Origin of the sequence: Candidatus Enterococcus ikei (assembly GCF_017316105.1) — a bacterium.
Classification (GTDB): domain Bacteria; phylum Bacillota; class Bacilli; order Lactobacillales; family Enterococcaceae; genus Enterococcus_L; species Enterococcus_L ikei.
In genome coordinates, this window is sequence record NZ_JAFLWD010000002.1 from 1 (window position 1) to 57,671 (window position 57,671).

At 36.4% G+C, this 57,671-nt stretch carries 52 protein-coding genes and 1 CRISPR repeat array (1 of these 53 running past the window's edge); of the genes, 15 read left to right on the forward strand and 37 right to left on the reverse strand.

Features of this window, described 5'->3' with window-relative positions:
• Positions 1 to 417 precede the first annotated feature (417 nt).
• The 22 genes from JZO69_RS00465 to JZO69_RS00570 form a co-directional block, all read right to left on the reverse strand.
• Entirely contained in the window at positions 418 to 594 is a 177-nt protein-coding gene (locus JZO69_RS00465; protein ID WP_207110950.1) for a DNA-directed RNA polymerase subunit beta, read from the reverse strand.
• A 14-nt stretch (positions 595 to 608) separates the two neighbouring features.
• Positions 609 to 1,907, reverse strand: a complete 1,299-nt coding sequence (gene murA, locus JZO69_RS00470) for a UDP-N-acetylglucosamine 1-carboxyvinyltransferase (RefSeq protein ID WP_207110951.1) — start codon at positions 1,905 to 1,907, stop codon at positions 609 to 611.
• A gap of 107 nt (positions 1,908 to 2,014) precedes the next feature.
• Positions 2,015 to 2,251 carry a DUF1146 family protein gene (locus tag JZO69_RS00475; RefSeq protein WP_207110952.1) on the reverse strand — a complete coding sequence of 79 codons (237 nt, stop codon included), beginning with the start codon at positions 2,249 to 2,251 and terminating at the stop codon, positions 2,015 to 2,017.
• Positions 2,252 to 2,448: 197 nt separating this feature from the next.
• A complete protein-coding gene (locus JZO69_RS00480) occupies positions 2,449 to 2,868 on the reverse strand; it encodes a F0F1 ATP synthase subunit epsilon (protein WP_207110953.1) in 420 nt (139 codons plus the stop codon).
• A gap of 17 nt (positions 2,869 to 2,885) precedes the next feature.
• Positions 2,886 to 4,292: a F0F1 ATP synthase subunit beta gene (gene atpD / locus JZO69_RS00485; protein WP_207110954.1), complete on the reverse strand. Its 1,407-nt coding sequence runs from the start codon at positions 4,290 to 4,292 to the stop codon at positions 2,886 to 2,888.
• Positions 4,293 to 4,509: 217 nt separating this feature from the next.
• Positions 4,510 to 5,430 (reverse strand): F0F1 ATP synthase subunit gamma, encoded by a 921-nt coding sequence (locus JZO69_RS00490; RefSeq protein WP_207110955.1) that lies wholly within the window; start codon positions 5,428 to 5,430, stop codon positions 4,510 to 4,512.
• A gap of 15 nt (positions 5,431 to 5,445) precedes the next feature.
• The gene (atpA, locus tag JZO69_RS00495; protein ID WP_207110956.1) at positions 5,446 to 7,002 is read right to left on the reverse strand and encodes a F0F1 ATP synthase subunit alpha; all 1,557 of its coding nucleotides are present in this window, start codon (positions 7,000 to 7,002) and stop codon (positions 5,446 to 5,448) included.
• 28 nt (positions 7,003 to 7,030) lie between these two features.
• Positions 7,031 to 7,573, reverse strand: coding sequence for an ATP synthase F1 subunit delta (gene atpH, locus JZO69_RS00500; RefSeq protein ID WP_207110957.1), 543 nt, complete (start codon positions 7,571 to 7,573; stop codon positions 7,031 to 7,033).
• On the reverse strand, positions 7,560 to 8,087 hold the full coding sequence (atpF, locus tag JZO69_RS00505) for a F0F1 ATP synthase subunit B (RefSeq protein WP_207110958.1): 528 nt from the start codon (positions 8,085 to 8,087) through the stop codon (positions 7,560 to 7,562). The genes atpH and atpF overlap by 14 nt, the downstream gene beginning before the upstream one ends.
• 375 nt (positions 8,088 to 8,462) lie before the next feature.
• Positions 8,463 to 8,684 (reverse strand): F0F1 ATP synthase subunit C, encoded by a 222-nt coding sequence (atpE, locus tag JZO69_RS00510; protein WP_086331600.1) that lies wholly within the window; start codon positions 8,682 to 8,684, stop codon positions 8,463 to 8,465.
• A gap of 39 nt (positions 8,685 to 8,723) precedes the next feature.
• Positions 8,724 to 9,440, reverse strand: a complete 717-nt coding sequence (gene atpB / locus JZO69_RS00515; RefSeq protein ID WP_207110959.1) for a F0F1 ATP synthase subunit A — start codon at positions 9,438 to 9,440, stop codon at positions 8,724 to 8,726.
• A 336-nt stretch (positions 9,441 to 9,776) separates the two neighbouring features.
• The gene (smpB, locus tag JZO69_RS00520) at positions 9,777 to 10,241 is read right to left on the reverse strand and encodes an SsrA-binding protein SmpB (RefSeq protein WP_010763287.1); all 465 of its coding nucleotides are present in this window, start codon (positions 10,239 to 10,241) and stop codon (positions 9,777 to 9,779) included.
• Between the two features lie 18 nt (positions 10,242 to 10,259).
• Positions 10,260 to 12,608 carry a ribonuclease R gene (gene rnr, locus JZO69_RS00525; RefSeq protein ID WP_207110960.1) on the reverse strand — a complete coding sequence of 783 codons (2,349 nt, stop codon included), beginning with the start codon at positions 12,606 to 12,608 and terminating at the stop codon, positions 10,260 to 10,262.
• Positions 12,605 to 13,372, reverse strand: a complete 768-nt coding sequence (locus tag JZO69_RS00530) for an alpha/beta hydrolase (protein WP_430733247.1) — start codon at positions 13,370 to 13,372, stop codon at positions 12,605 to 12,607. Before JZO69_RS00530 ends, rnr begins: the two co-directional genes overlap by 4 nt.
• A 141-nt stretch (positions 13,373 to 13,513) precedes the next feature.
• Complete coding sequence (gene secG, locus JZO69_RS00535) at positions 13,514 to 13,750, reverse strand: preprotein translocase subunit SecG (protein WP_207110962.1); 237 nt, start codon at positions 13,748 to 13,750, stop codon at positions 13,514 to 13,516.
• A 132-nt stretch (positions 13,751 to 13,882) separates the two neighbouring features.
• On the reverse strand, positions 13,883 to 14,158 hold the full coding sequence (locus JZO69_RS00540; protein ID WP_207110963.1) for a GNAT family N-acetyltransferase: 276 nt from the start codon (positions 14,156 to 14,158) through the stop codon (positions 13,883 to 13,885).
• 2 nt (positions 14,159 to 14,160) lie between these two features.
• Positions 14,161 to 14,433: a (4Fe-4S)-binding protein gene (locus JZO69_RS00545; RefSeq protein WP_207110964.1), complete on the reverse strand. Its 273-nt coding sequence runs from the start codon at positions 14,431 to 14,433 to the stop codon at positions 14,161 to 14,163.
• Positions 14,434 to 14,727: 294 nt separating this feature from the next.
• The gene (locus JZO69_RS00550; protein ID WP_207110965.1) at positions 14,728 to 17,196 is read right to left on the reverse strand and encodes an HAD-IC family P-type ATPase; all 2,469 of its coding nucleotides are present in this window, start codon (positions 17,194 to 17,196) and stop codon (positions 14,728 to 14,730) included.
• A gap of 254 nt (positions 17,197 to 17,450) precedes the next feature.
• Positions 17,451 to 18,860: direct repeats of the CRISPR family, unit length 34 nt; unit sequence ATTTCAATCCACTCACTCCATAACAGAGTGAGAC.
• A gap of 195 nt (positions 18,861 to 19,055) precedes the next feature.
• Positions 19,056 to 19,883, reverse strand: coding sequence for an NAD(+) synthase (gene nadE / locus JZO69_RS00555; protein ID WP_207110966.1), 828 nt, complete (start codon positions 19,881 to 19,883; stop codon positions 19,056 to 19,058).
• An 81-nt stretch (positions 19,884 to 19,964) separates the two neighbouring features.
• Complete coding sequence (locus tag JZO69_RS00560) at positions 19,965 to 21,437, reverse strand: nicotinate phosphoribosyltransferase (protein ID WP_207110967.1); 1,473 nt, start codon at positions 21,435 to 21,437, stop codon at positions 19,965 to 19,967.
• Positions 21,438 to 21,518: 81 nt separating this feature from the next.
• The gene (locus tag JZO69_RS00565; protein WP_207110968.1) at positions 21,519 to 21,923 is read right to left on the reverse strand and encodes a GtrA family protein; all 405 of its coding nucleotides are present in this window, start codon (positions 21,921 to 21,923) and stop codon (positions 21,519 to 21,521) included.
• A 159-nt stretch (positions 21,924 to 22,082) separates the two neighbouring features.
• Positions 22,083 to 22,439, reverse strand: coding sequence for a DUF1827 family protein (locus tag JZO69_RS00570; protein ID WP_207110969.1), 357 nt, complete (start codon positions 22,437 to 22,439; stop codon positions 22,083 to 22,085).
• A 182-nt stretch (positions 22,440 to 22,621) separates the two neighbouring features.
• On the opposite strand from JZO69_RS00570, the gene JZO69_RS00575 reads away from it, so the two are divergent.
• Positions 22,622 to 23,380 (forward strand): MerR family transcriptional regulator, encoded by a 759-nt coding sequence (locus JZO69_RS00575; protein ID WP_207110970.1) that lies wholly within the window; start codon positions 22,622 to 22,624, stop codon positions 23,378 to 23,380.
• A gap of 85 nt (positions 23,381 to 23,465) precedes the next feature.
• On the opposite strand, the gene JZO69_RS00580 is transcribed toward JZO69_RS00575, so the two are convergent.
• Positions 23,466 to 24,671, reverse strand: a complete 1,206-nt coding sequence (locus JZO69_RS00580; RefSeq protein ID WP_207110971.1) for a hypothetical protein — start codon at positions 24,669 to 24,671, stop codon at positions 23,466 to 23,468.
• A 132-nt stretch (positions 24,672 to 24,803) separates the two neighbouring features.
• Positions 24,804 to 25,661 carry an HAD-IIB family hydrolase gene (locus JZO69_RS00585; RefSeq protein WP_207110972.1) on the reverse strand — a complete coding sequence of 286 codons (858 nt, stop codon included), beginning with the start codon at positions 25,659 to 25,661 and terminating at the stop codon, positions 24,804 to 24,806.
• 147 nt (positions 25,662 to 25,808) lie between these two features.
• Here JZO69_RS00585 and JZO69_RS00590 point away from each other — a divergent pair, with 147 nt between their 5' ends.
• Positions 25,809 to 26,561 carry a TraX family protein gene (locus JZO69_RS00590; RefSeq protein WP_207110973.1) on the forward strand — a complete coding sequence of 251 codons (753 nt, stop codon included), beginning with the start codon at positions 25,809 to 25,811 and terminating at the stop codon, positions 26,559 to 26,561.
• Positions 26,562 to 26,628: 67 nt separating this feature from the next.
• On the opposite strand, the gene JZO69_RS00595 is transcribed toward JZO69_RS00590, so the two are convergent.
• Entirely contained in the window at positions 26,629 to 31,875 is a 5,247-nt protein-coding gene (locus JZO69_RS00595) for a S8 family serine peptidase (protein ID WP_207110974.1), read from the reverse strand.
• A gap of 222 nt (positions 31,876 to 32,097) precedes the next feature.
• Here JZO69_RS00595 and JZO69_RS00600 point away from each other — a divergent pair, with 222 nt between their 5' ends.
• The 4 genes from JZO69_RS00600 (at position 32,098) to JZO69_RS00615 (ending at position 36,758) form a co-directional block, all read left to right on the forward strand.
• Entirely contained in the window at positions 32,098 to 32,781 is a 684-nt protein-coding gene (locus JZO69_RS00600) for a FadR/GntR family transcriptional regulator (RefSeq protein ID WP_207110975.1), read from the forward strand.
• Positions 32,782 to 32,901: 120 nt separating this feature from the next.
• Positions 32,902 to 33,795 (forward strand): phosphogluconate dehydrogenase (NAD(+)-dependent, decarboxylating), encoded by an 894-nt coding sequence (gene gnd / locus JZO69_RS00605; RefSeq protein WP_207110976.1) that lies wholly within the window; start codon positions 32,902 to 32,904, stop codon positions 33,793 to 33,795.
• A gap of 13 nt (positions 33,796 to 33,808) precedes the next feature.
• Positions 33,809 to 35,347 carry a gluconokinase gene (gene gntK / locus JZO69_RS00610; RefSeq protein ID WP_207110977.1) on the forward strand — a complete coding sequence of 513 codons (1,539 nt, stop codon included), beginning with the start codon at positions 33,809 to 33,811 and terminating at the stop codon, positions 35,345 to 35,347.
• A 61-nt stretch (positions 35,348 to 35,408) separates the two neighbouring features.
• Positions 35,409 to 36,758, forward strand: a complete 1,350-nt coding sequence (locus tag JZO69_RS00615) for a gluconate:H+ symporter (protein WP_207110978.1) — start codon at positions 35,409 to 35,411, stop codon at positions 36,756 to 36,758.
• Between the two features lie 125 nt (positions 36,759 to 36,883).
• Here the strand turns inward: JZO69_RS00615 and groL are convergent, their stop codons facing one another.
• Complete coding sequence (gene groL, locus JZO69_RS00620) at positions 36,884 to 38,512, reverse strand: chaperonin GroEL (RefSeq protein WP_207110979.1); 1,629 nt, start codon at positions 38,510 to 38,512, stop codon at positions 36,884 to 36,886.
• Between the two features lie 63 nt (positions 38,513 to 38,575).
• Positions 38,576 to 38,860, reverse strand: a complete 285-nt coding sequence (groES, locus tag JZO69_RS00625) for a co-chaperone GroES (protein WP_086312420.1) — start codon at positions 38,858 to 38,860, stop codon at positions 38,576 to 38,578.
• A gap of 268 nt (positions 38,861 to 39,128) precedes the next feature.
• Between groES and JZO69_RS00630 the strand changes: the two genes are divergently transcribed.
• Complete coding sequence (locus tag JZO69_RS00630) at positions 39,129 to 39,311, forward strand: hypothetical protein (RefSeq protein ID WP_010765555.1); 183 nt, start codon at positions 39,129 to 39,131, stop codon at positions 39,309 to 39,311.
• Positions 39,312 to 39,385: 74 nt separating this feature from the next.
• Positions 39,386 to 40,054, forward strand: coding sequence for a CPBP family intramembrane glutamic endopeptidase (locus JZO69_RS00635; protein ID WP_207111019.1), 669 nt, complete (start codon positions 39,386 to 39,388; stop codon positions 40,052 to 40,054).
• A gap of 59 nt (positions 40,055 to 40,113) precedes the next feature.
• Here the strand turns inward: JZO69_RS00635 and JZO69_RS00640 are convergent, their stop codons facing one another.
• The gene (locus JZO69_RS00640; protein WP_207110980.1) at positions 40,114 to 40,779 is read right to left on the reverse strand and encodes a redox-sensing transcriptional repressor Rex; all 666 of its coding nucleotides are present in this window, start codon (positions 40,777 to 40,779) and stop codon (positions 40,114 to 40,116) included.
• Between the two features lie 215 nt (positions 40,780 to 40,994).
• Between JZO69_RS00640 and JZO69_RS00645 the strand changes: the two genes are divergently transcribed.
• From JZO69_RS00645 to JZO69_RS00660, 4 genes are all read left to right on the forward strand, one after another.
• Positions 40,995 to 42,938 (forward strand): ABC-F family ATP-binding cassette domain-containing protein, encoded by a 1,944-nt coding sequence (locus tag JZO69_RS00645; protein ID WP_207110981.1) that lies wholly within the window; start codon positions 40,995 to 40,997, stop codon positions 42,936 to 42,938.
• 16 nt (positions 42,939 to 42,954) lie between these two features.
• Positions 42,955 to 43,590: a GntR family transcriptional regulator gene (locus JZO69_RS00650; protein ID WP_207110982.1), complete on the forward strand. Its 636-nt coding sequence runs from the start codon at positions 42,955 to 42,957 to the stop codon at positions 43,588 to 43,590.
• Between the two features lie 517 nt (positions 43,591 to 44,107).
• Positions 44,108 to 45,298, forward strand: a complete 1,191-nt coding sequence (locus tag JZO69_RS00655) for a quaternary amine ABC transporter ATP-binding protein (protein ID WP_207110983.1) — start codon at positions 44,108 to 44,110, stop codon at positions 45,296 to 45,298.
• The gene (locus JZO69_RS00660) at positions 45,291 to 47,006 is read left to right on the forward strand and encodes an ABC transporter permease/substrate binding protein (RefSeq protein WP_207110984.1); all 1,716 of its coding nucleotides are present in this window, start codon (positions 45,291 to 45,293) and stop codon (positions 47,004 to 47,006) included. The genes JZO69_RS00655 and JZO69_RS00660 overlap by 8 nt, the downstream gene beginning before the upstream one ends.
• Before the next feature lie 43 nt (positions 47,007 to 47,049).
• On the opposite strand, the gene JZO69_RS00665 is transcribed toward JZO69_RS00660, so the two are convergent.
• The 9 genes from JZO69_RS00665 to JZO69_RS00705 form a co-directional block, all read right to left on the reverse strand.
• Positions 47,050 to 47,682 (reverse strand): DUF421 domain-containing protein, encoded by a 633-nt coding sequence (locus JZO69_RS00665; protein ID WP_207110985.1) that lies wholly within the window; start codon positions 47,680 to 47,682, stop codon positions 47,050 to 47,052.
• Positions 47,682 to 48,143, reverse strand: coding sequence for a DUF3290 family protein (locus JZO69_RS00670; protein ID WP_207110986.1), 462 nt, complete (start codon positions 48,141 to 48,143; stop codon positions 47,682 to 47,684). The genes JZO69_RS00665 and JZO69_RS00670 overlap by 1 nt, the downstream gene beginning before the upstream one ends.
• 341 nt (positions 48,144 to 48,484) lie before the next feature.
• Positions 48,485 to 49,798, reverse strand: coding sequence for a glucosaminidase domain-containing protein (locus tag JZO69_RS00675; RefSeq protein WP_207110987.1), 1,314 nt, complete (start codon positions 49,796 to 49,798; stop codon positions 48,485 to 48,487).
• A 443-nt stretch (positions 49,799 to 50,241) separates the two neighbouring features.
• Positions 50,242 to 51,315, reverse strand: a complete 1,074-nt coding sequence (locus tag JZO69_RS00680) for an ABC transporter substrate-binding protein (protein ID WP_207110988.1) — start codon at positions 51,313 to 51,315, stop codon at positions 50,242 to 50,244.
• Entirely contained in the window at positions 51,312 to 52,148 is an 837-nt protein-coding gene (locus JZO69_RS00685) for an ABC transporter permease (RefSeq protein ID WP_207110989.1), read from the reverse strand. The genes JZO69_RS00680 and JZO69_RS00685 overlap by 4 nt, the downstream gene beginning before the upstream one ends.
• Complete coding sequence (locus tag JZO69_RS00690) at positions 52,145 to 52,954, reverse strand: ABC transporter permease (protein ID WP_207110990.1); 810 nt, start codon at positions 52,952 to 52,954, stop codon at positions 52,145 to 52,147. The genes JZO69_RS00685 and JZO69_RS00690 overlap by 4 nt, the downstream gene beginning before the upstream one ends.
• Positions 52,955 to 52,965: 11 nt before the next feature.
• Entirely contained in the window at positions 52,966 to 54,051 is a 1,086-nt protein-coding gene (locus JZO69_RS00695) for an ABC transporter ATP-binding protein (RefSeq protein WP_207110991.1), read from the reverse strand.
• Between the two features lie 26 nt (positions 54,052 to 54,077).
• Positions 54,078 to 54,620, reverse strand: coding sequence for a helix-turn-helix domain-containing protein (locus JZO69_RS00700; RefSeq protein WP_207110992.1), 543 nt, complete (start codon positions 54,618 to 54,620; stop codon positions 54,078 to 54,080).
• 193 nt (positions 54,621 to 54,813) lie between these two features.
• The gene (locus JZO69_RS00705; protein ID WP_242586445.1) at positions 54,814 to 55,332 is read right to left on the reverse strand and encodes an FUSC family protein; all 519 of its coding nucleotides are present in this window, start codon (positions 55,330 to 55,332) and stop codon (positions 54,814 to 54,816) included.
• Positions 55,333 to 55,542: 210 nt separating this feature from the next.
• On the opposite strand from JZO69_RS00705, the gene JZO69_RS00710 reads away from it, so the two are divergent.
• The 3 genes in view from JZO69_RS00710 to coaC are tightly spaced (at most 16 nt apart) and all read left to right on the forward strand, a layout consistent with a single transcriptional unit that may run on beyond the window.
• Positions 55,543 to 56,535 carry an acrylyl-CoA reductase family protein gene (locus JZO69_RS00710; RefSeq protein ID WP_207110993.1) on the forward strand — a complete coding sequence of 331 codons (993 nt, stop codon included), beginning with the start codon at positions 55,543 to 55,545 and terminating at the stop codon, positions 56,533 to 56,535.
• A 16-nt stretch (positions 56,536 to 56,551) separates the two neighbouring features.
• The gene (coaB, locus tag JZO69_RS00715) at positions 56,552 to 57,322 is read left to right on the forward strand and encodes a phosphopantothenate--cysteine ligase (protein ID WP_207110994.1); all 771 of its coding nucleotides are present in this window, start codon (positions 56,552 to 56,554) and stop codon (positions 57,320 to 57,322) included.
• Positions 57,322 to 57,671 carry the 5' portion of a phosphopantothenoylcysteine decarboxylase gene (gene coaC, locus JZO69_RS00720; protein ID WP_207110995.1) on the forward strand. Its footprint extends 193 nt past the window's final position, so only the first 350 of its 543 coding nucleotides appear in the window; it begins with the start codon at positions 57,322 to 57,324; the stop codon falls past the right edge of the window. The genes coaB and coaC overlap by 1 nt, the downstream gene beginning before the upstream one ends.

The following is a 57,671-nucleotide window of genomic DNA, read 5'->3' on the forward strand; positions in this document are numbered from 1 at the left end:
GTTTCTTCATTAAATAGTTTCCTCCCTAAAATTCATACGAGAGTTATCATATCATGGGTCAAAACGTTAATGGTTACTATTTAATTAAGGCTACGTTACAGTATGCAAGAAAGCGTTTTATCGATTGTCATATTATAAATATTTTCATCTTTTTTTAGTAAAAAAAATAAAAGTAGTTCAAAAATATCCCGTTATATTAAGGATTATCTTTTTTTCATTAGAAAATATGTAAAAAAAAATTATTTATTGATTTCATTATTTTTATTCAATCAATCTGGTGTAAAGTATCGTAAAAAGCATTGAACTCCCTCTATATTACAGCGAGTTTACAAAAAATGTTTTGTTTTTTTATCAATTTATTTTACAAAAAAACTATGACATCCTGAAAACTCAGGATGTCATAGTTTAAATTAACTCCTATTTAAAAAAGTCTAGAATATGAGCCCAAATCTCTTCTTTGAACACATCTTTTGGATTTCCTCCGCCAATCACTCCGTAACCGATCATCGTTCCGGCAACAAATAAAATAATCACTAAGGCAATCACTACTAAAACTTTCAACAAAGTCACTATAATATAGCGTGTCGAACTCATATCACTTTCCCCTTTTACTTAACAGTTGACATCTTCTTTTCTACAACCTTCTCGTCATTTACACGTTCCACTTTTGCTCCTAATTTTTGAAGTTTTTCATGGAATTTGTAATAGCCTCGATCTAGATATTCTAAATGTGATACTCGAGTAATACCATTGGCACGTAATCCTACTAAGATCAACGCAGCAGCAGCACGTAAGTCAGTTGCTTCTACAGCGGCACCTTGTAATGATTGAGTACCGTTGATAATAGCAATATTGCCATCTATTTTCACATCAGCATTCATACGTTGCATTTCTTCAAGATGTTGGAAACGATTTTCAAAAACAGTCTCAGTTACTACGCTAGAACCTTCTGCTACCATTTGCATTGCTGTCATTTGCGCTTGCATATCTGTTGGGAAGCCTGGGTGAGGTAATGTTTTAATGTCAGTAGGTTTGATCACTTTAGGACCAATGACACGTAACCCCCCTCTTTCTTCACGAATAATAGCACCCATTTCGGTTAACTTAGAGATAAGCGGACGATTATGTTCAGGAATTGCTTCTTCAATCAAAACATCCCCTTCAGTCATCGCAGCTGCAACCATAAATGTTCCTGCTTCAATACGGTCTTGAACGATTGAATGTTCCACCGCATGAAGTTTATCAACACCTTCAATACGCATCATTTCAGTCCCAGCACCGACGATTTTAGCACCCATCTTATTAAGGATATTAGCTAAATCAACGATTTCAGGTTCTCTAGCAACGTTTTCAATCACTGTCATCCCTTTAGCTTTGACAGCTGCCATCATAATATTTTGAGTAGCACCTACACTTGGGAAATCTAAATAAATCGTATTACCGATCAATTCATCTGCAATTGCTTCAATATAGCCATTTTTTTGAATGATCTTCGCACCTAATGCTTGGAAGCCTTTTAAGTGTAAATCAATTGGTCGTTTGCCAATCGCACATCCACCTGGCATTGCAACTTTTGCATGACCATTACGAGCTAATAAAGGACCCATAACAACGATTGATGCTCTCATTTGACTAACATACTCATAATTTGCTTCGATGCCTAAAGGCTGCGTTGCATCTATTGTTACTTGGTTTTCTTCTTCATTAAAATCAATATCTACATTTAAGTGTTTGATAACTTGGTTCATTGTAAAAACATCAGAAAGAATTGGTACATTATTTAATGTTGTTGTTCCTTCTTCTGCTAAAAGGGTTGCTGCTAAAATTGGCAATACTGCATTTTTAGCCCCTTCGATTTTCACAGTTCCTTTTAATTGGTTACCACCATGAACAATGATCTGTTCCATTTTGTTCCCCCCAAAAAAGTTAGAATTGGATGCTCTGATCCAAAATCTTTTCTATTATACCACTATTTACCAACAAATAATATCTTTTCTTTTTATTTATCCATCCTCTAAGGGAAAAATACAATAAATAAGTTACGGCATAAAGCAAGGAACTCTAAGAAAAATGAGCTTGCAGTAAAACCAATAACAATTGAAAAAAGGACGATTAGTAATCGCACTTGAGAGGTTTGATGTGCTTTAAAAAACTGTTCTATTCGAATAGATTGCATTGCCCAAAAACTAACGTAAATGAACATTAAATGGCTAATGATCCGAACCATTGCATCAAGACCAAAAAACTGCATAATTTTTCTCCTTAATTTAAAAACTAAACAAGTTTTTGTAGTTAGATAAGTATTATAAAGAACAGTTTATCACAAATTATCTGAAACAAAAAATAAAGTTTCTTAATTATATGAAAAAGAACATATGTACGCGCTATTTGTTTATGAAAAGAGCGGGCTGGGACATCTTGAACCTGTTGCCCCAGCCGCTCATCATTTTACGTATGTTTGGATACATTAATCCGATTGATTGCGCGGTGAAGTGCAACTGTTGCACGGCGTAGTTCATCCGTATTTGCATTTTCTTTGGCTTTTTCAATCATTCGTTCAGCTCGTTGTTTTGCTCGTTCTGCACGGCTTACATCAATGTCTCGTTCACGTTCTGCACTATCGGCAATGATTGAAACAATATTATCACGAACTTCCATAATACCGCCATTTACAGCAATCCAATCTACGTGTGTATCAGAATCCGTTCTCTTAACTCGAACTTCATCAATTGCTAAAGGAACAATGATTGGTGCATGTTGAGGTAAGATACCGATTTCGCCATCTGTTGTTTTTGCAACAACGATCGTTGCACGATGATCATAAACCAATCCATCAGGAGTCACCACATTAACAGTTAAACAATCCATATCTGTGTCTCCTCCTTTTAGTAGTTCAACGTTTTAGCTTTTTCTATGACGTCTTCGATTCTACCTACGCTACGGAAAGCTTCTTCTGGTAAGTCATCATATTTTCCGTCAAGAATTTCTCTAAAGCCTTTGACAGTATCAGCAACTGGAACATAAGAACCTGGTTGCCCTGTAAATTGTTCTGCTACATTAAAGTTTTGTGATAAGAAGAATTGAATACGACGGGCACGGCCAACCAAGATTTTTTCTTGATCAGATAACTCATCCATCCCTAAAATTGCAATGATATCCTGTAGCTCACGGTAACGTTGCAATACGTGCTGTACTTCTGTTGCTACAGCGTAATGCTCATCTCCTACAACTTCTGGTGCTAAAGCACTTGAAGATGAAGCTAATGGATCAACTGCGGGATAAATACCCATTTCAGTCAAACGACGCTCCAAGTTAGTAGTTGCATCTAAATGGGCGAATGCTGTTGCAGGCGCCGGGTCAGTATAGTCATCGGCTGGTACATAGATTGCTTGAATCGATGTGATCGAGCCCTTTTTAGTTGATGTGATACGTTCTTGTAATTGACCCATTTCAGTGGCAAGTGTTGGTTGGTAACCAACGGCTGAAGGCATCCGACCTAATAAGGCAGAAACTTCTGATCCTGCTTGAGTGAAACGGAAAATATTATCAATGAACAATAATACGTCTTGACCTTCAACATCTCGGAAATATTCCGCAATCGTCAACCCAGTTAATGCTACACGCATACGCGCGCCAGGAGGTTCATTCATTTGACCGAAAACCATGGCTGTTTTTTCGATAACGCCAGAGTCTTTCATTTCAAAATAAAGGTCATTCCCTTCACGAGTACGTTCACCAACACCAGTAAATACTGAGATTCCGCCATGCTCTTGGGCAATGTTATGAATCAATTCTTGAATCAGCACGGTTTTACCAACACCGGCACCACCGAATAGTCCAACTTTACCACCTTTTAAATACGGTGCTAACAAGTCGATAACTTTGATCCCGGTTTCTAAAATCTCATTACTTGTACTTAAATCGGCAAAATCAGGTGCTTTCTTATGAATACCACTACGTACTGCATCTTCTGGAAATGGTTCTTCTAAGTCGATCGTATCGCCTAAAACATTAAATACTCTACCCAATGTTTCTTTTCCGACTGGAACAGAAATTGGTTTACCTGTATCGATAACTTCCATTCCGCGCTGTAATCCATCTGTAGATTCCATTGCGATTGAACGGATAACTCCGTCACCTAATTCTAAAGCTACCTCTAGAACGACTTTTTGTTTTTCTTCGCCGTTTTTATAAACGACTAACGCATTATTAATATCCGGTAAGGATTGATCTAGTGAAAATTCCACGTCAACAACGGGACCGATTACTTCAACAATCTTTCCTGAACTCATGTTTCTTTCCTCCGTTTCGTTTAGAAGAGGTTGTGAAAATATCGTTAAAGAGCGAACAGCTAGCGTAACATCTGTATATCCGCTGTTGGGACATACAGAGATTTTTGAAACTGCCAAACTTTCGATATTTTTATACCGTTAAAGAGGTCGTGATAAAACCTGTCTTCTCTAATTACTTATTAAGAACTTCGAGCCACATAGGCTCGAATCTTGATTATTATTCCAATGCCGCAGCACCTGCTACGATTTCTGTAATTTCTTGAGTAATGGCACCTTGACGAGCACGATTATAGGAAATCGTTAAATCACTGATAATATTTTGCGCATTATCAGTAGCAGTCTTCATCGCTGTCATTCCAGCTGCATGCTCTGCTGTTTTAGCATCAATAATAGCACCATAAATCAAACTTTCAGCATATTGAGGCAATAAATTATCTAAAATTGCTTCTTCAGAAGGTTCTAAGATGTATTCTTGTTCATAAGTTGTTGCTTCATCTGGATCTAGATCCGAGATTGGCAACATCTTTTCTACTCGAAATTGACTGGTCAATGAATTGATGTGGTGATTATAACAAACATACAACTCATCAAACACTTCATTTTCATACATCGTAGTCGCTGCAGAAACGATCTTTCTGACTTCATCAAAACTAGGCTGATCTGTTAATCCTCGAAGTTCGTAAGCCACATTTATACCACGTGCTTTAAAAAAGTCAGCGCCTGTTCCGCCAATAGCGACTAAGACAAATTCATCTTGCGATTCATGATCATCAGTCATCATTTTCATGGTCTGTTTCAAAATGGAACTATTATACCCGCCTACTAATCCTTTATCGGAAGTGATAACGATATAACCTGTTTTTTTCACTGGACGTGATGTCAGCATCATATGATAATTACCAGTTTCTGATGCTTCCTCACTATCAAATGAATCCAATTCTTCCAGATCACTTAATTGCGCTGCAACAAGATGCGTAACAATCGAACGAATTTTTGATGCATATTCTTGAAAGCTTCTAGAAGCCGCTTCTGATTTTGTCAGCTTAGCACCGGAAACCATCTGCATAGCATTGGTAATTTGACTGGTTTTTTTGGTTGAAGCAATGCGTTGTTTGATTTCATTTAATGAAGCACCCAATTCTTGTCACCTCTCTTACGCATTTTGAATTGATTCAAGTGTATCTTTAGCTGTAGATCCTTCTGAATTAGCTGCACTGAAAATTTCTTTGAATTCACTGATTGCTGCATCTAAGTCTTCAGATTTTGGTAAATCTTTTGTTGTACGGATCGTTTCAAATAATTCAGGATGTTTTCCATCTAAGAAGTCAAATAATTCTGATTCAAAATCTAGAATTTTTGCGACGCTGATACTATCTAAAAATCCGTGTGTCAAAGCATATAAAATCACGACTTGTTTTTCAACTGCTAACGGTGCATGCAGTTTTTGTTTTAAGATTTCAACAGTCCGACGGCCTCGATTTAATTTTGCTTGAGTTGCTGCATCTAAATCAGAACCAAACTGTGTAAATGCTTCTAATTCACGGTAACTTGCTAAATCTAAACGAAGCGTTCCAGCTACTTTTTTCATAGCTTTGATTTGTGCTGAACCACCAACACGTGATACTGAAAGTCCGGCATCAACGGCTGGACGTGTTCCTGCATAGAACAAGTCACTCTCTAAGAAAATTTGTCCATCTGTGATTGAAATAACGTTTGTTGGAATGTAGGCAGAGATATCTCCTGCTTGTGTTTCAACAAATGGTAGAGCAGTCATTGAACCGCCACCTAGTTCATCACTTAATTTTGCTGCACGTTCTAGTAAACGTGAATGTAGATAGAAAACATCCCCTGGGTAAGCTTCACGACCTGGAGGACGGCGTAATAGTAATGAAAGTTCACGATAAGCGACAGCTTGTTTTGATAAGTCATCAAAGATGATCAAAACGTGTTTGCCGTTATACATGAATTCTTCACCCATCGCAGCTCCTGCATAAGGCGCAATATATAATAATGGGGCTGGTTGAGATGCTCCAGCATTTACGATTATTGTATAATCAAGGGCACCATAAGCTCTCAATGTTTCTACTTGGTTACGTACAGTCGATTCTTTTTGTCCGATTGCTACGTAAATACAGATAACATCTTGTCCTTTTTGGTTGATGATCGTATCAATTGCAATTGATGTTTTACCAGTTTTACGGTCACCGATTACTAATTCACGTTGGCCTCGGCCGATTGGTACAAGTGCATCAATGGCTTTAAGACCTGTCTGCATTGGTTGATCAACTGATTTTCTTTGCATAACACCAGGTGCTGCTGCTTCTACTGGACGAGTTTTGTCTGTTTTTATCTCGCCTAACCCGTCAATTGGTTGACCTAATGGATTAACGACACGCCCAATCATAGCTTCCCCAACAGGGACTTCCATGATTTTACCCGTACGTTTTACTTTGTCGCCTTCTCGAATGGTTTCAAAATCACCTAATATGATGATACCAACATCATTGGTTTCTAAGTTTTGCGCCATGCCGTATGAACCGTTAGAAAACTCAAGCAATTCTCCGCTCATTGCGTTTTCTAAACCATGGGCACGAGCAATTCCATCCCCAACATATGTGACAGTTCCAATTTCTTCAACGGCTAATTCTTGTTGATAATTCTCGATTTGTTCCTTAATCAAGGCACTGATTTCTTCTGCTTTGATAGCCATTCAATTCACCTCTTTATTGTGCTGAACGTTATTTTAATAACAATTCTTGGATTCGTTCTAGTTGTTTATGGATACTGCCGTCGATCACTTTATAGTTGGCTTCTATGATAACACCGCCAACGATATCAGGATCAATTAAATTAATCAAATTTGCATGTTCATATCCTAAAAGTTTTGCTGCTTTTTCTTCCATCAACTGATGTTGTTCTTTTGTTAAAGGAACAGCAGTTAACGCAGTACCTAAAAGCAAACTTTTGTGTTCATCGTAGCGTCTTTCGTATTCATCGATCATTAACAATAAATCGTTCATACGTGTATAGTTATAAACAACATATAAAAAGTTCTCTGTTGTTCCTTCAAATCCGCTGACTAAATGTTTCATGATTTCGTCTTTTTCGTAAGGTTCTAGACGTACATCACTTAATATGGCACCTAATTCTGGAACTTCATTGTAAATCTCTCTAAGTTTTAATAAGTCTTGATAAATGCTGTCAGCTTCTTGCTTTTCAATCGCCAACTCAAACAAAGCCTTGCCGTAGCGTTTACCTACTGTATACTTATCTAACTTCATTGGTTTTACCTAATCCTTCAATATAAGAATTGATCAATGAATCATGTGCATCAGGTGTCAATTCTTTGTTTAGAATTTTTTCTGCAATTTGTAAGGACAAATTCGCCACTTCGTCTTTAACAGATGCCAATGCTTCTTCGTGTTCTTGAGAAATATCTTGACGTGCTTTTTCTCGTAAACGAATGACTTCGTTATTGGTTTCTGCTAAGATTTTTTGGCGGTTTTGGTCTCCGCTCTCTTTCGCATGTTTAATAATATCTGCGGCTTCTGATTTTGAAGAAAGCAACTTTTGTTGACGTTCTTCTTGCATCTTGGCTGCTGCTATTCGAGATTGTTCTGCAGAATCTAAATCGTTGGCAATTTTATCTTCACGTTTTTTTAACACATCAGTGATTGCTTCCCAAGCGAATTTCTTGATTAGAAGCATCAAAATAAGAAAAGCGCCGCTGACGACAATCATTGTGCCTATTGTTGTACTTGGACCAGCTTCTCCGATTACTAAATAATCTAGCATGAAGTTTCAACTTCCTTTCTCTGCAATTCTCGGTGATTGTTATTTCATTAAGGGTTTTGTATTGTTTTAGTTCTGCCTTATTTTTGGTAAGGCTTGGTATTTTACAAGGTAGCTTCTGTCTTTTTGTTTCTAGTTGTTCAACAGTTGCAAACTCTTTGTTTCTGTACAAGAGTAACTTCTCTCTCCTCATTCGCCAAGTATTGTTCTACATCTGCTCTGCTAAAGCAGTCGCAGTGTTTCTGCACGAGTGTAACTTCTCTCTCTTCGTTCGCCAAGTATTGTTCTACATCTGCTCTGCTAAAGCAATCGCAGTGTTTCACAATAAAGAAAGCAGTGACGGAGTCCGAAAACTCGGCGTCCTGCCTTCTAAAGATTTTATTTAAATACTAATAATAACGCAATAACTACACCAAGAATTGGCACCGCTTCAATTAAGGCTACCCCAATAAACATTGTTGTTCTTAATTGTCCAGCCATTTCTGGTTGACGTGTCATAGATTCTAGAGTTTTAGAAATTACTTTCCCGTTACCGTATGCTGCCCCGATAGCTGCTCCGAAAACTGCAATTGCTGCTGCGATATAGTTTAATCCGTCCATTTTTGATTTCCTCCTAAGATTGTTGTTGTTTTTGTATGATTACTCTTCAACTTCTATTTTATGTGCCATATAAACCATTGATAAGGTCACGAAAATAAAAGCTTGAATAGCGCCAATAAATAATGAGAATGCTAACCAAATCATTTCTAACGGTATAGCTAATGGGATCGCCCATAAACCTACACTGGAGACGATACTAGCAATCAATCCCAACAAAACTTCACCGGCAAAGATATTACCATATAAACGTAATGCCAAAGTAAGTAAGTTGGTGAATTCTTCCATAAGTTTGATAGGCATTAAAAATGCTACTGGACTTAGGAAGCTATTTTTGAAATATCCTTTTAAACCAAAGCGACTAACACTGAAAAAGTGTGTCAGTACAATCATGATCAATGCCAAAGTTAACGTAACTAATGGATCTGCTGTTGGGCTTTTCCAGTAGCTATAATCACCGATAACGACTTTTGTCACCAAACCAATGATATTAGCAACTAAGACAAACATGAACATGGTAAATGATAACAGGTGAAAATTGGTTACTTCTTTACTTGGCATATTGTCGGTAATGATGCCCCGAACAAAATCAATGAGATACTCAATGACATTTTGTTTGCCTTTAGGTTTCATCTCAATATTCCTTGTGCAGAAATATACTATCCCAAAAACAATGACACATGTTAACAGCACCATTAAGCAAATGGTTCCGTCAAACCAAATCGGCCCAATCTTGAAGAGTAGTGTCTTCTCTTCCAAATTATTTCACCTCTTTTCCAACAAACTTGCGTGAAGCTTAAAAGGCTTCTATTTCTTAACCACACGTATCATACCACCAACGATGAATAATTTCAAAAGAATTTCATGAAAATTGGACACTTCTTTTAATATGACAAAATATTAAAAGAATAAGTCTTATTAGTGTTTGGCAGTACAATAGTCGATTACTGAAAAAACGATGAAAACTCATCAGTTTCCTTACACTCTAACAAATTTTTCAAATAAGATAAAGCAAAGTAGCAAAATATGCGAAAAAGAATAAATTAGCTTGGGAAACGAGTTAATTTCTTTCAAAAAATAACAAATTTCGTTACCTTATCTTAAATTGTTTTTTAACGTGCGATTAATTTCACGATTGATTTCTTTGCGTTTTAAGTCTTCGCGTTTATCGTATTGTTTTTTCCCTTTTGCAAGTCCAATCAAAACCTTTGCATAACCGTTTCGAATGTAAACTTTTAATGGAATAATCGTGATTCCCGTATTTTTGGTTTCAGCGATTAACTTCGCTATTTGCTTCTTATGCAACAATAATTTCCTAGTTCGCAACGGATCATGGTTAAAAATATTCCCCTGCTCATAAGGACTAATATGCACATTAAGCAGGTAGGCTTCTCCATTACGGATTCTGGCGAACCCATCTTTTAAATTGATTCGTCCATTCCGGATCGATTTGATCTCAGTTCCTTGTAAAACAATTCCAGCTTCCATTGTATCAACAACAGTATAGTCATGCCTAGCTTTACGATTTTGGGCAATCAGCTTGCCTTCTCCTTTTGGCATACCCATTCCTCCGTTTTTCTATTTTTTCTTCTGTTTCTTACCTTTTTTCTTTTTAGCGACTTCTTTATAAAACGGCTTTTTGCCTTTTTTCTTATTTTTCTTTTGTGTAAATGGCTTCTTATCATCTTCTTTACGATCAGAACCACGTCTTCGACGATTGTCTTGTCGTTTTTTTTGTTTTGGCGCTTCAAGTCTTTCTACTTCTTCTGCTTCCAGAAACTCAAAATCGATTTCTCTAGTTTCAGGGTCAGCTTTTTCTACTTTGACCTTAACTTTTTGACCAATCTTTAAGGTCATCCCAGTACGCTCGCCAACAAGCGCCATATGATTTTCAATAAAATGGAAATAATCTTGTTTTAAATTATTCACATGGATCAAGCCCTCGATCGTATTAGGCAGTTCTACAAAGAAACCAAAGCGAGTCACTGAACTAATGATACCATCATATTCTTCACCAATTTTATCTGCCATAAATTCAGCTTTCTTCATAGAATCAACTTCGCGCTCTGTTTCAACCGCTCGGCGTTCCATTCGTGAACTATGATCTGCAATATCTGGTAAATTTTGTTCCCATTTTTCTTTTAGTTTTTCTGAAACCTTTCCTTCATAGCTACGAATCAATCGATGAACGATCAAATCTGGGTAGCGTCGGATCGGAGATGTAAAATGAGTATAATATTCTGCCGCTAAACCATAATGTCCATAATTATCTTCTGAATAACGAGCCTGCTGCATACTACGTAATAACATAGTATTGATCACAGCTTCTTCTGGTTTATCAGATACTTGTTCTAAAACATTTTGAAGATCTTTTGGCGTAATATCTGTCTTTGTCCCTTTGACTAAAATTCCTAAAACAGCAGCAAAATCAAAGAAACGTTGCATTTTTTCTTCTTTAGGCTGTTCATGGATTCGATAAATAAAAGGTAGTTTTAAATCATGATAATGCTTAGCGACTGTTTCATTAGCTGCTAACATAAATGATTCTATCAAACGTTCGCCTACGCCACGTGTACGCAGTAAGATGTCTTGTGGGTGACCATCAGTATCAACTAAGACTTTGGCTTCACGATCTTCAAACGAAATCGCTCCACGGTTTTCCCGCATTTGTTCAAGAATATGATGCAGTTCGCCCATTTCTTTAAACATTGTCAGTAAATTTTTATAACGCTTCATCGTTTCTGGCTTTTGTTCTTCTAAAATTTCATTGACTGCAGTGTATGTCATACGTTCTGTTGTTTGGATCACGCTTTGGAAAATATCATGTTTCACTACATACCCTTCAGGAGAAATCTCCATCTCACAACTCATTGTCAATCTTGGCACGTTAGGATTCAGTGAACAAATACCGTTAGACAAACGCTGCGGGATCATCGGTACCACACGGTCAGTTAAATAAACACTAGTGCCTCGTTCATACGCTTCTTGGTCTAATTCACTACCTTCAGTCACGTAATAAGAAACATCTGCAATATGAACGCCTAAGAAGTAATTGCCGTTTTCTAATTTGCGTACTGCCACTGCATCATCTAAATCTTTGGCATCTTCTCCATCGATCGTTACGATCATTTGATCACGTAAATCCCTGCGGCCTTCAATATCTTTATCTGAAATGGCATCAGGCACTTTATCAGCTTCTGCGATTACCTCATCAGGAAAACTTGTGGGAATACCGTGAGCCACGACGATCGATAAAATATCCATCCCTGGATCATTCTTGTGACCGACAACTTTTTTCACTAATCCTTCTAAACTCTTTGGATATTCTTTTTCAGGATAGTGGGTGACTTCTACGATTACTATACTGCCATCAACGGGTTTGATTCCTTGTGCGGCAATATTGAAGGTCAAGCCTGTCATTTTTTTATCTTTTGGAACAGCATAGCCATAAAGATCAGTCTCGCTGACTTCTTTTTCATCATAGGCTATAAATTCACCTACTACTTGTGTGATTGCTCGTGTTTTGATTTCTACGACTTTACCTTCAGCACCACGATCTGAAAATGGATCAGCTGGCTGAACAATATCAATCGCTACGATATCTCCGTCCATCGCATAATTAACGGCTTCTTTTGGAATATAAACATCGGCTTCTTCTGGATCGATGGTTACAAAACCAAAACCTCGTTCATTGGCACGGAATGTACCTTCGATGGGGCCATTTTTTTGCGGCAAACGAATTTTACCTTTTTTATTAAATTCTACTAATTTTTCGCGTTCCATTGCTGCAATTGTTTGGACAAGCAGTTTAAAATCTGCACTCTTTTCCAATTGCAGGCCTTGCGCGATTTCTTCCATGGAAAAACTTTTTTTCGTCTGATTTTCCATGAAGAATAGGATTTTCTCCTTGATTGTTTGTTTTGTCATTCTTTCTCCTCATTCCAAGACAATGTATTTAAAAAAGCTACTACGTCTTGTTCTAATTGTTTGTGATCTGGTCCAACGGTCAATACGTGACCGCTGTTTGGATACCAGTTTAATGTATATCGTGTTTGCTTCAATGCTTTAGCCGTCTGATATACTCCGTCTGCATCGATCATTTCATCTTTTCCAGCTTGTGCGAGAAAAACGGGAACCTTGATTTGTCCAAGTTTGCTTGCTGTCTGTTCAGAAAATGACTCAATATCTCTTAATTGAATATGTGATGCTTCTTTGATTTTTACCATTCGCTCAGTGCGTTCCTCATCTGGAACTCCTGCTGTTTTTAAGACTTTATCAGAATAAAGTACGAAATTTTCCGGCACATTATTTTTTACTGGGAAAATCGGGGAACAGAAAAATCCACCGCCGATGATTCCTTCTAATTGCTTTGTTAATGACTCCATCGTAAAAATGCCACCCATCGAAAGGCCGAAAACTGCAATGTCATGATAACCTTTCTCTTTTAAAAATTGAATGGCATCTACTGTATCTTGCCACCAATCCTTAGTAGTTTTTTCCAAAATATCCTCTGGAGAAGCTGTGGCATGCCCAGAAAAATTAGGAGAGTATACCGTATAATTTTCTTTCTCTAAATAACGAGTCAGCATACGTACATCGTTGCTGCTTCCTGAATAAGCGTGCAAAAGCAATACCGCACGGGAACCATTTTGGGTAAATAATGGTTTAGGTAGACTTATTTTTTTCACTATTCAATTCACCTCATCCTCATTTTAGCACATTATCTATTGAAAACCTTGTGAAAAGACAGATGTTCAAAGAACTTTTCATTGATCATTCCTTATTCATTTACAGCAAAAAAGTCCCTCAGTAAATGAGGGACTTCAAAGGTCTTACTTTGATGATAATAATACTAAAATAAATAATAGTAACATCCAAAGAGCGCCAATAATCGCTGTTGCGCGTTGCATAACAGCTTCAAATCCACGTGCTTTTTGTTTACCGAAAAGTTTATCTGCACCACCAGTGAAAGCACTTGCTGCACTGTTTTGTTTACTTGGCTGCATCATAACGGCAATAACCATCACTACTGAAAGGATGATCACAAGTGTTAAAATAAAATTATACATAGTCTAATTCTCCCTTTATTCACAAAATACATCTATTATACTTTAGCATATTTTTCATTCAAATACCAGTTGTATTTGAATAAGTAGAAAAAATGTGATCTGGATAGAGGTTTTAGCAAAGACCGATTCTCATTACTTTCTTAATACATCAGCATATTCAGGTTTAGTGTCAAACTCTTTTTTAGCAAATGGGCATAGTGGAATGATTTTTTTTCCTTCACGGCGGGCTTTTTCTACCCCATTGTAGACTAGTTTTTCTGCTAATTTTTGTCCTCGATATGCAGGATCGACAAATGTATGGTCAATGATCATCATTTCAGTCCCAGCATCTGACCATGTCATTTCACCGATTTCTTTATTTTCATCATTTAACAGTACAAAGCGATTATTTTCTTCTTTAATTTCCATGTTTATTTTCCATCCTTTCGAATATACTTTAATGCGCCGCTAGGACATGTATCGATAACACGGATATCATCTTCTACGGCACCGTTATCTGCAATGATCCACGGACGACGTCCGACTTCAAAAACTTCGGAATTCCCACGAACACAATTACCAATATGAGCACAAATCTCTTTACTATAATAAATATCCAAATCTTCACCTGAATATTTTCGATATCCTTGTAATAATAACGTTTCTTCAGTTACTTTTTTTCCATCGATTTTGCTTCCATCCATCTTTTTTTCCTCCTAAACACTTTTTGATGAAAAATAAATTCAACTAACAAAGCCAAAATTCCTGTAACGACAGAAATGATTAGTTTCGTCAGATATTTCATTTGCATCACATCTTTTGAAAAGTCCCCTTCTCTATAATAAGAATACGCTCAGTTGGATAATTAGCCAAGATAAAAGACTTAAATGAAAATGATTGTCATTCTTTATTAGATAAAAAAATGGCTAAGACAACAGCATTTAGCTTCTGAAAAAAGCTGCTTTTGTCTTGCCATTTACTTGCTCTATTTTATCACGTTAAACTACACGCTTTTGCTTCTTTATCTTTCTATTTTCTTTTCGTTTTTCAACTTCGTATATCACTCGTGTCATAAACAACGATATATAATTAAAAATTGAACGGCTACCAAGAATCAGTGGCAAGTAGAATAAAACATTTCTAGTAAATAGAGAAGTCAGCATAAAGAAATCGCCGAAGAATAAGAAACAAACTAGAAAGGCTATTAGTAAAAGTCCAATCATGATCTGTTTTTTCAAATCTAGCGGTCGGGCAGCTCTTAATAAAACTTGAAAACCAACGCAACCTGTAAGTAGTACACACATCGTTGAAACATCTTGATGAGATAAATCAAACCAAATCCCAGCAAGCTGCAATACTAAAATATTGAAAACAACAGTCAAGGCTCCTGGTACTGAGATTCGTAAAATATTGGTTAAAAAATGTCCTTTTATACGCTGATAATTCGGCTCTAACGCTAAAATAAAGGATGGAATTCCAACAGTCAACGTATTGATTGGTGTCAATTGTAATGGCGCAAAGGGATATGGTAAGAATAAAAAGATAAACGTTACCGCAAGAATAGCTGAATAGATTGTTTTTACCATATACATCGAAGCAACCCGTTCAATATTATTGATGACTCTTCGTCCTTCATTTAATACTTGGATCATTGAACTAAAATCTGAATTCAATAATACAACATCCGACACCGCACGAGCAGCATCACTTCCACTAGCCATTGCAACACTGACATCCGCTTCTCTTAATGAAAGAATATCGTTGACACCATCACCTGTCATACAGGTTGTATGTCCATTTTGTTTCAGCGCTTGAATTAGTTCTCTTTTTTGATAAGGGGTTACACGACCAAATACTGTTGTATTTTCAACTAATTCATTAAAGTTGGTCGAATCAGAAACGGTACTCATATCAACAAAATTTTCTGCACCAGCGATTCCAGCTTGTTTAGCTATTTGCGACACAGTAATAGGATTATCACCTGAAATAACTTTTAAGGTTACATCTTGTTTGGCAAAATAAGAGAATGTGTCGACCGCATTTTCACGAATCGTATCAGCGATAATAAAAATCCCAACTGTTTCTTTCGTTTGCGGAAGAGTAGCGCTCGTTAATTCATCTGAAAAATGAACCAAGATCAACACACGATCGCCTTGTTCATTATAAGGAGCAAGAATTTCCCTTAAGTCAGCTGGAACTTCAGAATAAATAAATTCTGGTGCGCCCATAACAAATGAACCTTTTTCTTCAAAAGTCACGCCACTCCATTTTCGATCAGATGAAAATGGAATCACTTCTTTAACTTTCCAAGTCGCTTGCTGTAATGGAAATCTAGAACGGAGTACTTTAGCTGTTGCATTTTGATCGGATAAACCTGCCATCATTTCGCTCATAGCCCGTTCGATCTCACTGGCTGGAAAACCCGCTTGAGGAATCAGTTCTTTAAATGTCAACGTACCATCTGTAATAGTTCCCGTTTTATCCAAACAAATGGTATCCACACGAGCTAACGTTTCAATACACGATAGACGTTGGATCAAGGTTTGTCTTCTAGCTAAATTAGCTGCACCCACAGCAAACGCTACACTGGTCAATAGCATCAACCCTTCTGGGATCATACTGATCAGTGCACCAGAAACTCCTAAAACCGTTTTAGGAAATGACTGGGTAGATTGATATTGTGACCAAAACAGTAACAGCCCAATTGGAACAATGGCAAAGGTTAATCCTTTAATCAAAAGATTCAGAGAGTTCATTAGTTCAGAAGTTGATTTTTTCTCTGTTTTTGCTTCTTTGGATAATTTTGACACGAAATTATCTTCACCGACTGCGGTGATTTTTACAAAACCTAATCCTGAAGTGATAAAACTACCACTCATGATTTTGTCGCCATTTTGCTTTGTGATTTTATCAGATTCGCCCGTTAAAAGAGATTCATCGACTTCCATTCCTTCTGCTTGAATCACAATACCATCAGATGGTACTTGATTACCTAAGGTCAGGACAAGCACATCTCCTAAAACAATTTCATCTTGAAAAATCTTTGTCAGTTGACCTTCTCTTAAAACAGTTACCTCTGTTTTGTTGACGATCGATAATTTATCTATGGTTTTCTTTGCATGGATCTCTTGGATCACACCAATTGCTGTATTGATAATGATTATCCAGAAAAACAATGCATTCTTTGGATAGCCCACGGCGAATACTGCAATAGCTAAAAATAAATTAATAAAATTAAAAAGTGTCAATGAATTATCTAGAATAATCTGTTTCGTTGTTCTAGATAAATCTTCTACTTCCATATTATATTTACCTTCAGAGTATAGTTGCTGCACTTCTTGATCTGACAAGCCTTTAACATTAGGCGGAATCCGAATGTCGTTGTTATTTATTGGTTGTTTTTGTTCTTCTGATGAAAGAAACGGTTCATTGTCAATGTTTCTTTTTTTTCTGAATATTTTTTTCATATTCTCCTTCACCTTCTTCTAACTATAATTAATCCAATTGTAGAGTATTTTATTAAGTATTTCAGATAACTTATTTAAGTTTACACTTTTTTTAATCATTTGAACAAAATGAAGGTGTTTAGATTTAACTTAGGTGTAAAAAAAGAAAGGCTAAGAATTAGTCTTTCTTTTTATTTTACTTTGTATATCAGTTTGTTTGCTTTATAACAGAGTGAGACTGGTAGTCGCAGCAAGAACAAACGCAACAGATGCAGATTTCAATCCACTCACTCCATAACAGAGTGAGACTTGAATTGATGGATAAACGTTTCTTGCATATGAAATTTCAATCCACTCACTCCATAACAGAGTGAGACATAATGCTGAGGCACCAAATAATCAAGATGGATTAATTTCAATCCACTCACTCCATAACAGAGTGAGACCGTACCGTTTGGAATGTCTTACTTGATCGATATGACATTTCAATTCACTCACTCCATAACAGAGTGAGACTGAAGCGAGCTGTACTTTATGCGATTGATATGCTAGATTTCAATCCACTCACTCCATAACAGAGTGAGACGCAGGGATAACTGAAGCGCAAAAAATCGGCGAAATTTCAATCCACTCACTCCATAACAGAGTGAGACCCAATAATTTAGGATCGATTACTGAAATTGATCCATTTCAATCCACTCACTCCATAACAGAGTGAGACAATATGTTGTGACAGTTCGACTACCAGGTAAAAGTATTTCAATCCACTCACTCCATAACAGAGTGAGACCTGCTTTTGAATCGAGTCAGCTTTGCCAGTAAGGATTTCAATCCACTCACTCCATAACAGAGTGAGACGTTTCTGAGCTTCCGCCTTCGCCGGATGTCCAACCTATTTCAATCCACTCACTCCATAACAGAGTGAGACTCGGTTGATCACTGTACCAATACAACGCAGTTGAATTTCAATCCACTCACTCCATAACAGAGTGAGACTTTTTCTCGAAGAGCATAAAAAGTATCTATGGGATATTTCAATCCACTCACTCCATAACAGAGTGAGACGTACGTGAAATGCCTACTTTCGATTATGTGGTAAACATTTCAATCCACTCACTCCATAACAGAGTGAGACATAAAGAATTCGGAAATATCACCTCTGAAGACATCATTTCAATCCACTCACTCCATAACAGAGTGAGACAGCATACTCGAATACTTTTGAAGTATAGGTGGTAAATTTCAATCCACTCACTCCATAACAGAGTGAGACTTTATCTCCTATCTATCCACGGGCAAGCGGTAAATTTCAATCCACTCACTCCATAACAGAGTGAGACAATTCAACTCTTCGTTCATTCGTGTCAGTAACTATATTTCAATCCACTCACTCCATAACAGAGTGAGACACGGTCAAACATTGTATATCGGTAAAGGTGACGTTATTTCAATCCACTCACTCCATAACAGAGTGAGACTTATAAAATACTATTCTTATTAGGGGGATTAAAATATTTCAATCCACTCACTCCATAACAGAGTGAGACTATGCCACCTGATCCTTGTAGTTCATATTTATCTTATTTCAATCCACTCACTCCATAACAGAGTGAGACTTGTTGTGTCATACGCTCCATAGCTCTGAATACATATTTCAATCCACTCACTCCATAACAGAGTGAGACCGTGAAAAATTAGGATTATTCGTCATAAATTACTCACAATCATTAATTTTCCACAAAAACAATTTGAACATTAAAATAAAATGAGGAAAAGGACCAAATACAGAGTATTTTCCTCTTAATTTTGGTGCGGATGTCCCAGTGATTTTATGGGCACTTGTGGTTCGCACCAACAGAATTTATTTAGGAACCTAACTTTTATTTCCAAAAATCATCAAAAATTGAAATCGGCATATGGCGTTTATGTTGTGTTTTTTTGTACCAACCTTCGATTGTTTCTCTTGCTTTCTCTGATACGGTCTTTCCTTCAACATAATCATCAATATCATCGTATGATACGCCAAGTGCTACTTCATCAGCTACTAACGGTTTATCATCTTCTAAATCAGCTGTTGGAATTTTGGTATATAGTTCTTCTGGTGCACCTAATTCTTTTAGTAATGCTTTTCCCTGGCGTTTATTTAAACGGAACAATGGTAAAATATCTGCTCCACCATCACCATATTTTGTGTAGAAACCAGTAATGTTTTCAGCTGCATGATCTGTTCCGATAACTGCTCCTGCTTTTTCTCCTGCAATAGCGTATTGAACGATCATTCGCTGACGTGCTTTCATATTGCCTTTATTGAAGTCACTGATAGCTACATTTGTTTCACTTAGAGATAAAACACAGGCATCTATTGCAGGTTTGATATCTACACGTAAAGAGACATCTGGTTGAATAAAATCTAAAGCTTTTTTCGCATCCGCTTCATCTGCTTGCTCTCCATAAGGTAGGCGGACAGCAATAAATTGATAACGCTCATCTTTAGTCTCTTTACGCATTTCTTCCATTGTCATTTGAGCAAGTCGCCCAGCTAAGGTAGAATCCTGACCTCCGCTGATACCTAATACCAACGTTTTTAAAAAAGGATACTTGTTTAGATAGCTTTTCATGAAATCAATGCTTTTTCGAATCTCTTCTTGTGGATCTATTTGCGGTTTTACACCTAATTCTTCAATAATTGCCTTTTGCAACGACTCCATAGAAAATTCCTCCTAATCTAAGAGCGAAGCGAGCTCGTTCAATCATTCTCCAAAAGAATGGCCCGCACAGCTAGATACTATTTATTTGCCTTCACTTAATGCTTTTACATCGACCCGAACTTTTTCAAGTAAACGCATTTTATGATTCCAACACTCCGTCGATAAATCAACTGGGTATTTTTGCGGATTCAGATCACGTTTGTATTCTTCCCATAATGAATCAAGATTTTCTTTTGCATAACTTTTAATTTCATCTAAAGTTGGCATTTCATAAACGCGTTTCCCATCAACAAAAATTTCTTGTAAAACAGCTCTTGCCTCAAAGTCCCGAACCGTTTTATTAATAAATGTATGCACCGGATGGAACATATAAATCTCTTCCTGTTTACGAGGATCTTCGTCCCACAAGGTCACGTAATCACCTTCAGATTTTTTATCTGATTTGCGCGTGATTCGCCACACTTGTTTTTTCCCAGGAGTTGTAACTTTTTCTGCATTACTTGAAAGCTTGATAGTATCTTCCATCTTGCCATTTTTATCTTCAATAGAAACTAATTTAAATACAGCACCTAAAGCTGGTTGATCGTATGCGGTAATCAGCTTCGTTCCAACACCCCAGACATCAATCTTTGCTTTTTGCATTTTCAAACTCAAAATAGTATTTTCATCTAGGTCATTTGATGCATAGATTTTAGCTTCTGTGTACCCTGCTTCATCTAATTGTTCACGCACTCGTTTTGAGATATAAGCCATGTCCCCACTATCCAGACGAACTCCGAGGAAATTGATTTTATCACCCATTTCCTTCGCTACACGAATGGCACTTGGAACTCCTGATTTTAAAGTATCATAAGTATCAACTAAAAAGACACAATCTTTATGTGTTTTGGCATAGGCTAAAAAAGCATCGTAATCATTGCCATAAGACTGAACCAAGGAATGTGCATGCGTGCCGCTAACAGGAATACCAAAAATTTTCCCAGCACGAACGTTACTTGTCGCATCTGCTCCGCCAATATATGCCGCACGTGTCCCCCAGACGGCAGCATCTAATTCTTGTGCACGTCTTGTCCCGAATTCCATCAGAGGATCTTCACCGATAACTGACTTGATGCGGGCAGCTTTTGTTGCGATCAACGTTTGGAAATTCACCATATTCAATAGAGCCGTTTCGATCAATTGACATTGTGCCAACGGACCTTCTACTTGAATCAAGGGCTCATTATTAAAAACTAAATCCCCTTCTAGGGCTGAGCGAACGGTACATTTAAATTCAAACTCTTGCAAGTATGTCAAAAAGTCCTCTGGGTAATTTTCAACTTCTCTAAGGTAAGCAATATCAGTTTCAGAAAATGTCAAATTCTCTAAATAATCAACTAATCGTTCTAATCCTGCAAAAATAGCATAGCCATGATTAAAGGGCATTTCTCTAAAATAACATTCAAAAACAGAATGCAAGTCAGCTCTACCTAATTCCCAATACGTCTGCATCATGTTGATCTGATATAAATCCGTATGTAATGTTAAGCTATCATCATCATAAACATTCTTCATTTTATTAATCCATCCTTTACTTTTTCTAAAACTTTATATTCCATTATAACAAAAAACTATTCTTTCAACTAAAAACAAGGTTTATTTTTTTTTGAAAATAAAAAATTTACTAAAAAAGTAATTCAGTACAACGACTGCCACTTGGGTCACCATTTTTGCCCAAAAATCTGAGATGTGCAGCCATTCGATCATTAAAACCATCAAGGCCATATCCACCACAAAAGATAAAATTCGGTACCAGTAAAACAGTAGCATCTCTCTAATGAAAGAGCCCAAATCTTCATGATTGCTGGAAAAAACAAAATATTTATTTGTGAAAAAGGCAAAAAGCACTGATAAGAACCAGCCAATTGCGTTACTTATCTTATAATCGATCCCTAACATATCTTTGCAGATAAAGAAAACCACTATATTAACAATGGTCGTCGCTACTCCAAAAAATAAATAAGACAGGACTTCTTTATATTTTTCAAATAATTCTTTCAAATACATTCTTCCTTTCGTTGCTCTTTACTATTTTATCAAAGTTAAGAAAGAAAGCCTACTGATTTTCTATTATTTAGCTTGTAACGTCTGCTATATATGTAAAAAAGAAGATCGAAGGAAGCAAATTATACTTTAGTATCCTTCAATCTTTTTTAGTTATTAGTCAGGCTTTACACTTTTTTGAATCACAATAATATCTTTTCTTGGTGCGCTAAATGAGTAGCCTTCTTTTATCATTTGGTTCTTAATTCCGATGTGAATATCAACATCTTCCCTATTTGTATTCAATAGCTTTTTGATTACATAATCGACTTCTTGTTTTTTGATTTTCTTTTTTGTATTGATCATGATTATATCAATTTTATCAAAAGCATCCGCATATACGATTTGAGTTCGATCTAATGCGTATAGTTTAAAAAATTTAATTGCTTTCGAACCAAAAACAAACTTAGTGATATTTGGATAAAAATATTCTAGGTCCATATTTCTATTGATGGGTGTTTCAATTAATTTCATATTCTTAGCTCCTGTCTATTCAGATATACGTCTATTTAATTTCACATAAAAATTTTACCTCTTCTTTACCTATTTGTAAATTAAAGTTTTTTAGTGAAAAAAGAAAAATTATGCTATTCTATAAAAACACTTGACCTTCTCGTTAGGTAAAGGTTTATTCTATGGTTACAGGAGGGAAACAGATGGAATATACAATTAAAAAAGTCGCCGAATTATCCGGTATCAGTACTCGTACCTTACGATATTATGATGAAATCGATTTATTGAAACCTGCGCGCATCAATTCTTCTGGTTACCGAATATACGGCACAAAAGAAATCGATCGGCTGCAGCAAATTCTTTTTTATCGTTCTTTGGATATGAAATTAGAAGAGATCCAGAAGCTTTTAGCAACACCTGACTTTGATCCTCAACATGCATTACAGGCTCATTATCAACAGCTGCTAGAAAAACGCCAGCAAATCGATCATCTGATTCTAACTGTAGAAAAAACACTACGTTACCAAAAGGGAGAGATAACGATGACTGACAAAGAAAAGTTTATCGGCTTTAAGCAAGCAAAATTAAAAGAAAATGAAGAACTTTACGGAAAAGAAATCCGTGAAAATTATGGAGAAGAAACTGTGACAGAATCAAATAAACAATGGTTAAACTTAAGTGAAGCTGACTTTAGTGCAATGGAAGCCGCTGAAAAGGCAATGTTTGACGCCTTAAAAATCGTGATGAAAAACCACGATCTACAATCCCAAACAGCGAAAACTGTGTTTGAAAAACATAAAGAATGGCTGACTTATACATCACCAGTTTACTCAGCAGAAATGCATCGTGGTCTAGGACAAATGTATGTGGGCGATGAACGTTTTGCCGCGTATTATGATGATCGTGTAGGTATCGGTACGGCTGATATGCTGAATCAAGTCATTCAACATTTTGCAAAATAATTAATTATCAACCTTATTCTTGAATAGAGAAAAGGAACAAGCTCGTGTTTTCTAAATGAAACACTGGCTTGTTCCTTTTTATGACTTAAAGAAGATTCTCTTCTCGTTCCAATTTCAAGGATTTCATAATAGAAAGTCCTGCTTGATCAGCTATGTCTGACAACTTTTTATTCTTACTATTAATAACACAAGATAGCATGCCGTAATTTTCTTCTGTTTCAAAATAATAAATGGTCGTACCATTATAGTCAGAAGCATCCGTTTGATTATTTTTCGATTGCTCTATATATTCATGAGTAAAAAAATCAGGATGTAATGTTTCATCTTTCATTTTTACAGAATCATCACTTCTCGTTTGCGTGGCTTTTTCTAAATACTCAGAAAAGCTAGTATATAAGCTCTTTTCCACCATGCTTATATCAATTGTGAATGCTTCACTTATGAAGGTCTGATAAGAGCGACCTTTTTCATCATCCACTTGGATTAAGTACCCCATCTGCTGGTGAAAATCTTTTGGCAAATCCGCCTTCAGCGTTTCGTCACCTCTTGAAATAGTAAAGTTTTGGACTGTTGTCTTTTGCTCGTCCATTTCATTCTCAATCTCTTGCCTGATTTCATTTTCAATAGCTTTAGAGCGCTGCTCATCTAAAAAAGATTTTCCAGCAATATACAAAACTGTGCCAAGTAATGCAAAAATAATCAGTGTAATAATCAATGACTTAATTCTTCTTTTTCTTCGTTTAGCAATGAAATTCGTGCTTTTCAATAAGTCTTTTTTATAGTTTTCTGAATGAGTAATTCGGGTAATATCATAATAATAAAAATGAAGCGGCTGTTCGAATCTAACTCTGTCCGTTTCAAAATTAAAGCCTACAAGCAGTGTAAACTGTCGCATCGTTGAAGGGAAGTTCCTAATATTTCTTTTATTTAGCTTCACCATCTCACCTTGGGCGTCTAAAAAATAATATGCTTGATCATCTTCTTGTGGATTTCCTTCTTCCATTGCAGGAAATGCCTCAGGCAATTTGGCTAAAATTGTCTGAAAATACGCTTCAAATGTTGCTTCTTGTAAAAAGCGTAATAAATAAAGCAAACCAGCAATCTCTACAATAAACACCAATACTAACAACATTCGTATTAAAGAAGTAGATACACCGATTCCTGTAACAGTCAAAAGCATAAGAGCAATTAATCCCATAATATACATTTGATAACTTTTTACATATAATTGCCTGATCCCTGATTTATAATAAACTAAATCATGTTCAATATTCTTATTTGTCTCTTCCACCAATAAACCTCCCAACAATTTCTCTATTTTTTTCATAGAATACTTATTTTTTCTTATTATTTTACAGGAGTATTTTGTAATTAACAATAACTGTAACTAGATATATTCCAGTCCTTTACAAGGTTCTGATTGTCAATTTTTCCGAATCAGCTGATCAAAGATAAATGCTCCAACTCCGCCATCTTTACAATCACTGACGATATAATCACACTTTTCCTTTACAATTTCTTTGGCATTACCAACAGCTACAGCAACATCCACCACTTCAAGCATTGCGATGTCATTTTCGCCATCACCGATTCCAAAGCTTTGTGCATCAGGAAATTTCTTCATAAACTCCTGAATAGCTTCCCCTTTACTGCTCAGTGGATTCACCATTTCCATACATTGGATAAACGATGAAAAAACGTACATTGATTCACTTGTCAATAATTCACGCAGTATTTCATGTTCTTGATCACTTGCTTCCATCAGCTCTATTTTTACAATTTTTATCTCTGGATGTGTTTTCAAATAATTGATTGGGTCTTCAACTTGTTGGCATTCTTCTTTGAAATAATGTTCTTTAAAGTCCATAATTTTTTTGCCCGTTTCGCCAAGCGTCTTCATTTTTTCCCGTAATGCCAAAAGTTGCTTTTCATAATTCTCAACTGGCTTTAGAATAACACCATCACTGGTATGAATATGATAAAAAATAGCCCGTTCTTCTAAAATATCAATTGTTTTTTGACACTCTTCAATGGACAAATCATGTTGATAAATCGGTTCTTCTCCAATCAATTTATAGCCTGCACCATTACTAAAAATAACATCACAATCACTTTCCAATGTATCCATTAATTCAGTCAATTGTCCATAACCTCGTCCGCTGATAAAAACAAAGTGGTCACCTTGTTTTTGTAGTGCATAAATAGCCTCATAATTAATTTCTGGTACGTCCACACCTATATCTTGAAATGTTCCATCTATATCACAAAATACTATATTCATTCACTTTTCTCCTTTTATTTTTGCTTTAAATAAAGTATATCATAGGATGGACGTACAAAAAGAGAGCTTTTACATTTCTTAATTAAATGAGCTTCCTTATGTGTTAAAATGATTTATCAAAACAATCTACTTAAACGGGGGCTTTTATTGGATACAAAACAATTTTTTTCAGGCAGTCAATTAAAATGGATTGCGATCATTGCCATGACTCTGGACCATACAGCAAAAATCTTTTCCTTTCAGTTGCCTATAACGATGTCGGTCCCTTTTGGGAATGAACAACATACTTTGTTAGAATCCATTCAATCAGTATTTCCATTCTTTATTTTAATTGGTAGGTTGGCCTTTCCAATCTTTTGCTTTTTGCTTGTAGAAGGCTTGATTCATACATCTAATACCAAAAAATATCTTGGTCGTCTCTTTCTGTTTGCATTGATTTCTGAAGTTCCTTACGACTTAGCTTTTTCACATCAATTCATTGATTTAGAAAGCCAAAATGTTTTCTTTACACTGGTGATTGGTTTATTGGTCATTATTGGATTGAAAAATTTAACTGGTTACTCAATAAAAAATGGTTTTCTCTTTCTTGGAATCGTTGGAGTTGGTATCTTTTTTGCTGAATGGATGAATACGGATTACGGAGGTTGGATTGGGGTTCTTTTAATCGTTATTTTGTATCTATTTAGAGATTTCCCTTTATTGAAATGCTTTTTAGGAGCATTGATTATTTCACAAAATAGCCTTTTCGGTCTTTTGGCTTTCATACCGATTTATTTTTATAATGGTCAACGCGGGAAACAGTGGAAATATTTTTTCTATTGGTTTTATCCGGTACATTTGTTGATTTTGTTTGGTATTCAGCAGTTTTTGATTGCGCCTATTTTAAATAATCTTTATTAATAATAAGAAGCAGAAGAACGTGTATGAACGTTCTCCTGCTTCTTATTTTGATTGCCTCATTCCAACTTTACTGGCAATCCTCTTTTATCTTTCTTCTAACTTGATACCCGCTTACCATAAAAATGAAAATGATTCCTGTTATGATTAGTAGATTATTTTTATTTTCTCCTGTTTGAGGAAGTGCATTCCGTTGTTTTTTTGCTTGATAGCTTTTTGAATCAGACTTTAATGAATTGTTTGCTGGACGTTGCGTCATTGCTTGGCTAGCCTGTGAGCTAGCTTTTTGTTGAGTCTGTTCTTTGTCAGATTGTTCTGTGCTAGTCGAATTTTCAGTTGCTGGTTTGTCAGGTTTTGCCTCTTCAATTGGTGTCGTGGGTTTCTCCTGTTCGGCAAACTTTATCACTGTTTTAACAATCTCACTTTCGTTGCCAGCATCATCATAACTTTGAGCCCAAACTTCAGTTGCTGTCTTTTGTTCAAATGGAGCACTATAAACTTGATAGGTTTTCCCCTTATCTAAGCTATAACGAAGATGGGTATAGCTTTCTTGTTCTTTTGTCAGCTCTTTTTCGTACGTAATAGCTACTTGAACAGGCGGAGTAAAACTTAGCGTTCGAGTTTTTGAGGTCACATTAATAATCGGTTTTGCAGCAATCTCATTTTGAATGTTGGTGACTTCATAAGTTGTTACGTCTGACTTATTGCCATAACGATCTATAGCATTGAAATATACTTTTTGATTAGCTACAACAGATATTTCATCCGTGTAAAGCTCGTACTGTTCACCATCAAAACTGTAAAAAATCGTTGCTTGATCCTCAGCCACAGCTTTTAACGTAACGGCTTGATTTGTTAAAGCTGTGGTATTCGCTGTGACAGTTGGTGCTCTAGGTGTTTCATTTTTATAAAAGACTGTAATGTTTTTACTTGTTGTATTTCCTGTACTGTCGGTTAGTCCAACTTGTAAATGATTCTCTCCATCAGTTACTGGAACTTCATAGTCGAATGCAGCAGCAGGTTTTCCTTCAAAGAATTTTTCATCAAAAATGTCATAGTTGATGTCAGTATGAATATTTTCATTATTGACAAATAGTTTATAACCAGAAAAATTATCTGAAATTAATCCTTTTAAATGGAATGGATTTTCATTGGTATAAACAGAGTAACTGCCGTTATCATCAACGTTGAGATGTTCCATTTGTAGTGTTGGTAAAACAGTATCGACAATTACATAATATCCTTCATTGACGAGTGGTTTTCCGTTGTTTTCTTGATTCGCTTGGATGTAAAAGGCCAAGCTATGTTTCCCTTGTTTTAGTTTAATAGGGAAACTAAAGGTCAACGTTGTTGGATCATAAGAGACTTCTTGTTTATTGATGGTAAATTGATCGACTTTTTCACGTAAGCGCCCTTTGATTGTATAGGTTCCAGTAGTTGAATCATAATCTGGATTCCCCACACCAACTGAAGTGATCCCGCTCACATTAATATTTTCTAGTGCAAGAATATCTGTTTGGTGATAGCCAGTCGTTGTAAGGATTCTTTTTTGCACTGTTTGATTGCCATGTTCGTCAGTCGCACGAATTGAAATCAAATTTTGACCATGAACTAATTGCAGCGCTGTTTGAAATTGTCCATCACTTTGAATTAAAGAAGTTAAATCGACTTTTTCACTGCTGCTTGCTTGTTCTAGTTCTAATTTTTTTGTCGTTGCACCTGTGGTTCCAGTTAGCGTATAGGTCATTTGATCTGTTGTACTATTTTCTTGACTTGGATTGAGAATAGACAACTCAGGCTTTTTGCTATAAACCGTGACTGGAACTTCTTTAATAATAGATTTCCCCTCAGAATCATTGGAAAAAATGATTGTTTTAGTTTCGTTTGTTAAAGGAACTGCCACGGTAAATAACTGCTCATCGGTTGTCGCTTTCGTACCGTTGACAAATAATTCTTGTGGGTAGGAACCGTTAATCGTCAGTGTTTGATCCTCGGTAGAAAAATGAGTCGTGTTACTTGTAATCACTTGATCATCAGTTAAATTAAAAAGAACTAAACCAGCTTTTGTACCATATTGAATATACTGATTTTGGTATCCATAGTTTCCTGCATGATCAGTGATTAAAACTTCTACTTGATTCTGCCCAGCACTTGGTTTTTGCGAATCCCTCAAAGGTATTGAAACAGCCTCTGCTTTTTGATTGCTTAAGTCATAGGTTTCAATTTTTCCATTAACAGAAACGATGACTGATCTTAAGTCTACACCACTTAATTGATCTGTCAGCTTCATATTTAAGGCTGCAGTTGAAGAATTATCGTCAAAAGTAATCTGTTCAATTGTAGGCGCAACGGTATCAACTTTGATAGGTAAATACATTTCCTGTGGTTTCGCATCAGCAATGTCTGCTTTAGCAACCACTTTCAATTGATACTGACCATCTGAAACGACTTCATTTCCCCCTGTTTTCAGGTTATAGACCGTGCCATCCCAATTAGCTGTTGTCACCGTATGGCTTGAAAAACGACCTGCCCTAGAATTAAAGGTATCCTTACGAATTTGCTTTTCTTCTGCTAAACGACGAATCACTTTTTTATTCTCATCAACAATTTCATAAGTGACATTTTTCGCATTTCGTAAAAAATTCAAGGTCGGTTTCGCTTCATCTTTACGATTATCCTGGTTAGGTGAAATAGCGACTAACTCAGGATCAATCGTGTTATCTTTCAAACCTAAGAAGGTATTATTGTTATCTGTAAAGAATCCAGCTCCTTGAATCGATGCAGCATCATAAATCGGCGCATCAATGACTGGTGCTAGGCTATAATCTCCATAAAAACCGACAAATGGCATCGTTAAATCAGGTTCCTTGTCACTAATAAATCCGATATACCCTTCGACAAATTGCTGTTTTGAAAATGAATCTGGTAATTCTAATTGAAGCTGAACTGTTTTGGTTTCACTAGGTTGTATCGTTATTTTTTCTTGATTTGCTGTGATTTTGGCATCTTTGATTTTTGTTTCATAAACCTCAGCTGTACTTGTTTGAGCCTCTGTATACACACCACCAAAATCAGTAAATCGGTATGTCAGAGCTTCTTTACCATTATTTTGTAATTTAACCGAAATCGTCGTACTCTTGCCAATTTGTTTTAAGGCTAAGGCACCATCACCATCGGTTGAATCGGTCAGACTTGTCGTATTTTCGATTGCTTTGTCCACTTTGATTTGCCCTGCACCTTGTCTACGTGGAGAAATGATTACATCATCATGGTTTTTATCTAACATTGGCAATGCCGTATTCATCACCGATAATTTAGCAAAACGAGTTAAATCAGTTCCTGTAAGAGACGTTTTTTCCTTCTTCAACGCTTGGTAAACAAGAGCTTGAGATCCTGCAACAAAAGGAGCAGACATTGACGTGCCACTTTTAGTTTGGTAACCATTATCATTGACGGTTGAATAAATATTGCCCCCAGGAGCTGAAATTTCTGGTTTAAATTCTAAATCTGGTGTTAGCCCCCATGAAGAAAAATCTGACATTTTCCCTTGTTTCGGATTGGCAAATTGATAGCTGTTTATGTCAAAACTAAATTGTTGGTTCTTCGTTTCGTTTGCTAATTTTACCAATGCATCGCCATCTTCTTTTGTTAAGCTTAATGTTAAATAGTTAGAATCATCAAGCTGCATATTGAGGGGCGGACTATTTGGTGTATTGTTGTAAATCAACGCTGCACTTGCGCCATGTTCCTTAGCGATTCGTTGTTTATCTGAAAAAGTGATTATACCACGTTGAATCAATACGACTTTTCCTTTAACCTCTTTATTTTGATAGTCACTATCTGCTCCAATGCCAACATCAATCACATCTGTCGGCTGGTTTAACAAATGAGTATCCGCGGTTGTTGCATTTGAAAAAACAATAGCACCTGATGGAGAGGTAGATGTTTCCATTTTGTGAATATGCTTAGTGCCATCAGCATCAATTAATTGAACCAGTAAGCCTTCGCTTGTAATATACGTATTTTCAGCTGAAGCAACCGTCAAAGCTTCTGTAGTAATTCCTGGCGAGCCTAGTGTTCCTGTATCTAGAGTTCCTAATTTATTCTGTGGATCAACACTCGTATTGTCCGTTGTACTAAGGCTACTATTTCCAGCAGAAATCACAGATAGCACACCCGCTTCAGCCGCTTGTTTAATCACTAATTGTTCTGGCGAATCTGGGTCTACCGTACCTGAAACCGAACCCAAACTCATGTTTAAGACATCCGCTCCAAGTTTTACCGAATCTTCAATCGCGGCAATCACGTCATCATCTAGTGCAGTTGCAACACGCGTATTATTTGGAAAAACCTTCATCGCCAGCAACTGTGCTTCTGGTGCCACACCTAACACAGCTTTTGCAGGATCATCGCCAATACCATTAGCTGCAACTATTCCGGCCACATGCATCCCGTGCATGCTCGTTCCTGGATTAGTATCAACAATATCTTCATTGTTATCGGCATAGTTGTGACCATAGGGAATTTTTCTTGTAAAGGCTTGACCATAGCCAATATTTTTAGCTCCCTGCTCACCTACTTGAAGTGAAATTTTTTCTTTTGTACTATCCGATAAGCGTAAATCTTTATGCGTCGGATCAACGCCTGAATCAATGATGGAAACTACCATCCCTTCTCCTTTTAATTGATGATTTTGCCAAACCTGCTGCACATTAGCTAATTGATTTGCATCAATAGAAGTTGGATAGTAGACTTTTGCTGCAGAAACAGACTCAACACCACTGATAGATTTGATCGTTTCAACATCTTTATATTTAGCCTCAATTGAAAAACCATTGATTAAGTAACCAAATGCACGATTACTTTTATTCCCAGTTAGTGTTTCAATTTTCTTTTTGATTGTAGCTTGACTTTCGACAACTGAATCAGTCGCTTGTTCAATTGACTGAATAGATGCTCTAGTGCCTGTTGGAGCAGCTAGTTTTTCAACAGCGGCGTCTTTTTTTAATTGGACAATTAAACGAATTTCCTGATTATCATCAAAAGCGTTTTCATTAAACTGACTTATGTCAAATCCCCGACTAGCCAATTGAGCTTTTACATTTTCTTCAAAGGCTTTTTTGCTCCGTTCATTTATCGATGATTCGTTCTTTTGATGCGCTTCTAACAGCTTTTGATAATTTGTATCTTGTGGCAAGGCTACTTTTTCTCCCCAAGCAATTGTTGAAAAGGTGCTAAAGCCAGTAGAAAGCAATAAAACTGAAAGTAAAAATATGCTGTTTCTTTTACGTTTTCTTGTATACCCAAACTTCTCCATATTAAAATCCTCCTTATTTAATTTTACAAAAAGTTAAATAAAACAGTTATCATTATTCTAATCTAATTTTAATTATATTTCAATCTTTTTTTCAATTTGCCATTTATCGGTCAGAATCCCTACAGTAAAAGTTGCTTCATGATAAAGAATTGAAGTACAATATTAGAAAAGAAGCAATGGACTAGATATTTGAAAAGGTTTAGTTAAAAGGAGATCACAACGATGTTGGAAAACAGTCAACAAAATGGTCAATCATTAGCACAACGAGTAGCAAGTAAGATAGAAACCTTAATTAAAGAACAACGATACAAGGTTGGAGATAAATTGCCAAATGAATTTGAACTGGCAACGGAATTAAACGTTGGAAGAGGAACAATTCGAGAAGCAATCAAGTTATTAGCTGCTCGCAATGTAGTAATGATTCAACGGGGAAAAGGTACGTTCGTATCAGAGCATCCTGGTTTAACAGAAGACCCACTTGGACTCGGCTTTATTACGGATAAAAAAAGATTAAGCCATGATTTAATGGATGTCCGTGTGATGATCGAGCCTGAAATAGCTAAGTTAGCAGCCGAAAACGCAACTCAAGCAGAGGTCAAAGAAATGGAAGAAATCTGTCTAGAAATTGAAGCCTTAATTCATGATAATAAAAATCATGAAGAAAAAGATATTCAATTACACTCAGCTATTGCAAAAGCAAGTAAAAATTTAGTCGTCCCTAGTTTGATTCCAATTATTCAAACTGCAATTTCTTTGTTTATCAATTTAACGAATCGAAGTTTAAAAGAAGAAACCATTGAAACTCATCGTCAAATTGTAAATGCCATTAAAATCAAAGATGGTGAAGCAGCCAAAAAGGCAATGCAGCGACATTTAGTCTACAATAAAGAGGAATTAAATATTTAAAAAAAGTGTCCATAATACGTGGATACTTTTTTTATTGTTGACACCTCCCTTAGAAAGCGTTATCATTTATACAGACATACGACGTATGACGTCTTAAAAAGTTAGCAAGGAGTGAGCTTTATGAAAATTGGCATTATTGGATTAGGTAAAATGGGATTCAATTTAGCAGAAAATTGTGTAAGCGCAGGGCATCAAGTAGTTGGTTTTGATTTACAATTACCTGAATTAGATGAACATCAAACAGGAATTACCCTTGTTGACCGGCTGACCAAAATGATCGAACAACTCCCCCAACCACGAATTATTTGGTCGATGGTCCCAAGCGGTGCTCCGACAGAAGCTATTTTTCAAGAAATGATGGCCCTACTTGACCCAGAAGATATTTTTATTGATGGCGGCAATTCAAATTATAAAGAATCAGTGATCCGCGGAAAGTTAATGGCAGAAAAGCAGCTTTATTTCTTTGATGTTGGAACCTCGGGTGGAATGAAAGGTGCTAGAGAAGGCGGCTGCTTTATGATTGGCGGCAATGAGACTATATTTAAAAAAATCGAACCTCTTTTTTCAGGAATTGCGGTTAAAGATGGATATTTATATACAGGATCTGTCGGAAGCGGACATTATTTAAAAATGGTTCATAATGGCATCGAGTATGGAATGATGCAAGCAATTGGCGAAGGCTTTGATCTTTTAGAACATGCCCCTTACTCATTTGACTATGAAAAAGTAGCTAAAGTTTGGAATAACGGATCAGTCATTCGTTCATGGTTGATGGAATTGACTCAGTCAGCTTTTGAAAAAGATCAGCACTTGGAAGAAATTCAAGGAATTATGTACTCCTCAGGTGAAGGAAAATGGACCGTGGAAGAATCCTTAGAACAGCAAGTAGCCACGCCAATCATCACGATGTCTTTAATGATGCGCTATCGTTCCCTGTACCCAGATACCTTTAGCGGTAAAGTTGTAGCGGCATTACGAAATGAATTTGGTGGACATGACGTTAAAAAAAATTAGAGGTGGAGAAACTATGAAAGATTTTGTCATTGGTGTAGATATTGGAACAACAAGTACCAAAGCTGTTTTGTATGATACAAAAGGGAATGTAAAAGGATATGCGAATAAAGAATATCCCCTGTATCAAGAAACACCGGATATGGCGGAACAAGATCCTGATGAAATTTTTGAAACTGTGATAGATGTCTTAACCGCCGTTGTCAGAAAAAGTGGTACAGAAGTTTCCAGAATTGGCGGCGTTTCTTTTTCAAGTGCGATGCACAGCTTAATTTTATTAGATGAAGAAAAACAATTATTGACTCGTTGCATCACATGGGCGGATAATCGAGCGTATCATCAAGCAGAAGAATTAAAAAACTCAGCAGCTGGATTGACGATTTATCATCGAACAGGAACTCCTATTCATCCAATGTCACCTTTAAGTAAAATTTTGTGGTTAAAGGAAGAATATCCTGAACTAATTCAAAAAACAGCTCATTTTATTGGCATCAAGGAATACGTGTTTTACAAATTATTTGGTCAATTTAAAATAGATCTATCGATTGCCTCTGCAACAGGTTTATTCAATATTCATGATTTAAACTGGGACAACGAAGTGTTGGCGTTATTAGATATTTCGGCAAGTCAGCTATCTGAATTAGTTGAAACAGATTATCAAGTAACAGGGTTGAAAGAATCTTATGCTGAAGTGATGGGCTTACCTATTGAGACTCCTTTTATTGTAGGTGCCAGTGACGGCTGTTTATCTAATTTGGGTGTAAATGCGATTGATGGAAAAACACTAGCGTTAACGATCGGCACAAGTGGCGCCGTTCGAATGGTAACCGATAAGCCCGTGACCGATGTTAAAGGACGAACTTTCTGTTATGCCCTTACAAAAGATAAATGGGTGATCGGTGGACCTGTTAATAATGGCGGCATCGTTTTTCGTTGGGTAAGAGATCAATTATTTGCTCCTGAAAAGATTACAGCCGAACAAATGCAAGTAGACAGTTATGAAATCTTAACGCAAATTGCTGAAAAAATTCCAGCAGGTTCTGATGGTTTGCTGTTTCATCCTTTTTTAGGCGGCGAACGTGCGCCACTTTGGGACGCAAATGCTAAGGGTTCGTTTATTGGATTAACAACCAGACATACAAGAGCACATATGGTACGAGCATCCCTTGAAGGAATTGTTTTTAATTTGTATTCCGTTATGTTGATTTTGGAAGAGTTGGTGGAACGTCCTGAAAGAATCCATGCAACTGGAGGATTTGCTCGTTCTGCTTTATGGCGCCAATTGTTAGCTGATATTTTTGAGCAAGAGGTTTCGATTCCTGAAAGCTATGAAAGTTCTTGTTTGGGAGCTGCCGTTATTGGAATGGAAAGCTTAGGCTTGATTGAATCTATTGAAGAAGTGTCAACGATGATCGGTGTAACCAATCAACATATACCAAATGAAGCTCATTTTCCAGTTTACCGTGAATTGTTACCTATTTTTATTCGGACAACAAGATTGCTACAAACTGAATTTCACGCAATTGCTGATTTTCAACGGAAATATACTCGTTAGCATCAATTCTTCACGGGCTAGCTCTTCGAAAAAAAGATAAAATAGAAATGAGGGAAAATAAATGGAATTATTAATAGTAGGTTTTGGCATTCTAATTCTTTTGTTTTTAATTATGAAGATAAAATTAAACACATTTGTTTCTTTAGTCATTGTTTCAATTCTAGTAGCTATTGGGTTAGGTATGCCTTTGACACAAATTATTACAACTGTTGAAAATGGAATTGGTAGCCAGTTAGGTCATTTAGCACTTGTATTTGGTTTTGGAGCTATTTTAGGAAAATTAGTCGCAGATGCTGGCGGAGCGTACCGTATTTCTACAACCTTGATTAACACGTTTGGTCGTAAGAAAATTCAAATTGCTGTATTGATTGCTTCCTTTATTATCGGAATTGCCCTCTTCTTTGAAGTTGGCCTCGTGTTATTAATACCAATTATTTTTACTATTGCCAGTGAATTAGGGATTTCAATTCTTTATTTAGGCATTCCTATGGCGGCCGCACTATCTGTTACTCATGGATTTTTACCCCCTCATCCAGCACCAACTGCCATTTCGGGCATTTATAACGCTAATATTGGAATGGTTTTGCTGTACGGACTTTTGATTGCGGTTCCAACTAGTATTATTGCTGGACCGCTCTACACAAAAGTAGCACAAAAACTTGTACCAGATGCGTTTAATCGTACGGGAAACATTACCGCTTTAGGAAAACAGAAAACGTTTACTTTAGATGAAACACCAGGTTTTGGAATCAGCACATTGACGTCTTTATTCCCTGTTATTTTGATGGCGCTTGCTACCTGTTATGAGTTATTAAGTGGTGGAAAAATTACAGAAAAGTCTTCGACGATCGATCAAGTTATTGCCTTTATTGGAACGCCTGGTGTGGCAATGCTGCTCTCTTTATTATTTGCAATCTATACAATGGGCATTCGTCGGAAACAAACAATGCCAGATATTATGAAATCAGCAGAAGATGCAATCAAGCAAATTGCAATGATGTTATTGATTATTGGCGGAGGCGGAGCATTTAAGCAAGTTTTAATCGATGGGGGTGTTGGTGATTATGTGGCACAACTCTTTGCCGATTCAACCTTGTCACCTTTGATTTTAGGCTGGGTAATTGCTGCTGTCTTAAGAATTTGTCTTGGTTCGGCAACAGTAGCTGCCTTAACAGCAGCCGGGCTAGCTGCGCCTTTAATGGCTGCTACTGGAACGAATCCAGCATTGATGGTAATCGCTACAGGATCAGGTAGTTTGATTGCCTCTCATGTTAATGATGCTGGCTTTTGGATGTTTAAAGAATATTTCAATCTATCGATTAAAGAAACCTTTGCCACTTGGACTGTTTTAGAATCTATTATTTCAGTCGTAGGATTGATCGGTGCGTTGGTTTTAAATTTAATTGTTTAAACAATAGGTTGGAACAGCTGCCACGACTTAGGAGAAAATTCTCCACCTAGTCGATAAGAAAACAAAAAAAGAACGCTGAAAGCGCCTTGAAATAGCAAGGTGCTTTCAGCGTTCTACATTCATTTTTACATCATGCCGCCCATTCCCATTGAAGGGTCCATTGGAGGCATTGCAGGTCCAGCTGGTTCTGGTTTATCTGCAACAACTGCTTCTGTTGTTAATAATAATGCAGCAACTGATGCAGCATTTTGTAATGCTGAGCGAGTTACTTTGGTTGGGTCAACGATTCCGGCTTCTACCATGTTTACCCATTCACCATTTGCAGCATTGAAACCAATACCCAAATCGATGTTCTTCAATTTGTCAACGATTACTGAGCCTTCATATCCAGCATTTTCAGCAATTTGACGGATTGGTTCTTCTAATGCACGAACAACGATTTTCACACCAGTTGCCACGTCACCTTCTGCATCTAAAGCTGTTACTTTACCAATAACGTTCACTAATGCTGTACCACCACCTGAAACCATACCTTCTTCAACAGCGGCACGAGTAGCATTTAAAGCATCTTCGATACGTAATTTTAATTCCTTTAATTCTGTTTCTGTTGCAGCTCCGACTTTGACAACGGCAACTCCGCCAGCTAATTTAGCTAGACGTTCCTGTAGTTTTTCACGGTCAAAATCAGATGTTGTTTCTGCAATTTGGTTTTTGATCAATTGAACTCGAGCATCGATTACAGCTTTTTCTCCTGCTCCTTCAACGATTGTTGTATTGTCTTTATCAACAACAACTTTACTTGCATTCCCAAGATTATCGATTGTCGTATCTTTTAATTCTAAACCTAAATCATCTGTAATTACAGTTCCGCCAGTTAAAACAGCAATATCTTCAAGCATTGCTTTACGACGATCGCCAAAGCCTGGAGCTTTAACAGCAACTACATTGAATGTTCCACGAATTTTATTTAAAACTAATGTTGGTAAAGCTTCTCCATCTACATCATCAGCGATGATTAACAATGGACGACTTTGTTGTAGAATTTGTTCTAACAAAGGTAAGATGTCTTGGATGTTAGAGATTTTTTTATCAGTGATCAAGATATATGGATTTTCTAAAGCAGCTTCCATTTTATCATTATCTGTCACCATGTATTGAGATAAATAACCGCGGTCAAATTGCATTCCTTCAACCACATCTAATTCTGTTTCGATCCCTTTTGATTCTTCGATTGTGATAACACCGTCGTTACCAACTTTTTCCATTGCGTCAGCAATCAATTGTCCAACACGGTCTGAACCAGAAGAAACGGCTGCAACTTGAGCAATTGCTTCTTTAGAATCAACAACTGTTGAAATGTTGTGTAATTCTTCAACTGCAGCTTTTGTTGCTAACTCGATACCACGACGAATACCTAGTGGATTAGCACCTGCAGTTACATTTTTCAAGCCTTCACGAACAATTGCTTGTGTCAACACTGTAGCAGTTGTAGTTCCATCTCCTGCGATATCATTAGTTTTAGATGCAACTTCTGAAACTAATTTAGCACCCATATTTTCAAAGTGATCTTCTAGTTCGATTTCTTTAGCAATCGTTACACCATCATTTGTGATCAGTGGTGAACCAAAAGATTTTTCTAAAACTACGTTACGACCTTTAGGACCTAATGTTACTTTCACTGTGTCTGCTAAAATATCTACACCACGAAGCATTGCTGCACGTGCATCTTCTGCAAATTTGATTTCTTTTGCCATAATTCCTTCACCTCAAAAGTTTATTTTTTTCTATTTAAATGGTTTGTTTATGTCTAAAACGATTTATTCGACAATCGCAATAATATCTTTGCCAGAAACGATCAAATAATCATTTCCTTCATATTTTACTTCTGTTCCAGAATATTTTTCAAACATTACTGTGTCGCCTTCTTTAACATCGGCAGGAACTTTTGTACCGTTTTCTAATACACGGCCTTCACCGACTGCGATAACTTTTCCTGTTTGAGGCTTTTCTTGAGCAGCAGATGCTAAGACGATGCCTCCTACTGTTTTTTCTTCTTCTTTCGCGACTTCAATAACGACGCGATCGCTTAATGGTTTTAACACAATAAATCCCTCCATAAAAATTAATTTTCATTTTTAGCACTCTTAGTTATCGAGTGCTAACTCACACTATTTATAATACTCATTTCACTTTCAATTTGCAAGTCTTTTGACTAATTTTATAAAATAATTCTTCCTTTACAGTTGAGTATTTAGTAGTTTTTTACTGATTTTTAAACTAAAAATAAGAACTTTCTTTACTTAGCTTGTCATATTCCTTGGCTCTCACTCATTTCATGGTAAAATAAGCATAGAAAGAGAGGCGATTAAAATGAAACAACGAATCACAGGCGCTTTGACGATAACTGGACTTTATTTGATTATTGCAAATGTTGGTAACTTCTTTTTTGGAGTGAGCAGACGTTTTGACTGGACTACTACTTTATGGGAAGCAGCATTTTTCTTCGTATTTATCTTTCTATTATTAGGTTACCGCAATAATCACAAAAAGTGATACCAAAAAAATTAAGGTATACTTTTTTATTCTGTAATTACTGAAGGGAGTATTCTGCTTTTATGTCTACAAATATGTCTATAAAAAAATTAAGCCTCACTACGATTCTTTTATACGGGCTTGTATTTTTCTCACCATTTATTTTCAGACCATTTTCACCTGATATCGTAATTGGTGGTACAACATTTGTCTATATTCTTGGTGCCTATTTGATGGTCTGGCTTTTTTTAAAAAATAAAAACTCTGCTGTCACTATAGTTGAAAAAGAGGCAAAACTAACATCACCTGTTTTTGGTTGGCTGCTTGGTATTAGTGGTATTTTTATAGCCATGATTCTTCAAGCCATTGTATTTAGTATCGAAACAGCTATTACAGGAGAAAAGCCTAGTTCACAAAATACACAAAATATTATTGCTGTTATTTTGGCGAATCCATTATTTATCTTGGCAACCACGATTGGCGGACCTATTATGGAAGAATTTGTTTTTCGTCGTTCGTTGATTGGCTTAACAGAAACTTATACAGGTTTTTGGTTTGCCGCTATCATTAGTTCTTCTTTATTTTCTGTTATCCATCAAGATGGTCATTTCTTTGTTTATTTTTTCATGGGCTTCTTCTTTGCTCTACTATATAAAATGACTGGAAAAATTTGGACCTCTATCATCGCCCATTGCGGAATGAACACAGTTGTTGTCATCGCTCAATTAATCATGCATTATGGAAATATTCAATTACCTAAATAAAACAAAAAATGCCTATGATTATATTTCTAGCTAGAGAATGTAATCATAGGCGTTTTTTATTATTCTTTTTCGTCTTCTATTTCAGTGTCGATCAATTCATTATCGTGGTGTAAAAAGTAAATCAATGTTTGCAATTCGTTCGTCAAATCTACATTTTGAATCAAAACGTCTGTTGGTGCGACTAAACGAGCAGCTGTAAAGTTCAAGATGCCTTTGACACCAGCATCAGCCAATTGGCTTACTACTTCTTGTGCTTTTCTAGCTGGCAAAGTCAAAATCGCCACTTCGATTTGCTGTATACGAATTTGTTCCATCATATCGCTCATTGGATAAACTGGAATTCCGTCGACAATTCTACCAACAATGTCGTCGTTCACATCAAATGCACAACTTACCCGAATGCTGTTACTTTGATGGAATTTATATTTCAGTAAGGCACTTCCTAAGTTCCCTACACCGATCAAAGCTACATTAGTAAGTTCATCATCATTCAATGTTTTCGCAAAGAAATTCATCAAATTCTCTACATCGTAGCCATAACCACGTTTGCCTAATTCGCCAAAATAAGAAAAATCTCGTCGAATCGTCGCGCTATCTACTTGCACTGCATCACTGAGCTCTGTAGATGAAACTTTATTTTTTCCTGCATCATGCAGAATTCTCAAATAACGATAATATAGGGGAAGGCGTCTTGCCGTTGCTTTTGGAATAATTTGGTCTTTCACAATCGTACCTCCAATACTCTAAATATAGACAAATATCCATCTCTCATGATATCAGTTATTCTAGATAAAAAGCAATCTTACAGCTCAGGAAAAGAAATATTTTTCAAAATTTTTAAAATAATTCTGAAAATTTCTGGATCCCACTCTAGTATAGGTGCTATTTTTAGTTAATTTATGCTACACTAAAGTCATTGAAATAGAAATGAGGATGCCCCATGATTTTACTCCAAGCAAACCAAATCGCCCGTTATTTCGGTGCAGACACTTTGTTTGAAAACATACAAATGGAGATCAGTACAAATAGCCGAATCGCTTTAGTCGGCCGTAATGGTGCTGGTAAATCTACCCTATTAAAAATAATCGCCGGAATTGACGCACCTGATGCCGGTACGATCGCTAAAAATAAAACAGCCAGCTTGGGATACTTAGCTCAAGATACTGGACTTGATTCTGATAAAACCGTTTGGGATGAAATGCTTGAAGCGTTTGTTGAAGTAATCACAATGGAAAAACGAATGCGTGAATTAGAGCTAATCATCAGTGAACTGTTGCCTGATGCTGTAAATTATGAATCTGTGATGAAAGAATATGATCGCTTGCAGCATGACTTTTCAGAAAAAAATGGTTATGGCTATGAGAATGAAATTCGATCTGTTTTACATGGTTTTGGTTTTAAAGAAGAATTTTACTCAAAACATATTAGTACTTTGTCCGGTGGTCAAAAAACTCGCTTGGCTTTAGCTCGCATGTTGCTACAAAAACCAGATATTCTAATTCTTGATGAACCAACTAACCACTTAGATATCGATACTCTTTCTTGGTTAGAGAATTATTTACCTAGTTATTCTGGTGCTCTTTTGATTGTCTCTCATGACCGTTACTTCTTAGATAAAGTTGTTACTGAAGTCTATGAAATCAGCCGTCATAAAATGCGTTATTATAAGGGAAATTACTCTAAATATTTAGAGTTAAAAGCAGAACAGTTAACCAGTGAGTGGAAAGCTTATGAAAAACAACAAACTGAAATCAATAAACTAGAAGATTTTGTTGCTCGCAACTTAGTTAGAGCATCAACAACCAAACGAGCGCAAAGTCGCCGAAAAACATTGGAAAAAATGGATCGCCTCGATCGACCTCAAGGAGATGAAAAATCAGCGAACTTCCTATTTGCCATTGAAAAGACATCTGGAAATGTTGTTTTACAAGTAGAAGATGCAGCAATTGGTTATGACTCTCGTGTTTTATCTGAGCCTGTCTCTTTAGATGTTCGCCGTCAAGAAGCAATTGCTTTAGTCGGACCTAATGGAATTGGAAAATCAACTTTACTAAAATCGATCATTGGAACGATTCCCTTCATTAAAGGCTCGGCAACACTTGGAACCAATGTTCAGATTGGTTATTATGATCAAGAGCAAGCCAACCTTCACGGAACTAAAACGGTTTTAGCGGAGCTTTGGGATGAACACCCTACTACACCTGAAAAAGATATTCGTAACATTTTAGGCAGCTTTTTATTTAGTGGAAACGATGTAGAAAAAACAATCCCTCTTTTGAGTGGTGGAGAAAAAGCTCGTGTTGCTCTTGCAAAATTATCGATGGATAAAGAAAACTTCTTGATCCTTGATGAACCGACTAACCATTTAGATATTGATAATAAAGAAGTGTTAGAAAATGCTTTGATCGATTATGAAGGAACTCTTTTATTTGTTTCACATGACCGTTATTTTATTAACCGAATCGCTACCAAAGTGATTGAGCTTTCTGAATCTGGAAGTAAACTGTACCTAGGTGATTATGATTACTATCTAGAGAAGAAAAAAGAAGAAGAAGAATTAGCAGCTTTGCTCGCTGAACAATCCTCGACAACGCAAATCGAAACAGCAAAACCAAAAAATGATTTCTACCAAAATAAAGAACAGCAAAAAATTTTACGCAATTTAACTCGAAAAATTACACAAATCGAAGAAAACTTAGCAACATTAGACACAACAATCGATCAGCTGGAACAATCGATGAGCGATCCAGCGTTAGTGGATGACCACATGAAATTAATGTCTCTAAATGAAGAATTAGAAACCCAGCGCAGTCATCAAGAAGAATTGCTGACGGAATGGGAAAATCTTAGTTTAGAGCTTGAAGAATTAGAAGAAAAGAATTAACGAAAGGCGGACGATCATGACCTCAAAACGTATGAATGTGACGAAACCAAAGTATCAGCAAATTGCTGTTGATGTCGCAGCTAAAATCGCTGATCAAACATTTACGGTCGGTGATAAAATCCATGCCCGGTCTACTCTTGCTAATAAATATAGCGTTTCTCCTGAAACAGCTCGCAAAGCAATCAGCGTGTTAGTTGATTTAGAAATCGTCCAAGCAAAGCACGGCAGCGGATTTTATGTTCATTCTATGGAAAAAGCCAAGCTTTTTGTTGATCAATACCAAGATGTTCAATCGATTCATGATTTAAAAGACGATCTGATCAGTAGTGTAAAAAAACAAAAAGAAGAATTAAGTCATTTCTCAGAAATATTAGATAAACTAGTTGATCAAACGAAACGTTTTGACTCTTTCAATCCGCTTAATCCTGTAACATTCACATTAACAAACGACGCTTCTCATCTCGAGATGACGATCAGCGAATTGAATTTATGGCAAAGTACATCTGCTACTTTGATTGCGATCAAACATGGCGATGAATTATTGGTATCACCTGGTCCATATGCCAAACTTACTGCTGGCGATACGATTTATTTTGTCGGTCATGAATCAACATTACAGCGAGTTCAGAATTTTTTCTATCCGAATTCATAATAAAAGAAGAACAATCAAACAGATTAATGTTTGACTGTTCTTCTTTTTTGATTCTCCCAACATGCCACGAATTTGACAAAGTGACTACACGATGTTAACCTAGAATGGTCACTTTTTTACAGAAAAGAAAATGATTTTCTTTACATGTCAATAAGTTTTAGCGCTGTAGCTGATAAAAATAGCGTTTGTAGCTATTTAGTTTTTGAAGGCTAGCCTTTCGAGAAAAAGACTAGATGAGCCTACTCAGCTTTTATTGTTATCTAGCTTTACGAGCTAGTCTCTCGGGATAAAGATAAAATCCGATTGTGGCAAAAAGCGCCACATTCTGATTTTCCTATTTTCCTGTCGAGACTGAACAAGCTCGTTCAGCTTTTATTATTATCTAGCTTTACGAGCTAGTCTCTCGGGATAAAGATAAAATCCAATTGTGGCAAAAAGCGCCACATTCTGATTTTCCTATTTTCCTGTCGAGACTGAACAAGCTTGTTCAGCTTTTAAAATAAGGAGGAATTTTGTTTTGCCCAAAGTAAAAGTCTCGCATTTAACAAAAATATTCGGTAAAAAGTCAAAGCAAGCACTGGATATGATCAAAGAAAATAAAGATAAAACCGAAATTTTGAAAAAAACTGGCGCAACTGTCGGTGTTTACGATGTGAATTTCGAAGTTGAAGAAGGTGAAATCTTTGTAATCATGGGTCTTTCTGGTAGTGGAAAATCAACGTTGATTCGTTTATTGAATCGCTTAATCGAACCAACTTCTGGAAATATTTTTATCGATAATCAAGACATCTCAAAATTAGACAAAGAAGGTCTTAGAGAAGTTCGTCGTAATAAGATGAGCATGGTTTTCCAAAATTTTGGTCTCTTCCCTCATCGCACGATCTTAGAAAACACAGAATATGGATTAGAAGTTCGTGGGGTTCCTAAAGAAGAACGTACTGCCAAAGCAGAACAAGCTTTAGAAAATTCAAGCTTACTAGCATTTAAAGATCAGTTTCCTAATCAGTTATCTGGTGGGATGCAACAACGTGTTGGGTTAGCTAGAGCCTTAGCAAATGATCCTGAGATTTTATTGATGGATGAAGCCTTTTCTGCTCTAGATCCATTGATTCGTCGGGAAATGCAAGATGAGTTAGTCGATTTACAAGAGAACGTGAAAAAGACGATCATCTTTATCACACATGATTTAAATGAAGCTTTACGTATTGGTGATCGCATCGCTTTAATGAAAGATGGTCAGATTATGCAAATCGGTACAGGTGAAGAAATTTTAACAAATCCAGCCAATGATTATGTTCGTACCTTCGTTGAAGATGTGGATCGTTCAAAAGTGTTAACTGCTCAAAATATCATGGTTCCTGCACTAACAACAAATATCGAAATCGATGGCCCAACGGTTGCATTAACTCGTATGCGCCAAGAAGAAGTCAGTATGCTTTTAGCGGTTGATAAAAAACGTCAATTAAAAGGTGTCGTTCGAGCAGAACGTGCTTTAGAAGCGCGTAAAGCAGGAAAACCATTAACTGACTATGTGGATACAGATATCACTTCAATCGACAAAGATATGCTCGTCAATGATATTTTCCCGATCATCTATGATTCACCTACGCCAGTTGCCGTAACAGACAACAATAAATTGCTTGGTGTTGTTATTCGAGGCAGCGTTCTTGAAGCATTAGCAGAAACAGAGGTGAATATCAATGAATAATTATCAATTACCAATAGCAAGTTGGGTCGAAACGATCACAGAATGGATGACGAATACTTTTTCAGGCGTTTTCAGTTTCTTCCAATCAACAGGTCAAAGTCTAATGGACGGAATCACTTCCCTATTAGTTGCGATTCCACCATTCCTATTTATCATTCTATTAACAGCCATTGCATTCTTTATTTCAAATAAGAAAATCGGTTTAAGTTTATTTACATTGATTGGTTTACTTTTCATTTATAACCAAAATTTATGGACTGATTTAATGAGTACCGTGACTTTAGTTTTACTATCGAGTGTAGTTTCTATTGTTATCGGTGTTCCACTTGGAATTTTAATGGCAAAAAGTAATAAAGCGCAAAGTATTATTACGCCTATTTTAGATTTCATGCAAACTATGCCAGGATTTGTTTATTTGATTCCTGCAGTTGCATTTTTCGGAATCGGTATGGTTCCCGGGGTCTTTGCCTCAGTAATTTTCGCATTACCACCTACCGTTCGTTTTACTAATCTTGGAATTCGCCAAGTACCAAAAGAATTGGTTGAAGCTTCTGATTCATTCGGTAGTACAGGCTGGCAAAAATTATTCAAACTTGAATTACCATTAGCTAAAAACACAATTATGGCGGGTGTCAACCAAACAACCATGCTTGCACTTTCTATGGTCGTTATCGCATCAATGATCGGAGCCCCAGGTCTTGGTCGCGGCGTTCTTTCTGCCTTACAACGTGCCCAAGTCGGGAACGGTTTTGTTAACGGTGTTGCTCTAGTTATTCTAGCGATCATTATCGATCGTTTTACTCAAAATTTAAATAAGAAAAAAACAGCTCCAGCAAAATCAAAATTTTCTAAAAAACAAAAAATCGGTGGAACTGCGATTGCCGTTGTAGCAATCATCGCCTTGATTGGTGGTTCTACGCTTTTCACTTCTGCTAAAAATGAAGAAAAAAATATTTCACTTTCTTATGTAGAATGGGACACAGAAGTTGCTTCCACTCATGTAGTTGGTGAAGTTTTGAAAGATATTGGCTATAACGTATCTTTAACACCTTTAGATAATGCTATTATGTGGGAGTCAATCTCAAAAGGTGAAACAGATGCAATGGTTGCGGCCTGGCTTCCTGGTACTCACGGTGAGCAATACAAACAATACAAAGATAAAGTGGAAGACTTAGGTGAAAATCTAAAAGGTGCAAAACTTGGCATCGTTGTTCCTCAATATATGGATGTTAACTCGATTGAAGATTTAAAAAATCAAGCGGGTAAAAAAATCACTGGGATCGAACCTGGTGCTGGTGTTGTAGCTGCTGCTGAAAAAACGCAAAAAGCGTATAACAACTTATCTGATTGGTCTGTTGAAACCTCTTCTTCTGGTGCGATGACTGTCGCTCTTGGACAAGCTATCAAAAATAAAGAAGAGATTGTTATTACTGGTTGGTCTCCTCACTGGATGTTTGCTAAATATGATCTTAAATATTTAGAAGATCCAAAAGGTACTATGGGAACTGAAGAAGCAATTCATACAATGGCTAGAAAAGGATTAGAAAAAGAAAATCCTGAAGCTTATAATGTATTGAAAAACTTCCATTGGACAAAAGAAGACATGGAATCAGTTATGTTAGAAATCAACAATGGAACAGAACCAGCACAAGCTGCTAGAGACTGGATCAACAGTCATTCAAAAGAAGTTGCTGAGTGGAAAAAATAATGAAAAGTGCTGACCGTAAAAATTACTGTCAGCACTTTTTTTATTATGTGTAAGGGACAATCCGCAAATTTCCTTGAAAATATTCAGCAACAAATATCCTTGAAGGATCTGTATAATTTTGTTTTGCCATTTCCTCCATCAGCCATTCTTTATTTTTATTGATATCTTCCAATGCATCTTCTATTACTAAACCATCTGTAATTAAATACAATCCACGATTAGGATCGCCTTTACGCACAATCGTCAAATCACCGTTTTGCTCTAATTGCACACGTTTGACTTCTGTAATGGTATTAACATCATGCAATCTAAGCATCGTCCCAAAATCATGTGCCGATAAATTTGCTTGTTTAAAATTTTCTGGAATCATCTGTCCTTTATCAATCAAAATAATCGGTTGTCCATCCACTATTTTTTTAATTTCTGGATTCCTTAACTTGGCAATCCTCAACACAGTAACCAACGTTCCCCAAATTAGTAGCACGATCAAAAATTGTAAAACAGTGATCTGAGAGTTGTAGATCACGCCCCCAATAATTCCACCTAAAACATAGTTTTGTATTTGATCTGCAGCACTTTTGGGTGCTAAATTCCCTTTTCCTGAAATATTGATAAAAATAATCAAACATAATAAGCCAATCGTTAACTTTAAGCCAACATCAAAATATGGAAACATTAATTTGTACCTCCTATATCAACGGTTTGAAATTCCTCTTGATTTTTCACTTCGATTTCTTGAATAAGATAGGATGATTTGTCATCTGACATACGAATCAAATAAAATTTTCCTTCCACTTCAACAACAGGATCAACAGTTAAATCCGTACGATTCATTTTTAATTTACTGGGTTCAACATCCATTGACTTTGCTACAGACTGTAACGTTCCAATCATTTGCGCATACTGATTGTCACTGGCTTCAGCATTGTAATAGGTATTTAATTGTATACCTCCTAATAGTAATAAAATCACAATAATCAAAATGCCGATTTCTTTAAATTTGTAATCAAGTCGCTTACGAACCCAAAAAAAGCCCATCACGAGTAAAATCAAAAATAATCCCGCCATGATTGCCCATTGGATTTTGTTTACCGCATGTGTTTGCTCAAGCAGATAATCATAGGTATAAAACTGCACTTCCCCTCACTCCTTACTCTGTGTCTCATTAAATCGTACTATAAAATCACTGAAACATAAAATAAAAACCTAAAACGTTTTTGGACAAAAAAATACCGCTCGGCTGGGTGACCGAGCGGAAAAGGAGTTCTTTTTACTTGAGGAGTAAAAATGAAAAAGTGTTTTGTTTGGGTTTGTTATTGGGTATGTATCTATAATAGCCTGAAGATTTGAAGAAACTATGCCTAAATCATTTAGGTTTTCTATAGAATATTTAAGAAAAAGTAAATATATTTTTTATAAAAAAAGTCAATAACGACGTCTGGCTAGTTAGCTCAGCATCATTATTGACTTATCTTTTTTTATTTTGGTGTCACAAAAGCTAAGGTATTTGCTGTATCTTTATCGATTACTCTAAAAGAAACTACTCCTAAACCTGCAACATTCATTTCTGAGATTAAAATAGAACCATCTTCATAAACATGTTCGACAAAAGCTACATGTCCATAAGTTCCATCAGCACCTGCAACTGTCGGTTGGAAACTAACGGCTGTTCCTGCTTTAGGTTTACTAGAAACCTCATAGCCGTTGGCTTTACCTGTTGCACCCCAGTCCATTCCGTTACCCATCGTTGTTTCAACATAACCATCTAGTTGAACGATGCGGTTATAGACATATTGCGTACAGTTTCCTGCAGCATAAGCTTCTGAACCAGAATATGTTTCCCCTGTATACTCTTTAAAATCGCTATCTGGATGACTATCTGTAACAATGATTCCACTTGTTGAAGTAGATGGTTTTTCTTTGTCATATTCAGTCAAATCATATTCTTCGATAAAAGCATTCAGTTTTTGATCATAACTAGTATCTGTTGCATAAACCCCAGTTAAAGATTTTGTCGCTTCACGATAGCTTGTGGCATTTGATTTCCATGTACCTGAATAAATCGTTTTGTTTGAATCAATGTCTTCTTTCATTAACTTAGCATAATCCTCAAACGATTCTTTGTATCCAGGATACTTTTTGAAAGAAGCATCGATCGTATACCAGTTACCTGAACCATCATCTTCTTGTGTAGAAAAGACAACTTTTTCGCCTTTATACTCGCCTTTGATCCCAAAAAGATTATGGTAAGGTTGTTGGCTTAAATCACTATTGCCAGAACCTGTTTCCAAAATCGCTTGAGCAATCATAACAGAAGCATACAAATCATTTTTTTGACCTACAGCACGCGCTTTTTCACCGATACGGCGAATAAACGTTTCTGTTGGTTCGTTTTTTACAACCTTGATATCTTGATCCAATTGAGTTTCACTAGGCATATGGTCAACTGTTGGCTGTGCCGCTGGTTGTTGCTCTGGGATAGTTTCAATTGGAGCGCTTGGTTGTGGCGCTACTGGTACTTCCTCATGGCTGTTTGCAGGAGGGTGTACTTCTTCTGAAGGTTCTGTGCTAGTATTAGTTGACTCAGTTGTACCAGTTTCTGTCTCAGAAGTAGATGAATCCGTAGTCGGTGTAGTTTCTTCAGTTGAAGAAGTTCCCGTAGTCTCTGTTGTTCCTTCTTCGACAGTGCTTGATTCTGATTGTGTTAATTCATCTGCATGACTAATCACAGGGATTAAATTTACACTGAGCAATACACAAATCATCTGAAGTGATAATAATTTTCTTTTCATTCATTTTAGTTCCTCTCACATGTATTAAAGATTCAGATCTTTTCTTTGATTCTTAGAATCTATTACTCAACTTTTCAGGCCGATCCTCTTAGCTGACTAGCACATAGGACTCTTGTCATAATTTAAAAATACTGAAAATTACTTTGAGTAATTTCAATTTGTAAAGCATTTAAGTGTGAGAATAACATAAAACTCTCGCTATTCCAAGAGTTCTTTGGATATTCTTCCATATATCCACCTGCCTTTTATCTCTAAAAATCGTTTTTAACCTTCTATAAGTTGAATTTATTTTACCATAAGTATGTGACAAAATCTTGTACTTGACTCAAAAGATTGGAAAGTTTCGAAAAAAATTCACGTTTTAAGCAAAAAAAAGAAGATTTTAGTGAGAAAAATCTCTTAATGGTAACAAATACTTGCCGCCGTTAAGAGATTTATTTTTTTTACTTCCGATACATCTTAAACTCAAGAAACAAGTCATTATATATTCCCAAATATTTCGCCCCTAAATCTTCATAAACTTCTAAATGTTTAATCACTTCATCACTTGGATAAAATTGTTCATCACTAGAAATCTCCTCAGGTAACAACTTCTTAGCTGCTTTGTTTGGTGTAGAATAACCAATATACTCTGCATTTTGAGCCGCATTTTCAGGCCGCAGCATAAAATTGATAAAGTCATAAGAGCCTTTAATATTTTTCGCAGTCTTAGGAATCACGATATTGTCAAACCAAAGATTTGAACCTTCTGATGGAATCACATAATGAAGATGCTCATTGCCATCAAGCATTTCAGCGGCTTCACCAGAAAAAGTTACAGCGGCAGCACTTTCTTCATTGATCATATACATTTTGATTTCATCTGCTACGATTGCTTTAACATTTGTTGTTAGCTTATTTAATTTGTCTGTTGCTTTGCGTAGTTCTTGGTTATTTTTGCTATTTAGCGAGTAACCTAAACTATTCAACGACAGGCCAAGAACTTCTCGTGCACCATCGATCAACATTACATTATCTTTTAATTCAGGTTTCCACAAATCATCCCAATGCTTGATTTCATCTTCACCAATGAATTTATCATTATAAATAATGCCTAATGTTCCCCAAAAATAAGGAATCGAGTATTTATTTTGCGGATCAAAATCAAGATTTAAAAAACGCTCATCGATCGTTTCTAGCCCTTTTAGCTTAGAGTGATCGATCGGCAATAGCATTTTCTCTTTCATCATTTTTTGAATCATATATTCAGATGGGATCGTAATATCGTAGGCCGTTCCACCTTGCTGGATTTTTGTAAACATCGCTTCATTTGAATCAAAGGTTTCATAATTGACCTTATACCCGGATTCTTTTTCAAATTTACGCAAGAGATCGGGATCGATATAATCACCCCAGTTATATATCGTTAACGTGTCCGCACCAGCCATTCCGCTAGATTTTTCCAACTGATGCACACCTAAAAAGAGAATTAAAATGATCGCTAAAATCCCGATAAGCAAAGACTGCAGTTTCTTCATTTCAGTTTAGCCACCTCACTTTGTTCTTGACGCATCTTTTTCAATTTTTTTGGCGTATTATCTTGGCTGATAAAATAGTAGCCAATCACCAAAATCATGGAGAAAATAAACACTAGCGTACTCAAAGCATTGATTTCTAAACTAATCCCTTGTCTTGCACGAGAATAAATTTCAACTGAAAGTGTTGAAAAACCATTTCCAGTAACAAAGAAGGTCACCGCAAAATCATCTAGTGAAAATGTAAAGGCCATAAAGTACCCGGCAATGATCCCTGGTGATAAAAATGGCAGAATAATATTCTTGATTACTTGTATATTATTAGCCCCCAAATCACGAGCTGCATCAACCATAGAATCATTCATTTCTTGCAATTTTGGCAAAACCATCAAAACCACAATTGGAATGCTAAAAGCAATATGAGATAACAAAACACTAGCAAAACCTAACTTGATAAAACCAACAGCTGTAAAGAAAATCAAGAAGCTTGCACCGATGATCACATCTGGTGAGACGAGCAAAATATTATTGAACCCCATTAAGGTTGTTCTTGTTTTTCTACGTCTCGTATAATAGATGCTCATTGCACCAAAGGTCCCAATGATCGTTGCTATAATTGCCGATAAAAAAGCCAATAAAAATGTATTCAACACAATGATCAACAATCGCGTATCTTCAAAAACCGCTGTATAATTTGCAAGGGTAAATCCAGTAAATCTATTCATCGTATCCGTATCATTAAACGAGTAAAAGATCAGATAAAAAATCGGCGCATACAATAAAGCAAAAACGATGATCAGATAAAGATGAGACCACTTAAATTTTTTCTTCGTCATTTCACACGCCCCTTTTTCTTCTTCTCACCTGTCAACAGCATCACAAGAAACATCGCAACGATCAAAACCACACCAATCGTTGAACCCATGCCCCAATTCTGTGTTACCATAAAATGCTCTTCAATCGCTGTTCCTAAAGTGATTACCCGATTCCCCCCAATAAGACGAGTCAGCATAAATAAAGAAAGAGAGGGAATAAAAACCGCTTGAACGCCACTTTTCACGCCATTCAATGACAGAGGAAAAATCACTCGCTGAAACGTTTCTACACTATTTGCCCCAAGGTCACGGCTAGCACTGATCAATGACGGATTCAGCTCTTCCAGTGCATTAAAAATCGGCAAAATCATAAAAGGAATTTCAATGTAGGTCGCCACAAATAGAAAACTAAAATCAGTAAACAAAATCTGATGAGGACCTATGCCAATAAAACTTAAAAACTGATTCACATTGCCATGAATACTAAAAATGCCTATAAACACATACGCTTTTAGTAAAAGATTCACCCAAGTCGGTAAAATCACCAACATTAGCCACAATTGCTTGTGCTTTAATTTTGTTAAGAAATAAGCTGTTGGATAACTGATTAAAAACGTAAATAAGGTGATCAAAAACGCATACCAAACCGAATTCAACGTCATACTCAAATAAGTACCAGAAGTAAAATACGTTTGATAATTCTCTAAAGTAAATTGCCCATTCATATCAAAAAACGATTGATAAATAATCATTAAAACAGGCGTAATCACAAATAATAATAGCCACATCACATAAGGAATCGAATAAATCCGACGCATTGTTTTCATTATTACTCCTCCTATTCTTCGTAGCTTTCTAGACGAGCATCAAAATCCTCTTCAGACTCATTGAAACGCATAACATGAATATCTTCTGGTTCAAAAAAGAGACCAACTTTAGCACCTTCTGTCGCTTTTCTAGTCGAATGGACCATCCACTCATTGTGATCTTCATCATAACAGATGATTTCATAGTGTACCCCACGAAATAATTGTGTATCTACTGTTACCACTAATTTTCCTTTATCCGCTGTGGTGATTGTCAAATCCTCTGGACGCAGCATGATTTCAACAGGTTCGGCTTGACGCATCCCACCATCCACACATTCAAATCGTTTCCCGACAAACTCAACTAAATTATCTTCAATCATCGTGCCATTGACAATATTACTTTCTCCTACAAAGTCCGCCACAAAATGATTGATTGGCTCATCATAAATATCTACCGGCGTACCACTTTGAACGATATGGCCTTTGTTCATGACAAAAATTTCATCACTCATTGCCAAGGCTTCCTCTTGATCATGGGTAACAAAAATAAAGGTAATGCCTAAACGCTGCTGCAACTCACGCAATTCATACTGCATATCTGTCCGCAACTTTAAATCTAAAGCTGATAAAGGCTCATCCAATAAAAGAACTTTTGGCTCATTGACAATAGCTCGGGCAATTGCGACACGCTGCCGCTGACCGCCGGACATTTCACTGATTTCTCTCGTTTCATAACCAGGCAACTGCACCATCCGCAAAGCATCTTTGACTTTCTTTTCAATTTCTTTTTTAGGAATTTTTTTGATTTTTAAGCCAAAAGCAACATTATCAAAAACATTCATATGAGGAAACAACGCGTAATCTTGAAAAACAGTGTTTACTTGTCGTTTATTAGCTGGAATATCATTGATTCGTTGACCATCAAAATAAATATCGCCTTCTGTAGCATCGGCAAAACCAGCTAAAATCCGCAAGATCGTTGTTTTCCCACATCCCGAAGGTCCTAATAAAGTATAAAATTTCCCCTGTTCGATTTCAAAACTAACTTTTTTCAATACTTTTTCATCATCATATTGTTTCACAACGTTTTCAAACGTAATAATATTTTTTTTCAATCATCGATACCTCCCTATAAAAGATGTTATAAATAAGATTCTGTTGCTACGATCAGCACTCGACTTTTTCCTTTTGAATGATTGATCAATTGATGAGGTTCAGCAGCTTGATAATACATTGCTTCCCCTTTTCTAGCAGAATAAGTCGTCTCACCTAGCAATAATGAAACAGAGCCATCAATCACATAGATAAATGTTTCTGATAAAGAAGGTTCGAATGTTTTATACTCCCCGTTTTTATCAAATGTCAAAACCACTGGTTCCATCTCTTTTTCATTTGATTCTGGGATCAGCCATTTTAATTCATAGCCATTTTCTTCATCATAATAAAGCGTGCTGTCTTCATCTTTGTATACGATCTTTTGTTCTAACGTTCGTTCACTAAAAAATTGTTCTGGTGTAATTCCTAACACTTCTAAAATATTAAAAAATGTTTCCATAGAAGGCGAGCTTAAATCCCGTTCTAACTGAGAAATATACCCTTTTGTCAGATCCGTTCGCTCACCAAGTTCTTCTTGGGTCAAGTTCTTTTGTACGCGTAAATTACGCAGTTTTTCACCAATTTCCATTTGACCACCCCATTTCACTTTATCAAAAAAACACTAAAAGTTTTCTAATACTAAACTACAAGTTTAATTTTACCTTTTCTAGTATACGAATTTTTCAAAAAATAGCAACAATTTTTTGTAAAAAAAGTAGATTTTTTTCATACTTTTATACTAGCACTGATCGAGTGATTTTGACAAAATAAAAAAGCATCTGTTATTCAGATACTTCTTCGCTTTCGACAGATTTTATAACTCTCTTTATGCCAAGTTTCAACGGGATGAAATAATTAACCAACAAAGCGATGCCCATTCCGATAAAGCTATCCACTACCCTAGCAAATGCATAGCCATAAGAACGATTCGCTGGGATCATAAAAACGATCGTCAACAAGGTCGCACAGGCTCCAACCGTTCCTTCATGATAGCCAAATCTAGCTAACAAAGCGATCATCAGCATTATGATCACTGGAATACAAATCAGCTGCACAAGCTCTGTTCGACCTAACCAATTAAACACTGCAATCACAGCAACCGACATAACCGCTCCTAAAACATTCCCGATAATTCGATGCTTGCCATATTTCAGCGTATTCTCCATATCTTCTCTTAATGTGAAAACCGTTGTAATCGCAGCAACTACATAGGTTTCTCGTTTTAATAAAATACTAACTAAAATACAAAAAAAGACACTTAATCCTGTTTTAAACGTGCGCATACCAATTTTAAATTTCAACAAACTAATTCCTTTCAAACTTTATACTGACTCTATATCTTAACTTAAGCTCTTCCCTTCTATTTTAACTTATTTTTCTACTATTAAGAAGGCTACTTCAAGAAGAATTTTCTTAAGAAAAAAAGAGAATATGTTATGATAGTAATAATAATAGTAAAGTTGATTTTTCTAACATTTAACATACAAAAAAATCAACCTCAAGGAGGATATATGGAAAATTTTTCTGGATTCATGGTAAATAATATAGATGAAACGGTTACTACAACTATTGAAGACATAACACTAACTGAGCTTTCCGAAGGTGATGTTCTGATTAAAATTGCCTACTCCTCAGTAAACTATAAAGATTCATTGGCAGCGAAACAAAACGGCGGTGTTATCCGCAATTATCCAATGATTCCAGGAATCGATCTGAGCGGAACTGTTTTGACTTCTAAAGATGAGCGTTTTACAGAAGGACAGACCGTTTTAGTCACAGGATACGGCTTAGGCGTAACTCATACAGGCGGCTTTGCTGAAATTGCTCGCGTCCCTGGAGATTGGGTCGTACCATTACCTGACCAATTAAGCTTAAAAGAGGCTATGGTTTTTGGTACAGCAGGATTTACGGCCGCATTATCAATCCAAGCGCTTGAGCATCAAGGTCTAGCACAAAACAAAGAAGCTAAGATTTTAATCACTGGCGCATCTGGCGGTGTCGGCAGTTTAACGATTGCTATGTTAAAACAGCTAGGCTACAAAAATATTATTGGTTTAAGCCGAAAAAAATCGGCGATAGGCTCGCTAAAAAAAATTGGCACTACTGATGTTCTTTTACTTGATGAATTTATGCCGGAAAAAATCAAACCATTAGCCAAACAAACCATTGATTTTGCCATTGATACCGTTGGAGGCTCAGTTACCTCGGCACTCTTAGCCCAGCTTAGTTACGGTGGAAGTATTGCTATTTGCGGAAATGCAGCTGGAATCAAATTAGATACGACTGTCTTACCTTTTATTTTAAGAGGCACAAATCTACTAGGGATTGATTCAGTCAATGTTCCAATGAAACAGCGCATTGCTATCTGGCAACGATTAGCCACTGACTTGAATGTCAGCGCTCATGAACTAACAAACGAAATCACTTTACATGAACTTCCCGAAACTCTGAATCAGCTACAAGCTGGCTCTCATATTGGCCGAACGATTATTAAAATGAACTAAAGGAGCAAACCCATAAATGAATATTTTAATTACAGCAGGCGGAACATCTGAAAAAATCGATAACGTCCGTTCCATCACCAATCATTCCACAGGACGTTTAGGAAAACAAATTGGCGAAACCTTTTTAGCTCAAGGCCATCAAGTGACTTATGTGACTACGCCTCAAGCTGTTCGTCCTACAGCTGAGACAAACTTGAAACTAATCGTAATTGAAACAACAAAAGAATTAGAAGTCACTTTACTTAAAGAATTTAAACACCAAACATTTGATGCTATCATTCACAGCATGGCTGTCAGTGACTTTACAACTGAAACAACCTTGTCAGAAGACATTTTTATTGAAAAACTTGCGGCTAAATTAACAAAAGAAAACCATTTATCCGATGTAACTCAACTTACAGAAGCCCTTTACCAGAGCTTGGATGAAATCGGAAAAACAGCGCAACAAGCAAAAAAAATTCCTTCTGGAACAGATCGTCTCTTGCTTTTTTTGAAGAAAAACCCTAAAATAATTGCAATGCTGCGAGAACAACAACCTCAGGCAGTTCTTGTTGGTTTCAAATTACTAGTTGGTGTTTCTACGGAAGAATTAATTCGTGTCGGTCACTCGATTTTAGTTAAAAACCAATGCGATTTCGTTTTAGCCAACGACCTTGAAGACATTCATGACGACCAACATAAAGGAATATTAATCAACGCAAACGGAGACACACATTCAGCTCAGACAAAATCTGAGATCGCTCAACTAATTGTTAAGAGCGTGGAAGAAAAATGGAGGAACCAATAATGAAAACAATATTATTAGGTATTTCCGGCAGTATATCTGCTTATAAAGCGGCAGATATAACAAGCCAATTTACTAAATTAGGCTATAATGTCGAGGTTATCATGACTAACAACAGCACGAAATTTATCACACCATTAACGCTGCAGTCATTGTCGAAAAATCCAGTTCATACAGATGTCATGGAAGAAATAGCTCCTAATAAGATCAACCATATTGAGTTAGCAAAAAAAGCCGATCTGTTTTTAGTTGCTCCAGCTTCAGCTAATATTTTGGCCAAACTAGCTAATGGAATTGCGGATGATATGCTTTCAACAGTGGCTTTAGCCTTAAAAGAAGAAGTTCCAAAATT

What these genes read in the sequence shown, in the direction of transcription:
- JZO69_RS00465 (WP_207110950.1), bottom strand. Translation starts at nt 594, where the DNA reads ATGAGTTCGACACGCTATATTATAGTGACTTTGTTGAAAGTTTTAGTA.
- murA (WP_207110951.1), bottom strand. Translation starts at nt 1,907, where the DNA reads ATGGAACAGATCATTGTTCATGGTGGTAACCAATTAAAAGGAACTGTG.
- JZO69_RS00475 (WP_207110952.1), bottom strand. Translation starts at nt 2,251, where the DNA reads ATGCAGTTTTTTGGTCTTGATGCAATGGTTCGGATCATTAGCCATTTA.
- JZO69_RS00480 (WP_207110953.1), bottom strand. Translation starts at nt 2,868, where the DNA reads ATGGATTGTTTAACTGTTAATGTGGTGACTCCTGATGGATTGGTTTAT.
- atpD (WP_207110954.1), bottom strand. Translation starts at nt 4,292, where the DNA reads ATGAGTTCAGGAAAGATTGTTGAAGTAATCGGTCCCGTTGTTGACGTG.
- atpA (WP_207110956.1), bottom strand. Translation starts at nt 7,002, where the DNA reads ATGGCTATCAAAGCAGAAGAAATCAGTGCCTTGATTAAGGAACAAATC.
- atpH (WP_207110957.1), bottom strand. Translation starts at nt 7,573, where the DNA reads ATGAAGTTAGATAAGTATACAGTAGGTAAACGCTACGGCAAGGCTTTG.
- atpF (WP_207110958.1), bottom strand. Translation starts at nt 8,087, where the DNA reads ATGCTAGATTATTTAGTAATCGGAGAAGCTGGTCCAAGTACAACAATA.
- atpE (WP_086331600.1), bottom strand. Translation starts at nt 8,684, where the DNA reads ATGGACGGATTAAACTATATCGCAGCAGCAATTGCAGTTTTCGGAGCA.
- smpB (WP_010763287.1), bottom strand. Translation starts at nt 10,241, where the DNA reads ATGCCAAAAGGAGAAGGCAAGCTGATTGCCCAAAATCGTAAAGCTAGG.
- rnr (WP_207110960.1), bottom strand. Translation starts at nt 12,608, where the DNA reads ATGACAAAACAAACAATCAAGGAGAAAATCCTATTCTTCATGGAAAAT.
- secG (WP_207110962.1), bottom strand. Translation starts at nt 13,750, where the DNA reads ATGTATAATTTTATTTTAACACTTGTGATCATCCTTTCAGTAGTGATG.
- JZO69_RS00540 (WP_207110963.1), bottom strand. Translation starts at nt 14,158, where the DNA reads ATGGAAATTAAAGAAGAAAATAATCGCTTTGTACTGTTAAATGATGAA.
- JZO69_RS00545 (WP_207110964.1), bottom strand. Translation starts at nt 14,433, where the DNA reads ATGGATGGAAGCAAAATCGATGGAAAAAAAGTAACTGAAGAAACGTTA.
- JZO69_RS00550 (WP_207110965.1), bottom strand. Translation starts at nt 17,196, where the DNA reads ATGAAAAAAATATTCAGAAAAAAAAGAAACATTGACAATGAACCGTTT.
- nadE (WP_207110966.1), bottom strand. Translation starts at nt 19,883, where the DNA reads ATGGAGTCGTTGCAAAAGGCAATTATTGAAGAATTAGGTGTAAAACCG.
- JZO69_RS00560 (WP_207110967.1), bottom strand. Translation starts at nt 21,437, where the DNA reads ATGAAGAATGTTTATGATGATGATAGCTTAACATTACATACGGATTTA.
- JZO69_RS00570 (WP_207110969.1), bottom strand. Translation starts at nt 22,439, where the DNA reads ATGAAATTAATTGAAACACCCATCAATAGAAATATGGACCTAGAATAT.
- JZO69_RS00575 (WP_207110970.1), top strand. Translation starts at nt 22,622, where the DNA reads ATGGAATATACAATTAAAAAAGTCGCCGAATTATCCGGTATCAGTACT.
- JZO69_RS00585 (WP_207110972.1), bottom strand. Translation starts at nt 25,661, where the DNA reads ATGAATATAGTATTTTGTGATATAGATGGAACATTTCAAGATATAGGT.
- JZO69_RS00595 (WP_207110974.1), bottom strand. Translation starts at nt 31,875, where the DNA reads ATGGAGAAGTTTGGGTATACAAGAAAACGTAAAAGAAACAGCATATTT.
- JZO69_RS00600 (WP_207110975.1), top strand. Translation starts at nt 32,098, where the DNA reads ATGTTGGAAAACAGTCAACAAAATGGTCAATCATTAGCACAACGAGTA.
- gnd (WP_207110976.1), top strand. Translation starts at nt 32,902, where the DNA reads ATGAAAATTGGCATTATTGGATTAGGTAAAATGGGATTCAATTTAGCA.
- gntK (WP_207110977.1), top strand. Translation starts at nt 33,809, where the DNA reads ATGAAAGATTTTGTCATTGGTGTAGATATTGGAACAACAAGTACCAAA.
- JZO69_RS00615 (WP_207110978.1), top strand. Translation starts at nt 35,409, where the DNA reads ATGGAATTATTAATAGTAGGTTTTGGCATTCTAATTCTTTTGTTTTTA.
- groL (WP_207110979.1), bottom strand. Translation starts at nt 38,512, where the DNA reads ATGGCAAAAGAAATCAAATTTGCAGAAGATGCACGTGCAGCAATGCTT.
- JZO69_RS00630 (WP_010765555.1), top strand. Translation starts at nt 39,129, where the DNA reads ATGAAACAACGAATCACAGGCGCTTTGACGATAACTGGACTTTATTTG.
- JZO69_RS00635 (WP_207111019.1), top strand. Translation starts at nt 39,386, where the DNA reads ATGTCTATAAAAAAATTAAGCCTCACTACGATTCTTTTATACGGGCTT.
- JZO69_RS00645 (WP_207110981.1), top strand. Translation starts at nt 40,995, where the DNA reads ATGATTTTACTCCAAGCAAACCAAATCGCCCGTTATTTCGGTGCAGAC.
- JZO69_RS00650 (WP_207110982.1), top strand. Translation starts at nt 42,955, where the DNA reads ATGACCTCAAAACGTATGAATGTGACGAAACCAAAGTATCAGCAAATT.
- JZO69_RS00660 (WP_207110984.1), top strand. Translation starts at nt 45,291, where the DNA reads ATGAATAATTATCAATTACCAATAGCAAGTTGGGTCGAAACGATCACA.
- JZO69_RS00665 (WP_207110985.1), bottom strand. Translation starts at nt 47,682, where the DNA reads ATGTTTCCATATTTTGATGTTGGCTTAAAGTTAACGATTGGCTTATTA.
- JZO69_RS00675 (WP_207110987.1), bottom strand. Translation starts at nt 49,798, where the DNA reads ATGAAAAGAAAATTATTATCACTTCAGATGATTTGTGTATTGCTCAGT.
- JZO69_RS00680 (WP_207110988.1), bottom strand. Translation starts at nt 51,315, where the DNA reads ATGAAGAAACTGCAGTCTTTGCTTATCGGGATTTTAGCGATCATTTTA.
- JZO69_RS00685 (WP_207110989.1), bottom strand. Translation starts at nt 52,148, where the DNA reads ATGACGAAGAAAAAATTTAAGTGGTCTCATCTTTATCTGATCATCGTT.
- JZO69_RS00690 (WP_207110990.1), bottom strand. Translation starts at nt 52,954, where the DNA reads ATGAAAACAATGCGTCGGATTTATTCGATTCCTTATGTGATGTGGCTA.
- JZO69_RS00700 (WP_207110992.1), bottom strand. Translation starts at nt 54,620, where the DNA reads ATGGAAATTGGTGAAAAACTGCGTAATTTACGCGTACAAAAGAACTTG.
- JZO69_RS00710 (WP_207110993.1), top strand. Translation starts at nt 55,543, where the DNA reads ATGGAAAATTTTTCTGGATTCATGGTAAATAATATAGATGAAACGGTT.
- coaB (WP_207110994.1), top strand. Translation starts at nt 56,552, where the DNA reads ATGAATATTTTAATTACAGCAGGCGGAACATCTGAAAAAATCGATAAC.